General features: G+C 61.6%; 59 protein-coding genes (2 of these 59 running past the window's edge). 31 read left to right on the forward strand and 28 right to left on the reverse strand.

Annotated features, from left to right (window positions below; all coding sequences use genetic code 11):
• The 4 genes from AC1DOG_RS11435 to AC1DOG_RS11450 form a co-directional block, all read left to right on the forward strand.
• A protein-coding gene (locus tag AC1DOG_RS11435) for a DUF1467 family protein (RefSeq protein ID WP_111561295.1) crosses the window boundary here: on the forward strand, window positions 1-177 show its 3' portion. 105 nt of this gene lie to the left of the window's left edge; 177 of the gene's 282 nt are visible here — the last part of the coding sequence; its start codon lies beyond the left edge, outside the window; it ends in the stop codon at window positions 175-177.
• 576 nt (window positions 178-753) lie between these two features.
• A complete protein-coding gene (gene proS, locus AC1DOG_RS11440; RefSeq protein ID WP_018900194.1) occupies window positions 754-2076 on the forward strand; it encodes a proline--tRNA ligase in 1323 nt (440 codons plus the stop codon).
• A 19-nt stretch (window positions 2077-2095) separates the two neighbouring features.
• Window positions 2096-3403: a lipoprotein-releasing ABC transporter permease subunit gene (locus AC1DOG_RS11445; protein ID WP_477928056.1), complete on the forward strand. Its 1308-nt coding sequence runs from the start codon at window positions 2096-2098 to the stop codon at window positions 3401-3403.
• A gap of 14 nt (window positions 3404-3417) precedes the next feature.
• On the forward strand, window positions 3418-4101 hold the full coding sequence (locus AC1DOG_RS11450) for an ABC transporter ATP-binding protein (protein ID WP_477928058.1): 684 nt from the start codon (window positions 3418-3420) through the stop codon (window positions 4099-4101).
• 26 nt (window positions 4102-4127) lie between these two features.
• Here AC1DOG_RS11450 and AC1DOG_RS11455 read toward each other — a convergent pair whose 3' ends face one another.
• Entirely contained in the window at window positions 4128-4703 is a 576-nt protein-coding gene (locus AC1DOG_RS11455) for a hypothetical protein (RefSeq protein ID WP_477928059.1), read from the reverse strand.
• Between the two features lie 302 nt (window positions 4704-5005).
• Here AC1DOG_RS11455 and dnaE point away from each other — a divergent pair, with 302 nt between their 5' ends.
• On the forward strand, window positions 5006-8503 hold the full coding sequence (dnaE, locus tag AC1DOG_RS11460; RefSeq protein ID WP_477928061.1) for a DNA polymerase III subunit alpha: 3498 nt from the start codon (window positions 5006-5008) through the stop codon (window positions 8501-8503).
• On the opposite strand, the gene AC1DOG_RS11465 is transcribed toward dnaE, so the two are convergent.
• The 4 genes from AC1DOG_RS11465 to AC1DOG_RS11480 all read right to left on the reverse strand — a co-directional run bounded on the left by AC1DOG_RS11465 (window position 8500) and on the right by AC1DOG_RS11480 (window position 12170).
• Window positions 8500-9735, reverse strand: coding sequence for a L,D-transpeptidase family protein (locus tag AC1DOG_RS11465; protein ID WP_477928062.1), 1236 nt, complete (start codon window positions 9733-9735; stop codon window positions 8500-8502). The two genes, dnaE and AC1DOG_RS11465, sit on opposite strands and share 4 nt — an antisense overlap.
• 95 nt (window positions 9736-9830) lie before the next feature.
• Window positions 9831-11120, reverse strand: a complete 1290-nt coding sequence (locus AC1DOG_RS11470; protein ID WP_477928064.1) for a DNA polymerase IV — start codon at window positions 11118-11120, stop codon at window positions 9831-9833.
• A 70-nt stretch (window positions 11121-11190) separates the two neighbouring features.
• A complete protein-coding gene (locus AC1DOG_RS11475; RefSeq protein WP_477928066.1) occupies window positions 11191-11859 on the reverse strand; it encodes a hypothetical protein in 669 nt (222 codons plus the stop codon).
• A 2-nt stretch (window positions 11860-11861) separates the two neighbouring features.
• The gene (locus AC1DOG_RS11480; protein WP_477928068.1) at window positions 11862-12170 is read right to left on the reverse strand and encodes a DUF3572 domain-containing protein; all 309 of its coding nucleotides are present in this window, start codon (window positions 12168-12170) and stop codon (window positions 11862-11864) included.
• Between the two features lie 135 nt (window positions 12171-12305).
• Between AC1DOG_RS11480 and AC1DOG_RS11485 the strand changes: the two genes are divergently transcribed.
• Together AC1DOG_RS11485 and AC1DOG_RS11490 are read left to right on the forward strand one after the other, a co-directional pair.
• Window positions 12306-12677 (forward strand): response regulator, encoded by a 372-nt coding sequence (locus tag AC1DOG_RS11485; RefSeq protein ID WP_018900184.1) that lies wholly within the window; start codon window positions 12306-12308, stop codon window positions 12675-12677.
• 18 nt (window positions 12678-12695) lie between these two features.
• Window positions 12696-14063: a PleD family two-component system response regulator gene (locus tag AC1DOG_RS11490; RefSeq protein ID WP_477928070.1), complete on the forward strand. Its 1368-nt coding sequence runs from the start codon at window positions 12696-12698 to the stop codon at window positions 14061-14063.
• Between the two features lie 739 nt (window positions 14064-14802).
• On the opposite strand, the gene rpmG is transcribed toward AC1DOG_RS11490, so the two are convergent.
• From rpmG to topA, 5 genes are all read right to left on the reverse strand, one after another.
• The gene (gene rpmG / locus AC1DOG_RS11495; protein ID WP_018900182.1) at window positions 14803-14970 is read right to left on the reverse strand and encodes a 50S ribosomal protein L33; all 168 of its coding nucleotides are present in this window, start codon (window positions 14968-14970) and stop codon (window positions 14803-14805) included.
• A gap of 93 nt (window positions 14971-15063) precedes the next feature.
• On the reverse strand, window positions 15064-16248 hold the full coding sequence (locus AC1DOG_RS11500; protein WP_018900181.1) for an MFS transporter: 1185 nt from the start codon (window positions 16246-16248) through the stop codon (window positions 15064-15066).
• Window positions 16249-16527: 279 nt separating this feature from the next.
• A complete protein-coding gene (locus AC1DOG_RS11505) occupies window positions 16528-16989 on the reverse strand; it encodes a DUF983 domain-containing protein (protein WP_112941531.1) in 462 nt (153 codons plus the stop codon).
• A 32-nt stretch (window positions 16990-17021) separates the two neighbouring features.
• Complete coding sequence (gene rnr, locus AC1DOG_RS11510) at window positions 17022-19391, reverse strand: ribonuclease R (protein WP_477928073.1); 2370 nt, start codon at window positions 19389-19391, stop codon at window positions 17022-17024.
• Window positions 19388-22075: a type I DNA topoisomerase gene (topA, locus tag AC1DOG_RS11515; RefSeq protein WP_477928075.1), complete on the reverse strand. Its 2688-nt coding sequence runs from the start codon at window positions 22073-22075 to the stop codon at window positions 19388-19390. The genes rnr and topA overlap by 4 nt, the downstream gene beginning before the upstream one ends.
• Window positions 22076-22332: 257 nt before the next feature.
• Between topA and AC1DOG_RS11520 the strand changes: the two genes are divergently transcribed.
• Window positions 22333-22512, forward strand: coding sequence for a hypothetical protein (locus AC1DOG_RS11520; protein WP_018900176.1), 180 nt, complete (start codon window positions 22333-22335; stop codon window positions 22510-22512).
• A 4-nt stretch (window positions 22513-22516) separates the two neighbouring features.
• On the opposite strand, the gene dprA is transcribed toward AC1DOG_RS11520, so the two are convergent.
• Genes dprA through AC1DOG_RS11540 form a run of 4 tightly spaced genes read right to left on the reverse strand, consistent with a single transcriptional unit; the run spans window position 22517 to window position 26590 of the window.
• Window positions 22517-23665 carry a DNA-processing protein DprA gene (dprA, locus tag AC1DOG_RS11525; protein WP_477928077.1) on the reverse strand — a complete coding sequence of 383 codons (1149 nt, stop codon included), beginning with the start codon at window positions 23663-23665 and terminating at the stop codon, window positions 22517-22519.
• 5 nt (window positions 23666-23670) lie between these two features.
• A complete protein-coding gene (gene plsY / locus AC1DOG_RS11530) occupies window positions 23671-24291 on the reverse strand; it encodes a glycerol-3-phosphate 1-O-acyltransferase PlsY (RefSeq protein WP_477928079.1) in 621 nt (206 codons plus the stop codon).
• A 56-nt stretch (window positions 24292-24347) separates the two neighbouring features.
• A complete protein-coding gene (locus AC1DOG_RS11535) occupies window positions 24348-25637 on the reverse strand; it encodes a dihydroorotase (protein WP_477928081.1) in 1290 nt (429 codons plus the stop codon).
• Window positions 25634-26590, reverse strand: a complete 957-nt coding sequence (locus tag AC1DOG_RS11540; protein ID WP_018900172.1) for an aspartate carbamoyltransferase catalytic subunit — start codon at window positions 26588-26590, stop codon at window positions 25634-25636. The genes AC1DOG_RS11535 and AC1DOG_RS11540 overlap by 4 nt, the downstream gene beginning before the upstream one ends.
• A gap of 176 nt (window positions 26591-26766) precedes the next feature.
• On the opposite strand from AC1DOG_RS11540, the gene AC1DOG_RS11545 reads away from it, so the two are divergent.
• From AC1DOG_RS11545 to AC1DOG_RS11565, 5 genes are all read left to right on the forward strand, one after another.
• Window positions 26767-28416, forward strand: coding sequence for an acyl-CoA dehydrogenase family protein (locus AC1DOG_RS11545; protein ID WP_111561310.1), 1650 nt, complete (start codon window positions 26767-26769; stop codon window positions 28414-28416).
• Window positions 28416-29036 (forward strand): GNAT family N-acetyltransferase, encoded by a 621-nt coding sequence (locus AC1DOG_RS11550; protein WP_477928083.1) that lies wholly within the window; start codon window positions 28416-28418, stop codon window positions 29034-29036. Before AC1DOG_RS11545 ends, AC1DOG_RS11550 begins: the two co-directional genes overlap by 1 nt.
• Window positions 29037-29178: 142 nt before the next feature.
• Complete coding sequence (locus AC1DOG_RS11555) at window positions 29179-29841, forward strand: TetR/AcrR family transcriptional regulator (RefSeq protein WP_026283304.1); 663 nt, start codon at window positions 29179-29181, stop codon at window positions 29839-29841.
• A gap of 148 nt (window positions 29842-29989) precedes the next feature.
• Entirely contained in the window at window positions 29990-30139 is a 150-nt protein-coding gene (locus AC1DOG_RS11560) for a hypothetical protein (protein ID WP_018900168.1), read from the forward strand.
• Window positions 30136-30468 carry a DUF6105 family protein gene (locus tag AC1DOG_RS11565; protein WP_018900167.1) on the forward strand — a complete coding sequence of 111 codons (333 nt, stop codon included), beginning with the start codon at window positions 30136-30138 and terminating at the stop codon, window positions 30466-30468. Before AC1DOG_RS11560 ends, AC1DOG_RS11565 begins: the two co-directional genes overlap by 4 nt.
• On the opposite strand, the gene ruvX is transcribed toward AC1DOG_RS11565, so the two are convergent.
• Entirely contained in the window at window positions 30405-30899 is a 495-nt protein-coding gene (gene ruvX / locus AC1DOG_RS11570) for a Holliday junction resolvase RuvX (RefSeq protein WP_477928086.1), read from the reverse strand. The two genes, AC1DOG_RS11565 and ruvX, sit on opposite strands and share 64 nt — an antisense overlap.
• 119 nt (window positions 30900-31018) lie before the next feature.
• Here ruvX and AC1DOG_RS11575 point away from each other — a divergent pair, with 119 nt between their 5' ends.
• The 6 genes from AC1DOG_RS11575 (at window position 31019) to AC1DOG_RS11600 (ending at window position 34964) form a co-directional block, all read left to right on the forward strand.
• The gene (locus AC1DOG_RS11575; protein WP_477928088.1) at window positions 31019-31723 is read left to right on the forward strand and encodes a metal-dependent hydrolase; all 705 of its coding nucleotides are present in this window, start codon (window positions 31019-31021) and stop codon (window positions 31721-31723) included.
• 60 nt (window positions 31724-31783) lie between these two features.
• Complete coding sequence (locus AC1DOG_RS11580) at window positions 31784-32290, forward strand: hypothetical protein (protein ID WP_477928090.1); 507 nt, start codon at window positions 31784-31786, stop codon at window positions 32288-32290.
• Between the two features lie 71 nt (window positions 32291-32361).
• Window positions 32362-32649 (forward strand): Asp-tRNA(Asn)/Glu-tRNA(Gln) amidotransferase subunit GatC, encoded by a 288-nt coding sequence (gatC, locus tag AC1DOG_RS11585; RefSeq protein ID WP_113199602.1) that lies wholly within the window; start codon window positions 32362-32364, stop codon window positions 32647-32649.
• 54 nt (window positions 32650-32703) lie between these two features.
• Entirely contained in the window at window positions 32704-34185 is a 1482-nt protein-coding gene (gene gatA / locus AC1DOG_RS11590) for an Asp-tRNA(Asn)/Glu-tRNA(Gln) amidotransferase subunit GatA (protein ID WP_018900163.1), read from the forward strand.
• Window positions 34186-34205: 20 nt separating this feature from the next.
• Window positions 34206-34670, forward strand: a complete 465-nt coding sequence (locus AC1DOG_RS11595) for a GNAT family N-acetyltransferase (protein WP_477928092.1) — start codon at window positions 34206-34208, stop codon at window positions 34668-34670.
• Window positions 34671-34694: 24 nt separating this feature from the next.
• Window positions 34695-34964 (forward strand): hypothetical protein, encoded by a 270-nt coding sequence (locus AC1DOG_RS11600; protein WP_477928094.1) that lies wholly within the window; start codon window positions 34695-34697, stop codon window positions 34962-34964.
• A gap of 33 nt (window positions 34965-34997) precedes the next feature.
• On the opposite strand, the gene AC1DOG_RS11605 is transcribed toward AC1DOG_RS11600, so the two are convergent.
• Window positions 34998-35255, reverse strand: coding sequence for a YjhX family toxin (locus AC1DOG_RS11605; protein WP_111561319.1), 258 nt, complete (start codon window positions 35253-35255; stop codon window positions 34998-35000).
• A 295-nt stretch (window positions 35256-35550) separates the two neighbouring features.
• Between AC1DOG_RS11605 and AC1DOG_RS11610 the strand changes: the two genes are divergently transcribed.
• Window positions 35551-36057, forward strand: a complete 507-nt coding sequence (locus AC1DOG_RS11610; protein WP_018900159.1) for a GNAT family N-acetyltransferase — start codon at window positions 35551-35553, stop codon at window positions 36055-36057.
• Here AC1DOG_RS11610 and AC1DOG_RS11615 read toward each other — a convergent pair.
• Window positions 36054-36359, reverse strand: a complete 306-nt coding sequence (locus AC1DOG_RS11615) for a DUF1294 domain-containing protein (RefSeq protein ID WP_477928097.1) — start codon at window positions 36357-36359, stop codon at window positions 36054-36056. The genes AC1DOG_RS11610 and AC1DOG_RS11615 overlap by 4 nt on opposite strands.
• Before the next feature lie 147 nt (window positions 36360-36506).
• Here AC1DOG_RS11615 and gatB point away from each other — a divergent pair, with 147 nt between their 5' ends.
• The 5 genes from gatB to AC1DOG_RS11640 all read left to right on the forward strand — a co-directional run bounded on the left by gatB (window position 36507) and on the right by AC1DOG_RS11640 (window position 40099).
• Window positions 36507-38012: an Asp-tRNA(Asn)/Glu-tRNA(Gln) amidotransferase subunit GatB gene (gatB, locus tag AC1DOG_RS11620; RefSeq protein WP_477928099.1), complete on the forward strand. Its 1506-nt coding sequence runs from the start codon at window positions 36507-36509 to the stop codon at window positions 38010-38012.
• A 63-nt stretch (window positions 38013-38075) separates the two neighbouring features.
• Window positions 38076-38582: an N-acetyltransferase family protein gene (locus AC1DOG_RS11625; protein ID WP_477928101.1), complete on the forward strand. Its 507-nt coding sequence runs from the start codon at window positions 38076-38078 to the stop codon at window positions 38580-38582.
• A 70-nt stretch (window positions 38583-38652) separates the two neighbouring features.
• Entirely contained in the window at window positions 38653-39057 is a 405-nt protein-coding gene (locus tag AC1DOG_RS11630; protein ID WP_477928171.1) for a GNAT family N-acetyltransferase, read from the forward strand.
• Window positions 39058-39162: 105 nt separating this feature from the next.
• Window positions 39163-39561 (forward strand): NADH:ubiquinone oxidoreductase subunit NDUFA12, encoded by a 399-nt coding sequence (locus AC1DOG_RS11635; protein ID WP_018900154.1) that lies wholly within the window; start codon window positions 39163-39165, stop codon window positions 39559-39561.
• A 106-nt stretch (window positions 39562-39667) separates the two neighbouring features.
• A complete protein-coding gene (locus AC1DOG_RS11640; RefSeq protein ID WP_113010746.1) occupies window positions 39668-40099 on the forward strand; it encodes a DUF2155 domain-containing protein in 432 nt (143 codons plus the stop codon).
• Window positions 40100-40108: 9 nt separating this feature from the next.
• Here the strand turns inward: AC1DOG_RS11640 and AC1DOG_RS11645 are convergent, their stop codons facing one another.
• The 6 genes from AC1DOG_RS11645 to AC1DOG_RS11670 form a co-directional block, all read right to left on the reverse strand.
• Complete coding sequence (locus AC1DOG_RS11645) at window positions 40109-41038, reverse strand: DUF2167 domain-containing protein (protein WP_477928173.1); 930 nt, start codon at window positions 41036-41038, stop codon at window positions 40109-40111.
• Window positions 41039-41105: 67 nt separating this feature from the next.
• Window positions 41106-41726: a leucyl/phenylalanyl-tRNA--protein transferase gene (gene aat, locus AC1DOG_RS11650; protein WP_477928103.1), complete on the reverse strand. Its 621-nt coding sequence runs from the start codon at window positions 41724-41726 to the stop codon at window positions 41106-41108.
• 5 nt (window positions 41727-41731) lie between these two features.
• Complete coding sequence (gene accC / locus AC1DOG_RS11655; protein ID WP_477928105.1) at window positions 41732-43078, reverse strand: acetyl-CoA carboxylase biotin carboxylase subunit; 1347 nt, start codon at window positions 43076-43078, stop codon at window positions 41732-41734.
• A gap of 10 nt (window positions 43079-43088) precedes the next feature.
• A complete protein-coding gene (gene accB / locus AC1DOG_RS11660) occupies window positions 43089-43568 on the reverse strand; it encodes an acetyl-CoA carboxylase biotin carboxyl carrier protein (RefSeq protein WP_477928107.1) in 480 nt (159 codons plus the stop codon).
• Window positions 43569-43586: 18 nt separating this feature from the next.
• Window positions 43587-44024, reverse strand: coding sequence for a type II 3-dehydroquinate dehydratase (gene aroQ / locus AC1DOG_RS11665; protein ID WP_047510061.1), 438 nt, complete (start codon window positions 44022-44024; stop codon window positions 43587-43589).
• A gap of 143 nt (window positions 44025-44167) precedes the next feature.
• Window positions 44168-44926, reverse strand: coding sequence for a DsbA family protein (locus AC1DOG_RS11670; protein ID WP_112941509.1), 759 nt, complete (start codon window positions 44924-44926; stop codon window positions 44168-44170).
• A 212-nt stretch (window positions 44927-45138) separates the two neighbouring features.
• Between AC1DOG_RS11670 and AC1DOG_RS11675 the strand changes: the two genes are divergently transcribed.
• Window positions 45139-46302: a pyridoxal phosphate-dependent aminotransferase gene (locus AC1DOG_RS11675; protein WP_477928110.1), complete on the forward strand. Its 1164-nt coding sequence runs from the start codon at window positions 45139-45141 to the stop codon at window positions 46300-46302.
• 78 nt (window positions 46303-46380) lie between these two features.
• On the opposite strand, the gene AC1DOG_RS11680 is transcribed toward AC1DOG_RS11675, so the two are convergent.
• Both AC1DOG_RS11680 and AC1DOG_RS11685 read right to left on the reverse strand, forming a co-directional pair.
• The gene (locus tag AC1DOG_RS11680; protein ID WP_477928112.1) at window positions 46381-47385 is read right to left on the reverse strand and encodes a ketopantoate reductase family protein; all 1005 of its coding nucleotides are present in this window, start codon (window positions 47383-47385) and stop codon (window positions 46381-46383) included.
• Window positions 47386-47461: 76 nt separating this feature from the next.
• On the reverse strand, window positions 47462-47674 hold the full coding sequence (locus tag AC1DOG_RS11685; RefSeq protein WP_026283302.1) for a hypothetical protein: 213 nt from the start codon (window positions 47672-47674) through the stop codon (window positions 47462-47464).
• A gap of 235 nt (window positions 47675-47909) precedes the next feature.
• Here AC1DOG_RS11685 and ftsZ point away from each other — a divergent pair, with 235 nt between their 5' ends.
• From ftsZ to AC1DOG_RS11700, 3 genes are all read left to right on the forward strand, one after another.
• Entirely contained in the window at window positions 47910-48941 is a 1032-nt protein-coding gene (ftsZ, locus tag AC1DOG_RS11690) for a cell division protein FtsZ (protein WP_477928114.1), read from the forward strand.
• A gap of 206 nt (window positions 48942-49147) precedes the next feature.
• Window positions 49148-49996 carry an oxidoreductase gene (locus tag AC1DOG_RS11695; protein WP_477928116.1) on the forward strand — a complete coding sequence of 283 codons (849 nt, stop codon included), beginning with the start codon at window positions 49148-49150 and terminating at the stop codon, window positions 49994-49996.
• A gap of 44 nt (window positions 49997-50040) precedes the next feature.
• Window positions 50041-50241, forward strand: a complete 201-nt coding sequence (locus AC1DOG_RS11700) for a hypothetical protein (RefSeq protein WP_477928118.1) — start codon at window positions 50041-50043, stop codon at window positions 50239-50241.
• Window positions 50242-50318: 77 nt separating this feature from the next.
• On the opposite strand, the gene AC1DOG_RS11705 is transcribed toward AC1DOG_RS11700, so the two are convergent.
• Window positions 50319-50645, reverse strand: a complete 327-nt coding sequence (locus tag AC1DOG_RS11705; RefSeq protein ID WP_018900140.1) for a hypothetical protein — start codon at window positions 50643-50645, stop codon at window positions 50319-50321.
• Window positions 50646-51147: 502 nt separating this feature from the next.
• Here AC1DOG_RS11705 and AC1DOG_RS11710 point away from each other — a divergent pair.
• Window positions 51148-51327 carry a hypothetical protein gene (locus AC1DOG_RS11710; protein WP_047510070.1) on the forward strand — a complete coding sequence of 60 codons (180 nt, stop codon included), beginning with the start codon at window positions 51148-51150 and terminating at the stop codon, window positions 51325-51327.
• A gap of 61 nt (window positions 51328-51388) precedes the next feature.
• Here the strand turns inward: AC1DOG_RS11710 and AC1DOG_RS11715 are convergent, their stop codons facing one another.
• Window positions 51389-51571 (reverse strand): DUF1508 domain-containing protein, encoded by a 183-nt coding sequence (locus tag AC1DOG_RS11715; RefSeq protein ID WP_113010737.1) that lies wholly within the window; start codon window positions 51569-51571, stop codon window positions 51389-51391.
• Between the two features lie 186 nt (window positions 51572-51757).
• Between AC1DOG_RS11715 and AC1DOG_RS11720 the strand changes: the two genes are divergently transcribed.
• Complete coding sequence (locus AC1DOG_RS11720) at window positions 51758-52243, forward strand: BON domain-containing protein (protein WP_477928121.1); 486 nt, start codon at window positions 51758-51760, stop codon at window positions 52241-52243.
• Between the two features lie 82 nt (window positions 52244-52325).
• On the opposite strand, the gene AC1DOG_RS11725 is transcribed toward AC1DOG_RS11720, so the two are convergent.
• A protein-coding gene (locus AC1DOG_RS11725) for a vitamin B12-dependent ribonucleotide reductase (protein WP_477928123.1) crosses the window boundary here: on the reverse strand, window positions 52326-54128 show its final stretch. 2016 nt of this gene lie beyond the right edge of the window; the window shows 1803 of its 3819 coding nt (coding positions 2017-3819); the start codon falls outside the window, past its right edge; it ends in the stop codon at window positions 52326-52328.

Raw genomic sequence — 54128 nt, forward strand, 5'->3', positions numbered from 1 at the left:
GATATCGTGCTCGGCACCGTGCACAGCGCACCAACGCGTTTTCGGCCGCTCTTCACCTTCTCGCTGACGACGCTGGTCTCCGCCGTCATCTACATCCTCTGGTATGTCTCTTCGACTTATTTCGGCTGGGGCTTCGACGCTCTCCCGCAGATCGGCCCGTCATTCTCGAACGTCTGAGGGCGTTTGCTCAGCAATTGAGCAGATGCGAGAGAAGTGGCGTCATACGCGTGTCATCAAGTTGCGGCATGGAGGTGCCGTAACGGAATGGGCAGCTTACGTTGCGGAAGTCGGGCCTTTCGAGCTAGGGACGCGGTGTCGAAAAGCCAAAAAAAAACAAGGCTAAAAGCCTTGTTTTAAGTATCGCGTGATCCTTAACCGTTACCGGGGCTGCGACAAGCGCGCCTAAGATCTGATCCTCCCAAGACTTGACCGCGAAAATGGTAGGGATTTGAACTCCCTGCCTGTTTTGTGGGCTAAAGCTAGCTCAAAGATTGTGCTTTGTCATCAGATTTTTTTGCATTTTTGCTACACTCGAGTAAATTTTTTCTGTTGATAAGAGTTTCGCGCAAGTCATTATAATTTCGCCGCTTTCTTGGTTTCTTCGGTTTGCGGGCCTGAACTTGCTCTAAGAGAAGCCTGTGGAAATCCCTCGCGGGTTTCCTTCCTGCCGCGAAGCGGTTATGAACGCTGCCAACATTGTGATTGCCTTCGATTCCGCTATTTGGCGGCGTCTCAACAGCTCTGGAATTCGCTATGCGTCTGTCTCGCTACTTCATGCCCATCCTCAAGGAAAACCCCAAGGAGGCTGAAATCGTCTCCCACCGGTTGATGCTGCGTGCCGGCATGATCCGGCAGCAGTCGCAGGGGATCTACTCCTGGCTGCCGCTGGGCAAGCGCGTGCTCGACAAGGTCAACAACATCATCCGCGAGGAGCAGAACCGCTCCGGCGCCATCGAGCTGTCGATGCCGACCCTGCAGTCGGCCGAGCTCTGGCAGGAAAGCGGGCGCTACGACGCCTACGGCAAGGAGATGCTGCGCATCAAGGACCGCCAGGACCGTCCGATGCTGTACGGCCCGACCAACGAAGAGATGGTCACCGATATTTTCCGGTCTTCGGTCAAGTCTTACAAGGACTTGCCGCTGAACCTCTATCACATCCAGCTGAAGTTCCGCGACGAGATCCGTCCGCGCTTCGGCACCATGCGCTCGCGTGAGTTCATGATGAAGGACGCCTATTCCTTCGACATGACCCGCGAAGGCGCCGAGCATTCCTACAAGAAGATGTTCGCAGCCTATCTGCGCACCTTCGATCGTCTCGGCCTGCGCGCCATCCCCATGCGCGCCGACACCGGCCCGATCGGCGGCGATCTCAGCCACGAGTTCATCATCCTCGCCGACACCGGGGAATCCGAAGTCTACAGCCACAAGGATTTCGTGAATTTCGATATCCCCTCGGTCGACACCAACTTCGACGACGTCGCCGGCCTGGATGCGATCTTCAAGAAGTGGACCTCGGTCTACGCCGCCACCTCCGAGATGCACGACGAAGCCGCCTTCGACGCCATCCCCGAGAGCGATCGCCTGTCCGCACGCGGAATTGAAGTCGGCCATATCTTCTACTTCGGCACGAAATATTCCGAGCCGATGGGCGCGAAGGTGCAGGGACCGGATGGCAAGGAACACGCCGTCCACATGGGATCCTACGGTATCGGCCCGACACGCCTTGTTCCCGCCATCATCGAAGCATCGCATGACGAGAACGGAATCATCTGGCCGGCCTCGGTTGCGCCTTTCGATGTCGTCGTGATCAACATGAAGGCCGGCGACGCCGCTTGCGACGCTGCCTGCGAGAAGATCTACGCGGAGCTCTCGAAGGCCGGCGTCGATGTTCTCTATGACGATACCGACGATCGCGCCGGCACCAAGTTCGCAACCGCGGACCTGATCGGTGTGCCCGTACAGATCATCGCCGGCCCGCGCGCGGTCGCGAACGGCGAAGTGGAAGTCAAGGACCGCAAGACCGGTGCCCGCGAAACGATGACCATCGACGCGGCAATCAATAAGCTCTTGGGCTAAGAAGAAGGCGGGAGGCGAAATGGCAGACGCAGCGGTGAGCCAGCAGGGATCCAAATCCGGCTCGGCTGCGGCCAGCAGGCCATTTTCCGCTTTCGAGCGACTTGTGGCGTGGCGCTATCTGCGCGCACGCCGCAAGGAAGCCTTCATCTCGGTGATCGCAGGCTTCTCCTTCATCGGCATCATGCTCGGCGTTGCGACGCTGATCATCGTCATGGCGGTGATGAACGGTTTCCGCACCGAGCTGATCTCACGTATCCTTGGCATCAACGGCCACATGATCGTGCAGCCAGTCGATGGCCCGTTCACCGATTATCCGGCGTTGACCGATCGCCTGGGCGCCGTGCCCGGCATCAAGGTGGCGCTGCCGCTCGTGGAAGGCCAGACGTTGGCCTCCGGTGCCGGCGGCGCTGGCACCGGCGCTCTGGTTCGCGGCATTCGCGCCGAAGATCTGGGCAAGGTGAAAACCGTCTCCGACAACATCAAGTCCGGCGACCTCGTCGGCTTTGCGGCTGGCCAAGGCGTTCTCATCGGCTCGCGCATGGCCGACCAGCTCGGCCTGCAGGCGGGCGACACCATTACGCTGATATCACCGGAAGGTGACGTGACGCCGATGGGCATCAATCCGCGCGTCAAATCCTACAAGGTCTCGGGCATCTTCGAGATCGGCATGTCGGAATATGACGCGACGATCATCTATATGCCGCTCGAGGAAGCGCAGCTCTATTTCAACGCCGAAGGGCTGGTGCAGTCGATCGAGCTCTATGTCGACAATCCGGACAATATCGACGAGCTCCGCCCCAAGGTGGAGCAGGCAGCCGGCCGCCAGATCGCGATCACCGACTGGCGCCAGCGCAACCAGACCTTCTTCTCGGCGCTGCAGGTCGAGCGCAACGTCATGTTCATGATTCTGACGCTGATTGTTCTCGTCGCCGCGCTCAACATCATCTCCGGCCTCATCATGCTGGTGAAGGACAAGGGCAGCGATATCGCTATTCTACGCACGATGGGCGCGAGCTCCGGCGCCATCATGCGGATCTTCTTCATGACGGGTGCTGCGATCGGCCTGGTCGGCACCTTCGCCGGCGTGCTGCTCGGAGTCATCGTTTGCATCAACATCGAGAAGATCCGCGCGTTCTTCTCCTGGCTGTCGGGCACGGTGCTGTTTGACCCGCAGCTCTACTTCCTCAGCCAGCTCCCGGCCAAGATGGAGGTCGGCGAAACGGTCTCCGTCGTCGTCATGGCGCTGACGCTGTCTTTCTTCGCGACAATCTTCCCCGCATGGCGCGCTTCCAAGCTCGACCCCGTGCAGGCCCTGCGCTACGAATAAGGAATGCTGATTACATGAAGCGGAATACCGTTCTCAAGCTTTCCGGCGTCGAGCGTCACTATGGCCAGGGGGAGACCCAGCTTTCGATCCTGAAGAAGGCCGACCTCACCATCAACAGCGGCGAGATCGTCGCGCTTGTGGCTCCATCAGGCACCGGCAAGTCGACCCTGCTGCATCTGGCAGGCCTGCTCGAGCATCCCGATGGCGGCGAAGTCACCATCAGCGGCAATGCCTGCAATGGCCTTTCCGACGGTAAGCGCACGGCGATCCGCCGCAGCGAAATCGGCTTCGTCTATCAGTTCCACCACCTGCTTCCCGAATTCTCGGCGCTTGAGAATATCATGATGCCGCAGATGATCGCCGGTCTGCCGCGCAACGAAGCCAAGGTGCGGGCAGGGCAGCTGCTCGACTACATGCGCATCGGCCACCGTGGCGCCCATCGTCCTGGTGAACTCTCTGGCGGTGAACAGCAGCGCGTGGCGATCGCCCGCGCCGTCGCCAACGCGCCGAGCCTTCTGCTCGCTGACGAACCAACGGGCAACCTCGACCCCGAGACGGCGAGCTATGTCTTCGAAGCATTGGAGGCATTGGTGCGCCAGTCCGGCCTCGCGGCGCTGATCGCCACCCACAACCACGAACTCGCGGCCCGCATGGACCACCGCGTCACCATCGCCGACGGCAAGGTCGTGGATTTCTGAAATCTCACTGTCGGGTCAGGACCAATCTAACCGCCGCAGATCGACTGCCCGGTTTCGTCCTTCCAGTCGGCAATCGTGATCGTGCGCGCCTCGGCCTTCGCATCCTTACCGTCGCGCTGCAGCTTGCCGGTGAGCGCATTGTAGTCGCACGAGCCGCCGCCATCCGGATTTAGCGTATCGTAGTGGCTGTAGGTGTAGCCGGCGACCACGAACTGGTTGTTGCGGTAGGCAAGCGTCAGCGTCTGTTCCCAGCGGTCGCGGCCGATGGCGCTGTTCTGCGAATGGATGGCGATCGAGCTCTTGCCCGCAGCCTTGATCGACGGCTCCTGGCCGTAAATCCCCTCAGCCACCGTGGTTCCCCAGATCTTGCCGGGTGCGCTCGTCGCGAGCCGCAACAGGTCGTGGTCATCCCGCAGATAGATGTAGACGCCGAGCTGGTCGTCGGCGGCATCATCTGGGGCCTCTGCCAGCAACGCCAAATCCGGCTTGCCATCGCCGTTCCAGTCGCCGACCGCCACATCGACGATGCGCGCCGGATCAGGATCCGCGCCGAAGGCCGCGCTGGCTGAAAGCAGGATTGCCACAAAGATGAATCGACGCATGCTCGTCTCCCGTTTGCCGTTAACCAAACAGAAAACAATCCTGTTGACAACGGAACAAGAGCGGAACAAAATAAAAACATAAGAGCACAGGAGAGCCAAATGACTGACATGATCCGCGATATCGCAGCATTCACCTCCATCGCAATGTTCATTGCCAGCTTCTCTTTGATCTGCATGGCAATGTAAGAATAACGGGGACCGCATGGCTGTCATGCGGTCCGATGGTACCCGCCTCTCTGGACATCGACGTCCCCAAATCCGACAATGCATCCGATTCATACGGATGCGCGGAAAGGCATATCATGGCGGGCACTGAAAACGGCGCGAGCGACTTCATCGGCGGTACGCCGGGCTTCGTTCACCTGCGTGTGCACTCCGCCTTCTCGCTGCTTGAGGGGGCGCTGCCGCTCAAGAAGATTCTCTACAAGGCATCGGGCGATAGCCAGCCGGCGATCGCCATCACCGATACCAACAATCTATTCGTCGCACTGGAATTTGCGCAGAAATCGATGGACGAGGGCCTGCAGCCGATTATCGGCTGCCAGGTCTCCATCGATATGGAAGACGGGCTTGAGACCGAGCGCCGCGGCGGCCAACAGCAGCTGGCGAAACTGCCGTCGATCGTGCTTCTGTCCGCCACCGACGCCGGCTATGAACGGCTGGTGGATCTCGTCAGCCGTGCCTATCTCGGCGGCGAGGGCGCCGGGCAGGCGGTCCACATCAAGGCCTCGTGGCTCGATGAGTTCGGCACCGAGGGCCTGATCGCGCTGTCAGGCGCATCGACCGGCCCGATCGACATGCCGCTGAAAGAGGGCCACATCGCGCCGGCGACCGCGCGCTTGCTGTCTCTGAAGGACAAGTTCGGCGATCGGCTCTACATGGAACTGCAGCGCCAAGGCACCTACGACAAGCGCCATGAGCAGCGGGTGATCGGCCTTGCCTATGAACACGAGATCCCGCTGGTTGCGACCAACGAAGCCTTCTTCCCGACGCGCGACGATTACGACGCGCACGATGCGCTGATGGCCGTGGCGCACAATGCCATCGTCTCCGACGACACGCGTTTTCGCCTGACGCCGGATCACTATCTGAAGAGCCGCGCCGAGATGGTGAAGCTTTTCGCCGATCTGCCCGAGGCGCTTGAAAATACGGTGGAGATCGCCCGCCGCTGCTCCTTCGTTTTGAAGACCCGCAAGCCGATCCTCCCGCGCTTCACCGGCGCCACGGCCGACCCCGAAGAGGCGGAGCGTGCCGAATCGCTGGAGCTTCGCCGCCAGGCCGTCGAAGGTCTCGACATGCGCCTTCAGACGCTCGGCATGTCTGCGGGCTATGAGGAGAAGGACTACCGCGACCGCCTGGAATTCGAGCTCAGCGTTATCGAGCGCATGAAATTCCCCGGCTACTTCCTGATCGTTGCCGACTTCATCAAGTGGGCCAAGCTGCAGGATATTCCCGTCGGCCCCGGCCGCGGCTCCGGCGCGGGCTCGCTGGTCGCCTATGCGCTCACCATTACCGACGTCGATCCGCTGCGCTTCTCGCTGCTCTTCGAACGCTTCCTCAATCCGGAACGCGTCTCGATGCCCGACTTCGATATCGACTTCTGCCAGGATCGCCGCGAAGAGGTGATCCGCTATGTGCAGAAGAAATACGGCCGCGAGCAGGTGGCGCAGATCATCACCTTCGGTTCGTTGCAGGCGCGCGCCGCCCTTCGTGACGTCGGTCGCGTGCTTGAAATGCCCTACGGCCAGGTCGACAAGATCTGCAAGCTGGTGCCCAACAATCCGGCCAACCCGACGCCGCTGTCGAAGGCGATCGAGGAGGAGCCGAAGCTGCAGGAAGAGGCCGACAAGGAGCCCGTCGTCGCCCGCCTGCTCGATATCGCCCAGAAAATCGAAGGCCTCTACCGTCACGCCTCGACGCACGCCGCGGGCATCGTCATCGGCGACCGCCCGCTGTCGAAGCTGGTGCCGATGTACCGAGATCCGCGCTCCGACATGCCGGTCACCCAGTTCAACATGAAGTGGGTCGAGCAGGCCGGTCTCGTCAAGTTCGACTTCCTCGGCCTGAAGACGTTGACGACGCTGAAGGTGGCTGTCGACTTCGTCGCCAAGCGCGGCATCAAGGTCGATCTCGCCGCGATCCCGCTCGATGACAAGCTGACCTATGAGATGCTGTCGCGCGGCGAAACGGTCGGCGTGTTCCAGGTGGAAAGTGCCGGCATGCGCAAGGCGCTGATCGGCATGCGGCCGGACTGCATCGAGGACATCATCGCGCTCGTGGCGCTGTATCGCCCGGGTCCGATGGAGAACATCCCGACCTACAATGCCCGCAAGCATGGCGAGGAAGAGCTCGAATCGATCCACCCGACCATCGATTACCTGCTGAAGGAAACGCAGGGCGTTATCGTCTACCAGGAGCAGGTCATGCAGATCGCTCAGGTGCTGTCGGGCTATTCGCTCGGCGAGGCCGATCTTCTGCGCCGCGCCATGGGTAAGAAGATCAAGGCGGAGATGGATCAGCAGCGCGAGCGCTTCGTCGTCGGCGCCGTCAAGAACGGCGTGTCGAAGCCACAGGCAGACAACATCTTCGAGCTTCTGGCGAAGTTCGCCAACTACGGCTTCAACAAGTCGCACGCGGCCGCCTACGCCATCGTCTCCTATCAGACGGCCTACATGAAGGCGCATTATCCGGTCGAGTTCCTCGCCGCCTCGATGACGCTCGACATGTCGAACACCGAAAAGGTCAACGACTTCAGGCAGGATGCCAAGCGCCTCGGTATCGAGGTGATCGCGCCGTCCGTGCAGACCTCGTTCCGCCACTTCCAGACAGGCGACAACCGCATTTATTACGCGCTCGCTGCGCTGAAGGGTGTCGGCGAATCGGCCGTCGATCATATCGTCGAGGTGCGCGGCGACACGCCATTCGCCAGCCTCGAGGATTTCTGCCTGCGCATAGATCCCAAGCAGGTGAACCGGCGCGTGCTGGAAAGCCTGATCTTCGCCGGTGCCTTCGATTGCTTCGAGCTTGATCGCGCCCAGTTGTCCGGCGGCATCGATCGCATCATGGGCTATGCCCAGCGCGCCCAGGAAAACAAGCTGAGCGGCCAGTCGGATATCTTCGGCGGCGTGTTGTCATCGGGTCCGGAAAAGATTTCGATGCCGCCTTTCTCGCCCTGGCTACCCTCGGAGCGCCTGCTCAAGGAGTTCCAGGTCCTCGGTTTCTACCTGACGGCCCATCCGCTCGATAGTTACAGCAGTGTGCTGGAGAAGATGCGCGTCCAGACCTTCGGTGATTTCGCGGCCGCCGTGAAGCAGGGCGCCAGCAATGCGCGCCTTGCCGGAACCGTCATCTCCAAGCAGGAGCGTAAGACGCGCACCGGCAACAAGATGGGCATCATCGTTTTCTCGGATTCATCCGGCCAGTTCGAAGCGGTGCTCTTCTCGGAGATGCTGAACCAGTATCGCGACATGCTGGAATCGGGAAAATCCTTCGTCATCACTGCGACCGGCGAAGAGCGACCGGAGGGCATCGGTCTGCGCATCCAGACGATCCAGTCGCTGGAGGAAAAGTCGTTGCAGATGCAGAAGGCGTTGCGCGTCTATGTCCGGGATTCCGGCCCGCTGCGCGCCGTTGCCGCCCATCTCAACGCCAGGGGCGACGGCCTCGTCTCCTTCATCGTCATCAAGGAGGATGGCAAGCGCGAGATCGAGGTGGAACTGGCGCAAAAATACAGGATCACGCCCGAAATCGCCGCCGCCATGCGCTCGGCACCCGGGGTGATCGATGTGGAGCTGGTTTAGCCTCGCGTCAGCGTGATGAAGTCGGTGCCCTGACCGGTCTCCGGGCCGACGCCTGTGTCGGAGATCGTCAGCGTCGATCCCGGCGTCAGCATCGAGTCAATCCGCTGTCTCGTGTCATCCGGAATGGTGATCCGGCCGAGCGCGTTCAGGATCGGCGTGCCTGATATGATCGAGCTTTCCATCGTGCTGATGCCCAGCCGCTTCATCGTCTGGCTGGTCAAGGTGTTGGGCAGCGTCACGCCCAGCCACTCGGTGGTGCCGTCTTCGAAGTTTACTTCGTGCGCGCTGAAGAAATGGGTCCCGAGCGCCAGTTCCGGTTGGGCGATCGTCACTGGCGCCTCGAACACCTGCTGGAATCCCTGCCGCACCATGATCACGCCATTCGGTGGTTCACCCTTGCCGGCAGCGCTATAGACCGCGCGCAGAAGGTCATCACTGATGAGTGACTTGGCGGCATCAGGGCTCATCGGATGCTGCTTCTTGAACTCGCCGATCGCCTGAACCGTCGCCGGCCCGAGATAGCCGTCGGCGTTGCCGACTGCAAGTCCGAGCTCGGCGAGATAGGTCTGCAGATCGATGATCGTCTCGCGCTGCGCCCGGCGGGTGATCAGGATCTTCACCGGCTGGTCGTTGACGGGCGCCACGATCGGCTGCACCTGCAGCCGCGGCATCGCCACCTCGTTCATCGCCACCTGCACCGGCAGCGAGCCGATGGCCGGCCTAAGTTCGACATCGGATAGCAGTGGCGCCGGGGCCGGCGCGTGTGGGCTAAACAGCAGCGGATGATCGACCGGTTCCGGCGCAAGCTGCGCGTCGGTGATGATAACGGGCACGCCCATCTCGGTCATCTTGTAGAGTTGCTTTGCGAATGCATCGGGCATGCGCACGCAGCCGTGCGAGGCGGGATAGCGCGGCACGGAGTTCGACTGGTGGAGCGCGATGCCCGACCATGTCAGCCGCTGCATGAACGGCATCGGCGCGCCCGAATAGATGTTGGATTCGTGGTAGGTCTGCTTCTCGATCACGGAAAAGATGCCGCTTGGCGTGGTGTGGCCGGATTTGCCGCTCGATATCTTCGACGTGGCGATGACATCGGCGCCGTCATAGACGGCCAGCGATTGCTTGCTCTTGGAAACGAAGATCTGCAGCGCCCGCGCGTCCGTGGCGAACGCGGGGTGCACGAGGGCGGTGGCCGACAGCAAGCCAAGCCCGAAGACGAGACGCGAGAACATTTGAACCCAACCGATACGCAATACTACGCGCCGGAGGGTAATGCTCGAAACTTAAGGAAGATTTGAAATGAGCGATCTCGAGTAGGGCTCACATATTATTGATTGCGCTTGCTTCCGAACGTATAGCCGGTCTCGACCGTGCCTTTTCCGAACTTGTCGCGCAATTTGTCCATCGCGGCCTCGGCCGCGGCACGACGTCCGGATTGAACGTCGATCAGGTCGGGCGGATCCGCCCGCGTCGGGTCGCAAAGGTCGGTCACGCCGATGCCGATCAGTCGGAACTTGGTTCCGTCGGTCTCCTTCTGCAGCAGTTCGATGCCGGTGCGGAAAATCCGGTCGGCAAGCTGCGTCGGGTCCTCCAGCTTGCGGTTGCGCGTGCGCGACTTAAAGTCCGCCGTCTTCATCTTCAAGACAACGGTGTGGCCTGCGATGTCGCCTTTTTTCAGCCGCCAGGCGACTTTCTCGGAGAGATTGCGCAACACTGGAACGAGTTCCTCATATCGCGAAATGTCGTCGAAGAAGGTCGTCTCGGCCGAAACGCTCTTGGCCGGATCGTTCAGATGCACATCGCGGTCATCGATCCCGCGCGATAGCCGCGACAGCCGTTGTCCCATGGTGCCGTAGCGGCGCATCAGGTCTGTCTCGTCCATGGTCTGCAACTGGCCGATGGTGCGGATGCCGTCGGCATCGAGCGTCGCGGCGAAGGCCTTTCCCACGCCCCAGATCGTCGTCACAGGACGCGGCGCCAGGAACGAAACCGCTTCCTCGCGACCGATAACCGAGAATCCGCGCGGCTTCTGCAGGTCGGAGGCCACCTTGGCCAGGAACTTGCAGTAGGAGAGCCCGATCGAAACGGTGATGCCGATCTCCTTCTCAACGCGGCGGGCGAATTTCGCCAGCGTGCGCGCCGGCGGGTCGTTGTGCAGCCGCTCGGTGCCGCCGAGTTCCAGAAACGCCTCGTCGATCGACAGCGGCTGAACGAGCGGCGTCAGCTCCTGCATCATCGCCCGCACCTCGCGGCCGACCTTGACGTATTTCTCCATGTTGGGAGGGATCACCACCGCCTGCGGGCAGGCCTCAAGCGCCTTGAACATCGGCATGGCCGAGCGCACGCCATAGATCCGCGCGACATAGCAGGCCGTCGATACCACGCCGCGTTTTCCCCCGCCGATGATGACGGGCTTATCGGCCAGCTCGGGATTGTCGCGCTTCTCCACCGAGGCATAGAAGGCATCGCAGTCGATATGCGCGAGCGTCAGGCCATAGAGCTCGTCGTGGCGCACGAGGCGAGGGCTGCCGCAGGCGGCACAGCGTCGCCCCTCCGCCTTCTGCTCGGCAAGGCAGTCGCGACAGAAGCCGGGTGTCTTGGCAGGATTGGCGATCATCGACGGGAACAAAGGTTGAACATCGCGACATTACGCTCTAAGTTCGAGAGTCTCAAGAGGATGTCGGCGCTTATGCGCTGGTTTTGCTGGATGACGTCGTGGTCGAGAAATGCCGCCGCATCAGCTCGGCCGCATGCGTCCAGTCGGACGCTTGGACGATTGTGCCGGTGGGCGGCGGCGCGAATGGCTTGAAATCGGCATTCGCCATCATGTTGAGCAGCAGGCAATCCGGCACATGGTCGGCAACGGAAAGGAGGTTGCGTTGGATATCGTCGATAAAGGCGACGGGCAGCTCCCGGCGGTCGTGCAGCGCAGCCACGATCGGCCCCTTGGGCTGTTCCGAGGCGATCATGTCGAAGCACAGATCGAACCGGTCGAGAAGCTTGCGGCGCACCTCGTGGTGGCGCGGCGGCATGGCCGTGAGAAAGACGATGTCGGCATCGGCAGCCAGCGCATGAAGCGTTTCGACGGCGCGCTCCGCCGGCTCCTGCCACAGGTCCTGGGTCTCAAAGAATATCTCGTGGAAGCGGTCGAATTGGTCCCGGTCCATCTCCGCCCCATCGAGCAGCGACACGATATTGCCGTGCAGCCGGAAGGAACGTGGCAGGAGATCGTAATCATGCGAGCGCAGGAAACGGGTGAGGGGCGAGAGAAATTCCAGCACCACCTCGTCTATATCGCAGACGATCAGCGGGCGATCACCGAGGCGCACCTGAGAGGGATCGGTGACCACGCTCATGATCAATACTCGCCCGAGCAGAGGCCGGCCGGAGAGAAATGCTGCCAGGCTGCATTCAGCACCTCCGGCGGCGTCCCGTTTGCCTGGCAAAACGCCAGCGCCGTCGGCTCATGCTGCATCAGAAAGTCCATCATGCCGGATAGGAACCCCGGATCATTGATCGCGTTCCTTACCTGCGCCGGTTCGACCCCCGTCAGCGCCAGAAAGCGGCCAAACAGATCGGGTTCGTTTGCGAGCCAGGCGAGAACTGCGATTGCCGTCTCTTGCGGGTCGGCGGCGTGTTGCTTTGAAGTCTTGAAGTTGCTCTGCATTTCTTGCGGTAAATTACCTATTTTTCAACCAAATACCGATAGCGTGCCGCAATCGGTTTCATGGCGGCCGGTGCGCCAGCGGGTTCATTCTCGCCAGGCGAAACGGTTTTCATGACGGACTTAGGATCGCGTTCGATGCCCAAACAAGTGATGATTGTAGAGGATAACGAGCTCAACATGAAGCTCTTTCGCGACCTCATCGAGGCGTCCGGCTACAGGACCATCCAGACCCGCAACGGTATGGAAGCGCTGGATCTTGCCCGCAAGCATCGCCCGGATCTCATCCTCATGGATATCCAGCTGCCAGAAGTTTCCGGGCTCGAAGTCACCAAGTGGCTGAAAGAGGACGACGAGCTCCACGTCATTCCCGTCATTGCCGTCACCGCCTTCGCGATGAAGGGCGACGAGGAGCGTATCCGCCAGGGCGGCTGCGAGGCTTATGTCTCCAAGCCAATCTCCGTTCCGAAATTCATCGAGACGATCAAGACCTACCTCGGCGACGCCTGATAGATCGGAAAGAAGCTTATGACCGCGCGCATTCTCGTCGTTGATGATATCCCGGCAAACGTGAAGCTGCTTGAAGCGCGGCTGATCGCCGAATATTTCGACGTGCTGACGGCGTCCGACGGTTATCAGGCTCTGGCGATTTGCGACCGCAACCAAGTCGATCTCATCCTGCTCGATATCATGATGCCGGGCATGGACGGCTTCGAAGTCTGCGAGCGACTGAAGTCCAACCCGAAGACATCGCATATTCCCGTCGTCATGGTGACCGCGCTCGATCAGCCGGCCGACCGCGTGCGTGGCCTGAAAGCCGGCGCCGACGACTTCCTGACCAAGCCGGTCAACGATCTGCAGCTGATTGCTCGCGTCAAGAGCCTGCTGCGCCTGAAGACGCTGAGCGACGAACTGCGCATCCGCGCCCAGACGGCGCACACGATGGGCATCGACGAATTGCTGCGCGCCGATCAGCGCGGCGAGGAGGGTGGCCAGATCATGCTGGTCGATGGCCGCGCCAATTCGCAGGAGCGGATCATCAAGGCGCTGAAGCCGATCGGCAATGTCTTTGCCATTTCGGATGCCCAGGCTGCTATCTTCGAAGCATCCGAAAATCCATTCGACCTCGTGATCGTCAATTCCAATATCGACGACTACGACCCGCTCAGACTTTGCTCGCAGCTCCGCTCGCTGGAGCGCACCCGTTTCCTGCCGATCCTGATCATCACCGAGCAGGGCGATGACGAGATGGTGGTGCGGGCGCTCGATCTTGGCGTCAACGACTACATCGTCCGCCCCGTCGATCCGAACGAACTCGTGGCCCGCAGCCTCACGCAAATTCGCCGCAAGAACTACAATGACCGCCTGCGCGCCAATGTGCAGCAGACGATCGAGCTTGCGGTCACCGATCCTCTGACGGGCCTGAGCAATCGCCGCTATCTCGACAATCATATCAGCACGCTCTTCAATCGCTCGATGGCGCGCGGTCGCCCGCTGTCGGTGCTGATCGCCGATATCGACCGCTTCAAGCAGATCAACGACACGCACGGGCACGATGCCGGCGACGATATCCTGCGAGAGTTCGCCAACCGCGTTCGCTCGACGGTTCGCGGCGCCGATCTCGCCTGCCGCTATGGCGGCGAGGAATTTGTCGTCGTCATGCCCGACACCTCGCCGGAGATCGCAGCCTCGGTGGCCGAGCGCCTGCGCGGGGTCATCGAGAGCGTACCCTTCGTGGTGAAGGGCACGGGGCAGGAGCTGCAGGTGACGGCATCCTTCGGCATAGCCTCGCGCACGCCGCAGGTCATCACGCCGGGCCATCTGCTGAAGCAGGCCGACGTTGCGCTCTATGAAGCGAAGAACGGCGGTCGCAACCGAGTCGTCGCCGCGGCCTGATATTGGCATCGACCATTTAGCGCCCAAGACCGGCAGCGCATTGATCATCCACAGAAAGTTGAACGGGCGCCGATCCGGCCCTGTGTGCGGATTAGCCGCAAGTGGTAGTGTCGGCTTTTGACCTCGGCGCTGCCTGGCGAGGCCGATCTAGGCCAGCAGAGATGATGTCGGCCTCAGAAGAAAATATGAGGCGCCATCACTTTGCTTGATCTGATTGGCGGATTTTGATGGTTTTGAGGCGGTTTCACAGGCCTGCAAGCGGCAAGACTACTCGCTTGTATTGTCCGTCTATTCTTGGTGCCGGATCTTATTCTAGCGCGACGTGGCCGAAAATTATGCGAAACGGCGTCCCAAATCGGGACTTTTAACCATAAAATCAAGCTAATAAATCTCATCATTAAGAATTTGTTGATTTTCTTTCGTTTTCGCGCGAATGATCAATACATAGAAATAAAGCACTCCCTATGCGGGGTGCGCTGATACCCCATGATGCTCAGGTCCGCCGCATCTCCTGGGTCGTGGGGTCGGTCGGTCGGCAAGCAACATCTGCGGTTCCTCGTGCCGCGTTGCCTGTTGACCGACCCCCTTTCGCAAAACGCCGTCCTCTCCGTTGAAACGGGCAGGGCGGCGTTTTCATTTGTCGGCCGCTCATCGTGCCTGTCGCAAGCCGTGTCGCAGACAACAAAAAAGCGCGCAGCCTGGTGGCGCGCGCTTCTAAGCGGTCTACAGGATCAAGAAATTACTTGATCTTGGTTTCCTTGAACTCGACGTGCTTGCGAGCAATCGGGTCGTACTTGGTCTTCGTCATCTTGTCCGTCATCGTACGGCTGTTCTTCGTCGTGACGTAGAAAGAACCTGTGTCGGCTGTCGACAGCAGCTTGATCTTGATTGTTGTAGCCTTGGCCATGGTCGTCCTGCCTTTAATGAAATGAAAGCCGTTGGAATCCGTCTAGGCGCCTCGGCTAATTCTGGCGCGAAACTACGAATCTAGCTTGAAAAGTCAACCCCGCTTTCGAATGAAAAGCAGTCTGCCTGCCGAAAGCACTGCATAAACGCCGAAGAAGCCGGCAATCGCCCAGGCAAAGCCGTTGTTTCCGGCCACGTCGATAGCCGCGCCGATGACTTGCGGGCCCGCAACGGTGCCAACGGCATAACAGAAGACGAAGGCGGCGTTGGCGGCGGCAAGGTCCGAACCGGTGAGGCGCGAGCCCAGGTGGCTCAATCCGACCGTATAGAGCCCGGCCACGCAGCCGCCCCAGAAGAGCAGGACGCCGGCCATCAGCACCCAGCTGTGCGAGAGCACGGGCAGCATCAGAGAGCCGATCAGGCCCATGAAGGCCATGCCGGCGAGCAGGGGGCGCTTGTCCTTCATCTTGTCGGACAGCATGCCGACGGGGATCTGGAAGATCATGTTGCCGATCCCCATGACCGTCAGCAGCAGGGCGGCTTGAGTCTCGGTGAAGGCAGCGCGCACCGCGTAGATAGGGAACAGCGCCAGTCCGCCGGCTTCCACCGCGCCGAAAATGAAGACGGCAGCCGTGGCGCTCGGAACCAGGAAGACATAGCGCATGAAATGCAGCTCCGGCTTCTCTTCAAGCACCGGGCTTTCATGGCGCGCGACAAAGATAGGAATCGCCGCCATCAAAATGGCGCAGGCGCCTACGGCGAAGGGCAGGATACCGTCGCTGCCGAGAACGGAGAAGAGCAAGGGGCCCGCCGCGAAGCCGAGTGAGAGCACGGTCGCATAGATGCCGAGCACGAAGCCGCGTTTCGATGGCGGCGAGGCGGCGTTGATCCAGAACTCGGAGAGAATGAAGAGTGTGGTCGTGGCGCCATGAAAGGCGAAGCGCAGCGGGAACCACATCCAGAAGTCCTGCGCATAGTAGAAACTGACGGCGCTGATTGCCGAGACCACCACCGCCCAAAGCATCGTCTGCGCCACGCCATAGGCATGGGCGAGCTTCGTCGTGATTGGAGCGGCCACCATCGCCGCGACGCCGGCCATCGCCGTATTGAGACCGATCAGGGTCGAGGGGATGCCGCGCTTCTCGAGGATAATGCTCAGAAGCGGCAATCCCAGCCCGATCGCAATTCCGACCGCTGAGATCGACGAAACGGCGGCTACCAGAGACGGCCAATGGATCTCTTCGACATCGCCCGGTGTGCCGTTTCGCGGCTGAGACATATATCCACCCCTACAGAACTGCTGCGCACAAACGCGACCCGAAAGCCACATCTGCCCCCATGGTCATACCAGCCTCAGATGACGGGCCAGACCCAGATGACGTGTGTGCTTTACTAGATGAACAAGGTTGGCTGCAATGATCTGATTGCGGTGGACGAGATTCAGTCAAATAAGCCTACCATCGCGCGCGTTGACATCGTGCCTGAAACAGAGTTCGCAGCACATCCGGCGCTGCTACACGCCAAATATGTCGTGACGGTGAAGGTTCAAGGAAAGTCTTCAGCCTTGATGCCGGCGGCCGGGGATTTCGTACTGATCCTGCTCGTCGCTATGGCCGCCGAAACCATGCATCTTCAGCGCCCATTGCAACCCGATGACCCCGCCCTTGATCGGCTGGATGATCAACAGCGTGGCGAGCAGCGTCAGCGGCGTCCAGATGGCGAAGGTGAGCCAGAGCGGCATCGGCCAGATCAGATCGGTCATCATGTAGCCGGCGATGATCACGTGCCCGACGATGACGATGGTGATGTAGGGCGGCAGGTCGTCCGCGCGATGGTGGTGCATGGCCTCGCCACAGGCCGCGCAATTGTCCACCGGCTTCAGATAGGCGCGGAACAGCTTGCCGCTGCCACAAGCCGGGCAACGGCCGAGAAGGCCGCGCTTGATCGATTGGCCGAGCGGGCGCTTGGTTTCATCGACATCGCCGTATTGGATCGCCTGGCTGTTCGAGGTGGTCGTCATGACTGCACTTCCTTCCCGGCGTCCCAAAACGCCTATCGACGCCCTCTCGGGGGTCTTGTCCCGGCCTGCTTGCGCGCGCGGCTTGCGTCGCGTCGGCCGCCCTTGTGGAATGAACGCACGGCGGTGGGCATCTTGCGCCCCTCGCTTACCATCTCGAACCGAAGCGCGCCGGCCAGCGGAATGGCGTCCACCAGCTTGACCTTTACACTGTCTCCCAGGCGGTAGCCGAGGCCGGTCTTTTCACCGGATAGTGCCTGATGCGCCTCATCATAGATGAAGTAGTCCATTCCCAGTGTAGATATAGGAATGAAGCCGTCTGCTCCATAGTCCGGCAGGGCGACAAATAGTCCCGATTTCGTCACACCTCCCACGCGTCCATCGAATTCCTCGCCGATACGGCCGGCAAGGTGATGGGCGATGAGACGGTCGACCGTTTCGCGTTCTGCCGCCATGGCGCGGCGCTCGAAGGTGGAGATCTCGGCCGCGATATCGTCGAGCGCGGCTTCCTCGTCCGGCGTGATCCCGCCTTCGCCGAAGCCGAGCGAGCCGACGAGCGCGCGATGCACGATCAGGTCCGCATAGCGGCGGATCGGCGAGGTGAAGTGTGCGTACTTCATCAGGTTCAGGCCGAAGTGCCCGATATTCTCGGGGCTGTAGATCGCCTGGCTCTGCGAGCGCAGCACCATCTCGTTGACCATCGTCTGGTGCGGCGTGTCCTCGGCCTTGGCGAGAATGCCGTTGAAGTTGTTGGCGCGCATGTTGCCGCCCTTGGCGAGCGTGATGCCAAGCGTCGCCAGGAACTCGCGCAGGATTTCCTGCTTGGAGAGCGACGGGCCGTCGTGCACGCGATAGATCAGCGGCTGCTTCTTCTTTTCCAGCGTCTCGGCGGCCGCGACGTTGGCCTGGATCATCATCTCTTCGATCAGCTTGTGCGCATCGAGGCGCGGCGGTACGACGACGCGGTCGACGGTGCCGTCGGGCTTCAGCTGGATCTTGCGCTCGGGCATGTCGAGTTCCAGCGGCTGCCGGCGCTCACGGCCACGCTTCATCACCTCATAGGCATGCCACAGCGGCTTCAGGATCGGCTCCAGCAGCGGCCCGGCCTTGTCATCGGGATTGCCGTCGATCGCGGCCTGCGCCTGTTGGTAGGAGAGCTTGGCAGCACTCTTCATCATCACGCGGTGGAAGGTATGCCCCGCCTTGCGTCCTTCCTTGGAGAAAGTCATGCGCACGGCCAGCGCCGGCCGGTCCTGTCCCTCGCGCAGCGAGCAGAGATCGTTGGAAATCCGCTCCGGCAGCATCGGGACGACGCGGTCGGGGAAGTAGACGGAATTGCCGCGCTTCAGCGCCTCGCGGTCGAGCGGCGAATTCGGGCGCACATAGTAGGAGACATCGGCGATCGCCACGGTGACGATCACGCCGCCCTCGTTGTCGGGCGAGGGGTCGCGCTCGGCATAGACGGCGTCGTCATGGTCCTTGGCATCGGCTGGGTCGATGGTGATGAGCGGCACGTCGCGCCAGTCCTCGCGGTGCGACATGGTCGCGGGCTTGGCGTCATCCGCCTCGGCAACCACGGCCGGCGGGAAGATATAGGGGATGCCATGGGCATGGATGGCGATCATCGAGATCGCTTTTTCCGAGGCGACCGAGCCGACGATCGAAAGAACCTTGGCGCGCGGCAATCCGAAGCTGCGCAGGCGCGCGACTTCGACCTCGACCAGATCGCCGTCCTTGGCGTCGCCCTTGTCATCGGGGTCGATCAGCATTTCCTCGCCGCGCCGCTCGATCGGCAACAGCCGCCCGCCGCCGCCAGGCGCGTCCTTGAATACGCCGAGCAGCGCGCCGCGGCGCTTGTCGAGGATCTTGATGATACGCGCCGTATAGGCCGGGCCGCCGCGATCGGTGGCGGCGAATATCTTCGCAAGAATGCGGTCGCCCATGCCGGCAACCGGCGCCTTGCCCTTGCCGTTGCGGCCGGCAGGCGAGGAGGACTGCCGAATGGAGACGGCAGGCGCCACACCCATCTCGTCCGACCATTCCGCCGGGCGGCCGATCAGGCCGCCGTCCTTGTCGCGCGTGGTGATGTCGAGCACGGTGACCGGCGGCAAAGCTCCAGGGCGGATCAGCGACTTGCGCGTCTTTTGCAGCATGCCTTCCTGCTCGAGATCGCGCAGCAGGTGCTTGAGCTCGACCCGGCTATCGCCCTTCAGCCCGAAAGCCTTGGCGAGCTCGCGTTTCGATGCCTTCTGCGGGTGATCGGCGATGAAGCGCAGGATCACTTCTCGCGAGGGAAGCGCGCCGTGCTGAATGTTGAGTGGCTCGACGGCGGGCGCCCTGCTGGGGCGTCCCGTCTTGTCGGGACGCTTGCCCATGCCCTTTGGTTCCCGCGGAATTCTGGTCACTCTTCGCTCTTTTTCTTCTTTGCGGGTGCCGCAGCTTTCTTGGCGGGCGCCTTGGCTTTTGCCTTCGGCTTGGCGGCTGCCTTTGCAGGCTTCTCGTCATCGCTCGCCGCAGCCTTGGCCTTCGCTTTCGGCTTCGCCTTGCCCTTGGCCGCCGGCGCCTTGCCGGCCTTGGCGGTGATCAGCGCCACGGCTTCCTCGACGGTCAGCGCCTGCGGATCGGTGCCCTTGGGCAGCGTCGCATTGACCTTGCCCCAATTGACATAGGGGCCGTACTTGCCGTCGCGCACGGTGATCGCACCGCCGCCATCGGGATGCTCGCCGAGCTCCTTCAGCGCCGCCGCTGCCGTGCGACCACGTCCGCCGGGACCCTTCGCAGCCTTCTCGGCGATCACGGTGACCGCGCGATTGAGGCCGATGCTGAAGACATCCTCGACGGTCTCGAGATTGGCGTAGCCGCCGTCATGCAGCAGGAACGGTCCATAACGGCCGATGCCGGCCGAGATCATCTTGCCCGATTCCGGATGCTTGCCGATATCGCGCGGCAGCGAAATCAGCGCCATCGCCTTTTCATAGTCGATATCCTCGGGCTTCCAGCCCTTCGGCAGCGAGGAGCGCTTAGCCTCCTTGCCGTCGCCACGCTGGACGTAAGGCCCGAAGCGGCCGGAACGCAGCGTCAGCTCTTCGCCGGTGACAGGATCGGTACCGAGCGCCTTCGGCTCGTTCAGCGCAGCACCCTCGGCTTCCGCGCCGCCCTCTGAAGAAAGCTGACGCGTGTAATTGCACTCGGGATAGTTCGAGCAGCCGACGAAGGCGCCGTACTTGCCGAGCTTCAGCGACAGGTTACCCGTGCCGCAGACTTGGCAGATGCGGGGATCGCTGCCGTCCTCGCGCTTCGGAAATACCAGCGGCGCGAGCGATTCGTTCAGCGAATCGAGAACGTTGGTGACGCGCAGTTCCTTGGTGTCTTCGATCTGCGCGAAGAAATCCTTCCAGAAATCGCGCAGCACCTGCTTCCAGTTCAGCTCGCCGGCCGAAATCCGGTCCAGCTTCTCTTCGAGATCAGCCGTGAAGTCGTACTCGACATACTTGGTGAAGAAGCCTTCGAGGAAGGCCGTCACCAGCCGGCCCTTGGAATGCGGGATCAGCTTGCGCTTGTCGATGATGACATATTCGCGGTCGCGAAGGGTCGCCAGCGTTGCTGCATAGGTGGACGGGCGGCCGATGCCGAGTTCTTCCATCTTCTTGATCAGCGACGCTTCCGAGTAGCGCGGTGGCGGCTCGGTGAAGTGCTGGCTCGAATTGATCTTTTGCTTGGCGAGGTTTTCGCGCGCATTGATCTCCGGCAGGCGGCCATCCTCGTCGCCGTCGTCACTCTGCTCGCCGTCTTCCTTCTGGTCCGTATAGGCGGCGATAAAGCCGTCGAAGCGGATGACGGAGCCGACTGCGCGCAGTCCAGCCTTCTCGCCGTTGTTGTCGGCGATGATCTCGGCGGTCGTGCGCTCGATCTCGGCCGATGCCATCTGACTGGCGATACCGCGCTTCCAGATCAGGTCGTAGAGCTTGATCTGGTCGGCGTCGAGATACTGGCGAACCTTGTCCGGCGAACGGTTGAAGTCCGTCGGGCGGATGGCTTCGTGCGCTTCCTGGGCGTTCTTCGCCTTGGTCGAATAGAGACGGGCCTTCTCCGGCAGGTAGCGCTGGCCGAACTGGTCGACGATGGCGCCACGCGCCGCATCGATCGCCTCGGGCGCCATCTGCACGCCATCGGTACGCATATAGGTGATCAGACCGACTGTCTCGCCGCCGATGTCGAAGCCTTCATAAAGCTTCTGCGCCACCTGCATGGTGCGCGATGCCGAAAAGCCAAGCTTCGAGGAAGCGGCCTGCTGCAGCGTTGAGGTTGTGAAGGGTGGTCCCGGGTTGCGCTTGACGGGCTTTGCCTCGACGGTGTCGACGACATAGGACGCACCTTCGAGCAGCGCCTTCAGCTTGCCGGCCTCGTCGCCGTTGCCGATCGCGCGCGCCTGCAACCGCTTGCCATTCGCCGCAACCAGCTTGGCTTCGAACTCGTCACCACGCGGTGTCTTCAGCAGCGCCGAGATGTTCCAGTATTCCTCGGAGACGAAACGCTCGATCTCGGATTCGCGGTCGCAGACCAGTCGCAGCGCCACAGACTGCACGCGTCCCGCCGAGCGGGCGCCGGGCAGCTTGCGCCAAAGCACCGGCGAAAGATTGAAGCCGACGAGATAGTCCAGTGCGCGGCGCGCCAGGTAGGCGTCGACCAGCGGCACGTCGATATCGCGCGGCTCGGCCATTGCGTCGAGCACGGCCTTCTTGGTGATTGCGTTGAAGACGACGCGCTTGACGGTCTTGCCGCCGAGCACGCGCTTCTTGTTCAGCATATCGAGCACATGCCAGGAGATCGCTTCGCCTTCGCGATCAGGGTCGGTTGCGAGGAACAGGCCGTCGGAGGACTTCACCGCGTCGGCGATGTCCTTCATACGCTTGGCCGAGGCCCCATCGACCTCCCACAGCATTTCGAAATCCTGGTCGGGCAGCACGGAGCCGTCCTTGGCGGGGAGATCGCGGACGTGGCCAAAGGAGGCGAGCACCTTGTATCCGGGTCCCAGATACTTGTTGATCGTCTTGGCCTTCGAGGGCGATTCCACCACTACAACATTCATGATGATTCTCTAAAAATGGATGCCAGCCGGCCTATATCAGGGCAGAGGACCTGCCGTGTCACGGTCGCCGGTTCTCCGACATGGACAGGGAATTCGTTTCGGTCAAGTACTTTGAGTGCATTTTTACGCATTGCAACGCGTTGCAACCAAAAGACGATATACCGCATATTGCAATTTCTGATTATTGCGATATCGTTTTTCGCGTGTGGTTCAGGCTGCGACGATCAACCCTTCCCAATTGGGGCGCGAGTGCTTTCATGACGGCTAAGTACGCAAAGAAGGATACCGGCCGATCCGGCTCCCGCGAGAACATTGCCTTCATCCGCCAGATGCTCGCCGAGTTGCGTCAGGTGGCGGAAAAGGAAAAGGCCGACATGCTCTGCTATCTGATCGAGATGGCATATGTCGAAGCCGGCGATCTCCAGGCTCGTATGTAAGTCGTCACACCTCCATTGCAATGGACACCATCCCGCCGGGGTGCCGATGCAGCCGCCCGGCGATGTCGAGCTCCAGGAGCACGAGATAGACAGCCGAGGCGCTGAGCCCCGTATGCCGGATAATATCGTCGATCTCCACGGGCGTCGGCCCAAGAGCGTCGACGATGCGAGCCCTGTCGGTCTCGTCAGGCGGCAGCAGCGACGAGCCGCCGCCGCGTTCCGGCTCCTCGGCAAGCGGTGCGGTAAACAGGTCGAGCTGCGATAGCGGCGCAAGCGCGCTGATCACATCGTCAGGCGCGGTGACGATCATCGCGCCATCCTTCAGCAGCCCGTTGGTGCCGTGGCATCGTGGATCGAGCGGTGAGCCTGGCACCGCAAAGACCAGCCTGCCGAACTCGCCTGCGAGCCGCGCGGTAATCAGCGAGCCGGAGCGCGTCGCTGCCTCCACCACCACCGTCCCAAGCGAAATGCCGGCGATCAGCCTGTTGCGTCTCGGAAAGTCACGCGCCCGCGGCTCCCAGCCGAACGGCATTTCGCTGACGGCCAGGCCGTTGCCGTTCCAGATTTCCTCAAGCAGTCCGGCGTTTTCGGGAGGGTAGGGCTGATCCAGCCCACCGGCCATGGCGGCGATCGTGCCGGTGTCTAGGCTGGCGCGGTGGGCAGCGGTATCGATGCCGCGCGCAAGGCCGGAGATAACAGCATAGCCGACGCGTCCGCATTCGCGCGCGATCATCGCCGCGAACTTCGCGCCTGATATCGAGGCATTGCGCGAACCGACGATGCCGACGGCCGGCTGCGCCGTCGCCGCGAGATTTCCCTTTACCGCGAGCAGTGGCGGCGCCCCGTCGATCTGCTTCAGCGCCTGCGGATATTCCGGCTCGCCGATGCCGACAAAGCGCGCGCCGAACCTGTGCGCCGCGTCGAGTTCCTTCAGCGCTTCGCTTTCGGTGGCGATCCGGATCGCGCGCGTTGCGCCGCCGCGTGCCGAAAGGCCGGGCAGGGCGGCAAGCGCCGCCTCGGCCGAGCCGAAATGATTGATGAGGTCGCGAAAGGTGGCCGGGCCGACATTGTCGGATCGGATGAGACGCAGCCAGGCAACACGTTGCCGGTCCGTCAGCGCAATTCCTTTTGGCCTTGCGCTGCGTGCGTCCATTCAGCCTATCCCTTTGCCCCGATCTTGCTTTCCGTGCCGCTGAAGAGGCGGCTGATATTGGCCTTGTGCTTCCAGTAGGAGATCACGGTCATGATCGCCATGATCGCTGCAACCTTCTCTGCACCCAGTATCCACAATGCAACCGGAATGACAAGCATTGCAACCAGTGCGGAAAGCGAAGAATAGCGGCTCACGAAGGCAACGCCGAGCCAGACCGCTGCGAAGCCAAGAACCATCAGCGGCGCGACGCCGAGCAGTGTGCCGATATAGGTGGCGACACCCTTGCCGCCCTTGAAGCCGATCCAGACCGGGAAGAGGTGGCCGATGAAGGCGAAGAAGCCGGCGATGACGGCGGCTTCCGGGCCGAAGAAGTAGGAGACGATCCACGCGGCCGCCGATGCCTTCAGCGCATCGAGGAGCAGCGTCGCGGCCGCCAGCTTCTTGTTGCCGGTTCGAAGAACATTGGTCGCACCGATATTGCCCGAGCCGATGCTGCGCACATCGCCGAGCCCGGCGGCGCGCGTGAGGATCAGCCCGAACGGAATGGATCCCAGCAGATAGCCGATGGCGGCGGCCGCCAGCGCGATTTGCCAGGTGATCTGCCACGTCATGAGATCAGCGCCCATGTTCCCCCACTTGTCTTCTTATCCCCATCTGTCTTCTTATAATGTGCGCACGCAGTTTACGACGTATGCACGCACTGGCCGGCGACGTATGTCGCGACCGCACGCCCGCTGAAGCGCGCGTCTTCGAACGGCGTGTTCTTCGAGCGCGAGAGAAGCATGTCCTTGGCGACAATCCAAGGCTCTTCGAGATCGATCAGCACGATATCCGCCTTGGCGCCCGGCTTCAGCGTACCGGCATCGAGACCGAAGATCTGCGCCGGCCGCGTCGACATGGCATCGATCAGCCGCATCAGGCTCACATGCCCACTGTGGTGCAGGCGAAGGGCGGCCGCCAGCATGGTCTCGAGCCCGACGGCACCATCGGCCGCCTCGCCGAAGGGCAGCCGCTTGGTGTCGACGTCCTGCGGGTCGTGCGAGGAGACGATGATGTCGATCGCCCCGCGGGCCAGCGCATCCACCATCGCCACGCGATCGTCTTCCGAGCGCAGCGGCGGATAGAGCTTGAAGAAGGTGCGGTACTCGCCGATGTCGTTTTCGTTGAGCGCCAGATTGTTGATCGAGATGCCGCAGGTGACCGTCGCGCCACGGCTTTTCGCCAGTTCGATCGCCTCGACGGATTCGGGCACCGAGATCATCGCCGCGTGGTATTTGCCGCGCGTCAGCTTGGCGATGCGCAGGTCGCGTTCCAGCGGGATCAGTTCGGTTTCGCGCGGGATACCACCGAGGCCGAGCCAGCTTGCGAACAGCCCCTCGTTCATCACGCCGCCGGCGGCCAGATGCTGGTCGCGCGTCTCGCAGGAAATCACCGCGCCGAATTCGCGCGCATAGGTCATCACCCGGCGCAGTACCTGCGCGTCGTGGATGCTGGAGTGGCCGTCGGTGAAAGCCACCGCGCCGGCTTCCATCAGCATGCCGATCTCGCTCATCTCCTCGCCGGCGAGCCCACGGGTTATCGCAGCTGCCGGGTAGACATTGACAACGGCCTTGTCGCGAGCGGTCTTCTTGACGAATTCGACCAGCGCGATGTCGTCGATCACAGGATCTGTATCGGGCATCATGATGATCGAGGTCACGCCGCCCGCGGCCGCCGCCCGGCTGGCGGATTCGATCGTCTCGCGATGCTCGGCCCCCGGCTCGCCGATATGGACGCGTGCATCCACGAGACCCGGTGCGGCGATCAGGCCGGCGCAGTCGCGCACCATCGCGCCTGCGGGCACGGCTTCGTTCAGCGCATCCTTGCCGGAAGCGACGATCACGCCGTCCTTGACGACGATCGCTCCGACCTCGTCGAGATTGCGCGAGGGGTCGATGATGCGAACGTTCTTGAAGACGATCGAGTTGCTCATGCGCCGGCTCCTTCGCTGCGGGGACCCTGGTTCTGCGAGATCAGCAGCGTTTCCATGACAGCCATGCGTACGGCGACACCCATTTCGACCTGTTCGGCAATCACGCTCTGCGGTCCGTCCGCGACCTCGGAGGCGATTTCCACTCCGCGGTTCATCGGTCCAGGGTGCATGACCAGCGCATCCTCCTTCGCCGCCTTCAGCGTTTCCGCGTCGAGACCGTAGAAGTGGAAGTATTCGCGCACCGACGGCACGAAGGCGCCGGACATGCGCTCGCGCTGCAGCCGGAGCATCATCACGACGTCGGCGTCCTTCAGCCCTTCCTTCATCGAATGGAAGACCTCGACGCCCATGTCGGCGATCCCAGCCGGAAGCAGCGTGGCCGGCGCCACGACCCGAACCCTGGCACCCATGGCGTTGAGAAGCAGGATGTTGGAGCGCGCCACGCGCGAATGCAGCACGTCACCGCAGATGGCGACGATGATGCGCGAGAGCTTGCCCTTGGCGCGGCGGATCGTCAGCGCGTCGAGCAGCGCCTGCGTCGGATGCTCGTGCTGGCCGTCGCCGGCATTGACCACCGAGCAGGAGACCTTCTGCGCGAGAAGGGCGGCGGCGCCTGCGCTCGAGTGGCGGATAACCAGCACGTCGGGGCGCATCGCGTTCAGCGTCATCGCCGTGTCGATCAGCGTTTCGCCCTTCTTCACCGAGGAATTGCCGACCGACATGTTCATCACGTCGGCGCCGAGGCGTTTGCCGGCGAGCTCGAAGGAGGCCTGCGTGCGGGTGGATGCTTCGAAAAACAGATTGATCTGCGTCAAACCTCTAAGGGTCGACGTCTTTTTCTCTCGCTGTCGACTGATCTTGACGGCCTCGTCGGCCTTGTCGAGGAGAAAGGTGATATCTTGCTCTGTGAGCCCTTTGATACCGATGAGGTGGCGGTGGGGAAAGAAGACCATGAACCTGCCTCTATGCTGTCGTCAGCGGCTCTATAAAGAGTGCGTGCGGCGGCGGCAAGCATGCGCTGTGGGCAAACCGCGCTCTCCCCCTGCAATTTTGTCGCAATTGGGCTAAAGCACAAGGAGTGCCAAACTTCCGGTTTCCCTTTGCCCGCCTCATACTCTAGAAGCGATTCATGACATCCGCTGAAGAAAAACTCGCCGAACTCAACCAGCCGAGCCTGTGGTCCGGCATCAACGCCTACAGGTCCGATCCGCTGATCGTCGACCTCACTGGTGCGTTGCCGCGCGGCATTCGCGATGATCTCGACAATATGGGCCGTTACGTCACCTCGCCGGAAGCGCAGGAGCTGGCGCGCATGGCAAACCAGGGTGTGCCGCAACTGCGCACCCATGGCCCGCGCGGCGAACGGCTCGATGTCGTGGAGTTTCACCCGGCCTGGCACGCGCTGATGCGCCGCTCCATGTCCGTCGGCCTTCATTCGTCCGTCTGGGACCCGCAGGCCGATGCCGAGGCGAAGGATCAGGCCCACAAGATCCGCGCCGCTCGCTTCTATCTGTCGGCGCAGCTCGAGACCGGCCATCTCTGCCCGATCACCATGACGAGCGCATCCGTTGCCGCTCTCTCCGCGTCGCCGGCGGTCCAGAAGGACTGGGCGCCGAGGATACTGTCGCGCAAATACGATTCGGCGAACAAGCCGGCCATGCAGAAATCCGCCGTGACCATCGGCATGGGCATGACCGAAAAGCAGGGCGGAACCGATGTCCGTTCCAACACGACGTCTGCCGAAAAGGTCAGCGAGGGCATCTACCGCCTTTCCGGCCACAAGTGGTTCATGTCGGCGCCGATGAGCGACGCCTTCATCATGCTGGCACAGACCAAGGAGGGCATGGGCTGCTTCCTGGTGCCGCGCCTGCTCGAGGACGGATCGGCCAACGGTCTGCAATTCCAGCGCCTGAAGGACAAGGTCGGCAACCGCTCGAATGCCTCTTCCGAGGTCGAGTTCAGCGATACTTTCGGCTTCCTGCTCGGCGGTCCGGATGCCGGCGTCCGCACCATTCTCGACATGGTCACGTTGACGCGCCTCGATTGCGCGCTGGCATCATCCGGCATCATGCGCGCCTCGCTGGCCGAAGCCGTGCACCACACCCGTGGCCGCAGCGTCTTCGGCAAGATGCTGGTCAGCCAGCCGATCATGACCCGCGTGCTTGCGGACATGGCGCTCGACGTCGCCGCAGCCACAGCACTCTCCTTCCGTCTCGCCGACGCCTTCGACCGCGCCCGCGGCAGCGCCGAAGAGGCCGCCTATGCCCGCGTCATGACGCCGGTCGCCAAATACTGGTGCTGCAAGATCGCGCCGGCGCTCATCTATGAAGCGATGGAGTGCATCGGCGGCAGCGGCTATATCGAGGAACGCCCGATCGCTCGCCACTACCGCGAAGCGCCTGTCAATGCGATCTGGGAAGGCTCGGGCAACGTCATGGCGCTCGACGTCCTGCGTATCCTGAACCGCGGCAAGGATCTCTTCGAGACCGTCTTCGCAGGCCTTGCGAGGGATCTCGGCCCGGCCGGCAAGAAGACAATCGACGTGCTCCGTGCCGCCATGGCGCTTTGCGAACGCGACGAGGGCGCTGCCCGCCTGCTCGTCGAGCAGCTGGCGCTCGCGGCCGGCGCCGCAGAGCTCTATCGCCTGGGGGCAGGGCGCATCGCCGATGCCTTCATCGAAACCCGTCTCGCCGGCGGCTGGCGCTCTACATACGGCATGCTCGATAGCCGTTTCGACGCCAGCTACATCGTCGACCTTCTCTATCCGCCGGCATCCTGATGACGACAATGCTGCGCCGCGCGCGCCTCGACGATCTCGATCAGATCTACAACATCTCGCTGGTCACGGGTGACGCCGGCCAAGATGCAACGTCACTGCATGATGACGGCAAGCTCATCGGCCACATCTATTCCGCGCCCTATGTGACGCTCAGCCCTGAAACGGCCTTCGTGGCCGAGGATGCCGAAGGCGTTGCCGGCTATATTGTCGGTGTCTACGATACGCTTGCCTTTCAGGCAGAGCTTGAGCGCGACTGGTGGCCGGCGCTGCGCAGCGCCTACGCTGACCCTCAGGGCGATCCCGACCTCTGGAATGCCGACGAGAAACGCATCGCCGCGATCCATCATCCCTCGTCGGCGCCATCGGCCATCATCGAGGCGTTTCCGGCTCATATCCATATGAACCTGCTGTCGCGTCTGCGCGGGCAGGGGATGGGAACGAAGCTGCTCGACATGTGGCTCTCGCAGGCGAGAGACGCGGGCGTGAAATCCGTGCATCTCGGCGCCAGTGCGACGAATGCCAATGGTATCGGCTTCTGGGGCTCGCGCGGCTTCACGCGCCTCGGACCGCCGCTCGTCGAGCCGTCCGAGCGCACAGTCTGGTTCGGGCAGACGCTCTGATCGATGTCGCCGATCGGCGACATTAGGCTGCCCGGCGAGAATGGCCTGAAAACAATCCACAATCTTTCAAGGGGTTCGCCGTTGCCGGTTCGGAGCGGTGTTGTTACTCACCGATGAGTGACACCTGAAATCCGAGTCCCTGATGCTGAATGACCCCATGCCTTTGACCCCCATCGCGAGCGCACCGCAGGCCGAACCGGAAAAGCGTGTGCGTGACCGTGGCGCGACTGAAAAGGCGATCCTCAACGCCGCCAAGGCGCTGCTTGCGGAAGAGGGGTTCCAGAACTTCGGCATCAACGCCGTGGCCCGCAAGGCCGGCTGCGACAAGCAGCTGATCTATCGCTACTACGGCGGCCTGAATGGCTTGGTCGACGCGATCGGCGCCGATCTCGGCACATGGGTGAAGGACCGCATTCCCGAGGACACCGGTGGCATGTTCCTGCTGACCTATGGCGACCTGATGGAGCGCCTGTCGCTGCTCTTCCTCCAGGCGCTGCGCGACGACCCGCTGATGCGCCGTATCGTTGCCTGGGAAGTGTCCGAAAACACCGAGCAGGTCCGCCGCCTCTCCGAAGCGCGCTCGAAAGCACTGGCCACATGGCTGGAGCGCATGCGCGGCTCGCTGACGCCACCCAAGGGCGTCGACGCCGTCGCCGTCAACGCGATTCTGATCGCCGCCATCCAGCATATCGTCCTTTCGGCATCGGCCGGCGGGCAGTGCGCCGGCCTGGCGCTGAAGGCATCGAAGGATTGGGAAAAGGCGGAGCAGGCGCTGAAACGCATCGTTCGTGGCGTTTACGGCTGATTGGGCCCGGACTTTCCCACAGCCTCCCGCTCGGCCGTTAACCTTAACAAATGGTTTACGTTGCGCCAGAGTGTTTAAGAAGTCAGGTTACCAGACAGTTTCAAAGTTTGAGTTGTCTGGAACCATGCGAACCAAAATCGCGAGAATCATGTTCCTCGTTGCCGCGATGATGTTCTTTGCCGTGCTCGCGCTCGATATCGCGGTGCCGGCCCTGGTGCTGGGTTTGATGGCATTATCGACATGGCTGGTCTCGCTTGATCTGCCATTCGCAAAGCGACAAAGAGGGGCGACCGCATGAAGTGGTTCCTGATCTTCTGGGCCGGTCCGATCGTGTTTCTGGCGGGCTGGTACTGGCTATCCTACTACGACATGAGCTTCGGCATCTTCATGCTCACGCGCCAGGCCCATGACCTGACGTTCCAGGTCTACGCCAACATTCTGGGCATTCCCGCCGAAACCATTCCGCCGTTGGTCGCCCGCGCCGTCGTTGTCGACAGCCTCGTCGTCTTCGCCATCATGGCCTTCCGCAGACGCAAGAAGATCGCTGCCTGGTGGCGGGGACGTCAGGCGTCAGGTTCTTCGAGTGCTGCCCTTCCAAGCAAGGACAGCCTGTCGAGAGCGCCCTGAAGAATGAAGCTCGCGGCTGCCGAATCGATGCGTTCGGCCCGCTTGGCGCGTGACACGTCCATCTCCAGCAGTGCCCGCTCGGCGGCAACCGTCGACAGCCGCTCATCCCAGTAGACGAAGGGCAGGGCAGTCTTCTGCTCCATGTTGCGCACGAAGGCGCGCGTGGCCTGGACGCGCGGACCAGCCGATCCGTCCATATTCATAGGCAGGCCGATAACGAAGGCCGTGACCTTTTCCTTCTCGGCAAAGCCCAGAAGCACCTCGGCATCGATGGTGAACTTTTCGCGCTTGATGACCGGGCGCGGTGTCGAGAATCGCCGGCCGAGATCCGACATGGAAAGCCCGATCGTCTTGGTGCCGAGGTCGAGACCGGCGATAGCCTGTCCCGGCTGAAGGGTTGCCGCCAGTTCCTCGATCGTCAACACCGTCATCGTCGTTTCATCCCGTCAAAAGAAATTGAAGCCTCGACCGCTTTTCTTTGCGGCGGTATCGGTTATCTCCATACCCATCGAAGCAGGCTTTTGCATCACTTAATAAAAGGACAGATTTCATGAAGATCACTTGGCTAGGCCATGCGGCATTCCGCATCGAGACCGCGAAGGCAACCATTCTCCTCGACCCCTTCCTGACGCATAACGGCTCGTTCGCCGGCCAGGACATCAAGGACGTAACCGCTGGCGTCACCCATATCCTGTTGACCCACGGCCACGGCGACCACGTTGGTGATACCGTCGCCATCGCCAAGGAAACCGGCGCCGTCGTCCTCGCCAACGCCGATCTCGCCTCCTGGCTCGGCACCAAGGGCGTCTCGAAGATCGAGATGGGCAACACCGGCGGCACGGTTCCGCTTGGCGGCTTCTCGGCCACCTTCACCAATGCGCTGCACTCCTCCGCCCAGGTCACCGAGGACGGCGTCTCCCACGCGCTCGGCAGTGCCAACGGCCTGATGCTGCATTTCGATGACGAAGCCTCGATCTTCGCCATGGGCGACACCGACATCTTCTCCGACATGGCGCTGATCAACGAGCTGCACCAGCCCGATATTGGCCTCGTCCCCGTCGGCGACCGCTTCACCATGGGCGGTGCCGTGGCGGCACTCGCCTGCCAGCGCTACTTCAATTTCAAGACCGCGATCCCCTGCCACTACGGCACTTTCCCGATCATCGACCAGACGCCCGAAAAGTTCGTCGCCGGCATGGAAGGGTCGAAGACCGATGTGAAGGCGATCAAGCCGAGCGAGACTCTTTCGGTTTGACATCCGGCATCTAGTATCTGCCTTTGTCCCGCGGTCGCTTTGCAATCGCGGGACATTTTTATGGACGTTCAAAAGAAGCACTCAATCCATTCGACTTTACGTGAAAATATTGTTGAGCATCTCTTCGCAGGCGAGCTTTTGCGTACCCTTTGGCGAAAAGACATCTTCGACGCAGAAATATTGAAGAGCGAGTTCGATGCCGGCGGTTATGATCTTGTCTTGAGCCGACAGAACATCACGCGGCATATCCAGTTGAAGGTAAGCCGGCAGGGCGGCTCAAGAGCCGAAGTCAATGTCAGCATGCGGCTGGCGGAGAAACCGAGTGGCTGCGTTATCTGGATCATCGTTGATGACGCCTTGGACGTTCAAGAGTTCCGATGGTTTGGTGATCTGGATGCAAATCCCTTGCCCGACATAGCGGACATGAAGATCGTAAAGCACACCAAGGGCAACGCCCAGGGCGTAAAGAGTGATCGTCTCGGGCATCGGCTTATCAAGCAAAGTAGCTTCACGAAGGTAGATAGAATGGAAGACCTGCTGGTTTGCCTACTCGGCGAGGCAATTTGAACTGACTCGACCGTTGCACACAGCGGGCATGGCCTTTATAGCGAGTGGGAAAATCCCATCCGGAGAATATGATGTCCGTCGACCTAGCCACCGTTAAGCGCGTTGCGCGCCTTGCCCGTATTGCCGTCTCCGAAGATGAGGCAAACCGCATGGTCGGCGAGTTGAATGGGATCTTGGGCTTCGTCGAGCAGCTCTCCGAAGTCAATGTCGAAGGCGTCGAGGCGATGACCTCGGTCACGCCGATGCTGATGAAGAAGCGGACCGACGACGTCACCGACGGCAACAAGGCCGCCGATATCGTCGCCAACGCGCCTGTTACCGATCAGAATTTCTTCCTGGTGCCCAAAGTCGTCGAATAAGGCCCTGTGCCGCTTTCCGACCTCGTTGCCATTCAAGATTTGAAGCGAACCATCATGAGCGAACTCACCAGCCTGACCATTGCCGAAGCCCGCACCAAGCTGCGCGCCAAGGAGATCAAAGCAACCGAACTCACCGAAGCCTATATCTCGGCGATCGAGGCGGCCAACGACAAGCTCAACGCCTATATCAAGGTGACGCCCGAGAAGGCGCTGCAGATGGCCGAAGCCTCCGACGCCCGTCTTGCCAGCGGCAAGGGCGGCGAGCTTGAGGGCATTCCGCTCGGCATCAAGGATCTCTTCGCCACTGAAGGCATTCACACCCAGGCCTGCAGCCACATCCTCGACGGCTTCAAGCCGCATTACGAATCGACCGTCACGCAGAACCTGTGGGACGACGGCGCCGTCATGCTCGGCAAGCTGAACATGGACGAGTTCGCCATGGGCTCCTCCAACGAGACATCGCATTACGGTGCGGTCATCAACCCCTGGCGCGCCGCAGGCTCGAACCAGCAGCTGGTTCCGGGCGGTTCCTCGGGCGGCTCGGCCGCTGCCGTTGCCGCACACCTTTGCGCCGGCGCCACCGCAACCGACACCGGCGGCTCGATCCGCCAGCCCGCCGCCTTCACCGGCACCGTCGGCATCAAGCCGACCTACGGCCGCTGCTCGCGCTGGGGCACGGTTGCCTTCGCCTCGTCGCTCGACCAGGCCGGCCCGATCGCCCGCGACGTCCGCGACGCCGCAATCCTGTTGAAGTCCATGGCATCGGTCGACGCCAAGGACACGACCTCGGTCGATCTGCCGGTTCCGGACTACGAAGCCGTGCTCGGCCAGTCGCTGAAGGGCATGAAGATCGGCATTCCGAACGAATACCGCGTCGCCGGCATGCCGGAAGAAATCGAAACGCTCTGGCAGCAGGGCATCGCCTGGCTGAAGGATGCCGGCGCCGAGATCGTCAACATCTCGCTGCCGCACACCAAATACGCCCTGCCGGCCTATTACATCGTGGCGCCTGCCGAGGCTTCCTCGAACCTCGCGCGCTACGACGGCGTGCGCTACGGCCTGCGCGTCGACGGCAAGGACATTGCCGACATGTACGAGAAGACCCGCGCCGCCGGCTTCGGCCACGAAGTCAAGCGCCGCATCATGATCGGCACCTATGTTCTCTCGGCCGGCTACTACGACGCCTATTACATCCAGGCGCAGAAGGTCCGCACGCTGATCAAGCGCGACTTCGACCTCGCCTTCCACGCCGGCGTCGACGCCATCCTGACGCCTGCCACCCCGTCGTCCGCCTTCGGCATCGCGGATGAGGACCTGGCATCGGATCCGGTCAAGATGTACCTCAACGACATCTTCACCGTCACCGTCAACATGGCCGGCCTTCCAGGCATCGCCGTCCCCGCCGGCCTCGACCACAAGGGCCTGCCGCTCGGCCTGCAGCTGATCGGTAAGCCGTTCGAAGAAGAAACCCTCTTCAAGACGGCCCACGTCATCGAACAAGCCGCCGGCCGCTTCACCCCCGCCAAGTGGTGGTAAGCGGACTGAAAATCAGAGACATGACGATCGCCGACCACATGCTGGTCGGCGAAGTCGGTTTTGGGGCTTGGGAATCCAGCGACGCCTTCAAGGGCCATGATCTCGCCCCTGAGATTGCCGAACGCGTCCGGCACGAATTTTCGATCTTCGCAGAGAGCACATCGGGTGACGTGCACGTTGCCGAAATTGATGGCGTAGTCGCCGGCTGGACGGCGCGGGACGGTGCGCGCGATTACGTGTCGGACCTTTGGGTGCATCCGGATTACCAGGGCAAGGGCGTTGGCCGAGCGCTGATGCTCCACATCGTCGAACTCATCTCGGCAGACGGCTATCCATTGGCCCGCATCGATACCCATGCCAGTAACACCGGCGCGATCCGGCTGTATGAACGTTGTGGTTTTGCTATCGTGTGGCGCGGGATCGAGTTTTCCAACAGCATGGGGATCGATCTCGAAAAGGTTCATATGGAGAAGGCGCTGCCTTAACAATCCACTGACAGGAGTAGGTTTATGGCATCGCAGATTTCAACGCTCGTCGAGGCCTTCGACCGCCTGGCCGCCGCGGATTTCGCGATGGGCGCGGAGTGGAAGGCCGTGCACGACATCTGCCAAGCCCATGAAGGCGAACAGGCTTTCGATTGGGGCCACGCGCTTTGTCACCGCGTCGAAGGCGATACATGGAATGCCGGTTACTGGTATCGGCTCGCGGGCAAGTCGGTTGCAAGAGGTTCGTTTGGTGATGAGTGGGCCGCCATGCGCCCGGCATTGCTGGCCAAGTGAAAACGGCGCCACCTGCGCGGCGCCGTTTCCCTGTCATCGGTTGTCCAGTTGCGAGCGCACGAGCCGCAGCCCGCGTTCGGTGATCCGATACGGTTGTCCGGTCTGCGACCTGATCGCCTTCAGCCGTTTGAGCTTTCGAAAGAGTTCGAGGTCGAAGCCGGGGTAGAGCCAGCCGTCGCGGGTAAGGCAGTTGACGGCCTCGATCTTCTTTTTGTCGTCGCGTTCGATTTCGATGCGGCCGCCTTGGGCCAGCAAGTGCAGGATGCGCTGTTCCGCGCGTGAAATATCCATGGAGATGTTGATCCGGTCTCGCGCCATTCAAGGCGCACAAAAACGATCTGGCGTCCGGAAGGGACGTCAGGGCTTCGTTCTCGTCGGGCCCATACGCGCAAGAAAACTTGCGGGCAGGGCCTTTACCGGGTCTCTGATTGCGAGCTCAACATCAGGATTTGATAGGCTTCGGCCCCGTCGCCGTCAAGCAGGCTCCGTCCAATGCAATGCGGGACAAAGCTCTCCTGACGTTACGGAAGGCTTTGATATGGCCTGATTCGGTGGTTTACTTTCCTCGGTGTTTCGGAGGTTCTGATTGATCACTATTCGCAATGCCCATGAGGGAGAGGCCGAGGTTCTGAGCGAGATCGGCCTGCGCGCCTGGCAGAAGGCCATGGCGCCGATTGGCGAGGCGGATGCGATGGCGTCGGCTGCCCGCAGCGCCTTCATGAATTTCGCCGAGACCCGCTGGCTCACCATTACCGTCATCGAATGGAACGGCCACACGGCCGGATGGGCCGCGCGCGAAAATCTCGACGAGACGATTTCCGACTTCTGGATCGACCCGTCGTTCACCGGCCATGGCCTCGGCTCGGCACTGCTGCAGTCGATCGAAAAGGAGGTGGCGGAGCAGGGGCTCGATAGCGTGATGATGCAGACGCACGCCGAAAACAACGAGGCGATCACCTTCTTCAAGAAGAACGGCTACGCCATCCACTGGCTCTCGGTCGCCTATAATCCCAAGCTCGACCGCGACGTTCCTTCCGTCGGGCTCTCGAAGCCGGTGTCATCGCAGGGTGAGGGGCCGTACGGCGCTTTCTAGATCAGCCTAAGCATCTTCGCCGCGATGGCTGCTATGAGCGCGATCACGGCAAGCAGATGAAAGCCGCAGATCGCCATCAGGTCCGAGCGAAACGGCTCCTTGCGGGTCTTGTGGCGCAGCAGTTGCTGGGCGCTCACGGCGCCGGGGCTGCCGGCAAGGAAGGCAAGCGTCAGAAGCGTTTTTTCGCTGATGCGCCACTGGCCATAGCGCGCGGCCTGCTTGTCGACGAAGTAGATCGTAAACACCAGCCCGTTCCAGGCTGTGAACAGTCCGATGATTTTGGCGAGATCAGTGAGAAGCATCGGCGAAGTTTAGCGGCGGCCCGTTAACAACCGAAAAATGCCGGGTGCGTGGCGCGCAATGGCCGAGACCATGCCGAAAGCCTTGCACCGGAAGGTCATTTCCGTTACCTCACCAGTTGAATAAGATAGCCTCAAAAGAGCATTTCCATGACCCTTGTCGACGTTCGCACGCCTGATCCGAAACGCTTCATTCCCGGCGCCACTGGCGATTGGGAAGTCATCATCGGCATGGAAGTCCATGCGCAGGTGCTGTCCAATTCGAAGCTGTTCTCCGGCGCATCGACCGAGTTCGGCAAGCCGCAGAATTCCAACGTCTCGCTGGTCGATGCGGCCATGCCCGGCATGCTGCCTGTCATCAACGAGGAATGCGTCGCCCAGGCGGTCCGCACCGGTCTCGGCCTGAAGGCGCAGATCAACAAGCGTTCGATCTTCGACCGCAAGAACTACTTCTATCCCGATCTGCCGCAGGGCTATCAGATCTCGCAGTTCAAGGATCCGATTGTCGGCGAGGGCCAGATCGTGATCTCGCTCGGCCCGGATCGTCAGGGCCAGTTCGAGGATATCGAGATCGGCATCGAGCGCCTGCACCTGGAACAGGACGCCGGCAAGTCGCTGCACGACCAGCACGCCACCATGTCCTATGTCGACCTCAACCGTTCGGGCGTCGCCCTGATGGAAATCGTCTCCAAGCCGGACATGCGCTCGTCGGATGAGGCCAAGGCCTACATGACCAAGCTGCGCTCGATCGTGCGCTACCTCGGCACCTGCGACGGCAACATGGACGAAGGCTCCATGCGCGCCGACGTCAACGTCTCGGTGCGCCGCCCGGGCGAAGGCTTCGGCACGCGTTGCGAGATCAAGAACGTCAACTCCATCCGCTTCATCGGCCAGGCGATCGAATACGAAGCCCGCCGCCAGATCGCCATCCTCGAGGATGGTGGCGTGATCGACCAGGAAACCCGCCTGTTCGACGCCGGCAAGGGCGAGACGCGCTCGATGCGCTCGAAGGAAGACGCGCACGATTATCGCTACTTCCCCGATCCAGACCTGCTGCCGCTCGAATTCGACGACGCCTTCGTGGCGGCGCTGGCGGCCGATCTGCCGGAGCTGCCCGACGACAAGAAGGAGCGCTTCGTGCGCGAACTCGGCCTGTCGATCTACGACGCTTCCGTGCTCGTGTCGGAAAAGGCGATCGCCGATTACTTCGAAGCCGTTGCCGAGGGCCGCGATGGCAAGATGGCTGCCAACTGGGTCATCAACGACCTCCTGGGCGCCTTGAACAAACTCGGCAAGGACATTGAATCGACTCCGGTTTCCGCCGCTCAGCTCGGTTCGATCATCGACCTCATCAAGGCCGAGACCATCTCCGGCAAGATCGCCAAGGACGTCTTTGAAATCGTTCTGACCGAAGGCGGCGACCCGGCCGAGATCGTCGAAAGCCGCGGCATGAAGCAGGTCACCGACACCGGTGCCATCGAAAAGGCCGTGGACGAGATCATCGCCGCCAACCCGGATCAGGTCGCCAAGGTGCAGGCCAAGCCCGCTCTCGCCGGCTGGTTCGTCGGCCAGGTGATGAAGTCGACCGGCGGCAAGGCCAACCCGCAGGCCGTCCAGGCGCTGGTCAAGGCCAAGCTCGGCATCGTCGAGGAATAGGTCATCCGGTATCGCCGAAAAGTGTGAAGCGGTTTTCGGATAGCCGATGCCGGAAGGAAGAAAATGGTCTACTTCGTCCGCACCGCCAGCGAGCGCGATCTCGACAAGGTTCGCGCTCTCCTGGTCGAAACCTTTCATGCGAGCTACGACGCGCAGCTTGGCGCGCCGAAGGTCGATGAACTGGTCGCGACGCTCTTCTCGCCTGCGGCGTTGAAGACGCGCATGGCAAACAAGAATGCCGAATTCCTGGTGGCCGATGACGGCAAGGAAATCGGCGGCGTTGGCTATGCCGCCATGTCCGGTGAGATGACGAAGACGGTCATGCTGCACTTGCTCTACGTGCGCCCCTCGTTGCAGCGCGAGGGTATCGGCCGTGATATCTTCGCCGAGCTGGAAACCTGCTTTCCGGCAGCCGAGATCATGCGGCTCGAGGTCGAGCCGCGCAACGAGGCGGCGATCAGCTTCTACCACCGGCTCGGTTTTGCCGATGTCGGCCAGAGCGAGAACAACGGCCCCGGCCAATCCGGCATTCCGGCGCTGATCCTCGAAAAACCGCTCGCCAGCTACTGAGGCATTTCCCGTGGCCAAAGAGATCATCATTCGCGAAGCCCGCCGGGACGATCTGAAGGCATTGATCGCCATGTTCGCTGCCGATGATATCGGCGGGCACGGCGATACGGTTTCAGAAGACGCGCTGCCGGATTACGAGCGCGCTTTCGCAGCCATCGCGGCCTCTCCCGACCAGACGCTCTACGTCGCCGAACTGGCCGGCGAAGTCGTCGGCACTTTCCAGATCGCGATCACCACGACGCTCACCGGCCGCGGCACCTCCTTCATGATCATCGAGGCCGTGCAGACGCGCAGTGATATGCGCGGCCAGGGCATCGGCGCCCGGATGATCGAATTCTGCATCGAAAAGGCGAGGACGCGTGGTCTGCCGCGCGTGCAGCTCATCTCCAATGCCAAGCGCAAGGATGCCCATCGCTTCTATGAGCGGCTCGGTTTCGAGCCCTCGCATCTCGGCTTCAAGATGGCGCTGAAATGAACCCTTTTGCCTTCGGAATCACTGGACAACAGGCGCTGCTGGCGGCATAAGCGAAGGATCGAATTCTGGTCCCGCTTGCTCCCAAGGCAGGCACAAGGAAAAGACATGAAAACTCTCCTCCTGCAAATCTTCACCTGGTGGAACGGTCAGACGATCGGTACCCGCTTTGCGACCTGGCGTTTCGGCAAGCGCGTCGGCGAAGATGAATTGGGCAACGTCTACTACGAAGGCGGCACGACCTCCTTCGGCCTTCCGCGTCGTTGGGTGATCTACAAGGGCTATGCGGACGCATCGGCGATCCCGCCGGGCTGGCACGGCTGGATGCACTACCGCACCGACGTACCGCCGTCCAAGGAGACCTATGTCGCCAAGGAATGGCAGAAGGGACACCGCGCCAACCCGACCGGTTCGCCGCAGGCTTACCGTCCGCCGGGCTCGCTCGCCGTTGCCGGCGAACGTCCGCGTGTCACCGGCGACTACGACGCATGGACGCCCGGCAGCTGATCGCAGCCAGTCCGGCCCGGTTTTTGGCCACAATTGACCTATACCCGCAGAATGGCCGCAGACACTGCGGCCTTCTATTTTTGAAATGCGGTGGAGACGGAAAGATATGAAGCTTCTCACGCGGAACCCCGTCCTGCGTGCCGCCGGCATTGCCCTGGCGCTTGGCTCGTCCTTCCTGCCGCAGACGGTTCTCGCCGCCCGCATCGACAATCCTGTCGCCGTCTTTTCCGGCCTGGACAAGATCACCGGCCGCATCACCACCTTCGATGTCTATGTGAACGAGACCGTCCAATTCGGCGCCCTGCAGGTGACGCCGAAGGCTTGCTATTCGCGCGACCAGAGCGAGGTGCAGAAGATCGATGGCTTCGTCGAAGTCGACGAGATCACACTGGACCGCAAGATCCGCCGCATCTTCACCGGCTGGATGTTTGCCGACAGCCCCGGCCTCAACGCCGTCGAGCACCCGATCTATGACGTCTGGCTGAAGGACTGCAAGGCGACGTCGGACGTGCCTGCGCCCGACGCCAAGACGAACTGACCCTTAACGTTACGCCGAGGGTTTCTTGCGGGAGAACATTCCCTTGAGGGCCCGCAATAGCGCGGCTCCCGCGACAAGAACAAGCACGCCGGCCTTCTTGAAGAAAACCGCTGCCTTTGCGAGCAGCCCGACTTTGGCCGCGACCTTCGCGCCGGCGCCAGCGGCGATCATGCCGGCCATGCCGTAGGCCGCCAGCTTGTCTCCGCTTTCGTAATCCTTGTAGGTCTTGCCGCTGTCGAATTTGACCATGGTCAGCACGTTGGGGACGGCGGACTGAATTTCCTTCAGTTGATCCATTCCCGCCACGAAATTGAACATGAAAACGCCTTCGCGCCCAAAGACGCGTACGGAATAGTTCAGCGTGTGCGCTTGGCTCATGTCGTCGCCGAAGATGAGATCGCGCGCCCAGTGCAGCGCATGCGCGGATTGGTCGTAATGCGGGGGTGAAGCCCAGCCGACGAGCGTGATCTTCTCGAAACCTTGCTTCTCGCGTTCCGGGTTGGTTTCCGCGATCGAGTCCTTGATGTTCTGGAGCAGTTCGTCGTAGTCGGTGGATGCGGCATCCACGTCGGAGACGTAGCCGTCAGCACTGTATTCGACGACGGAGCCCCACGACCCGCCTTCAACGGGAGCGTATTTGGCGGGGAAGACCATCCCCATCGTTCCTTCGCCCGCTTGTGGCGGATTGCCCCAGATGTCGACGATCACGCGGCGTGCGTCGGCCGGGCTGAGATAGTAGAATTCCTCGGGAATATTGAGGGTGGCGTTCGCGCCCGGAATCTTGATCGCGCCTTGCTGAAAGTCGATCTTTTCCAGGGTAGCCTTATCGGCATCTCCGAAACGATCCGCACCCGGAAACATCTCCTGATATGGTTTCGCCTGAGCCAGCGTTGCTGCCAGAACGAAGAGGGACGTCAGCGCGGCAATTTTCAACTTCATGAACAATACTCCCGTTAAAGGCGCGACAATAGGCGACCTGGGAGTAACGTCAACGTGAACGTGTATTTTATTGTGCAAAAGACAGATGCGGCGAAGCCATCGCCTTGGCCAGCATGTGCTCGTACTCGTCCTTCGGAACGTCGATGGCGCCGAAGGTCTTCAGGTGCTCGGTGGTGAACTGGGTGTCGAGCAACACGAAACCGTTCTCCTTCAGCCGCTCCACCAGATGCACGAGGCAGATCTTCGAGGCGTCCGTGCGCCGCGAGAACATGCTCTCGCCGAAGAAGGCGGCACCCAGCGACACGCCGTAAAGCCCGCCCACAAGCTGGTCGCCATCCCAGGCCTCGACGGTATGGGCATGTCCCATGCGAAAGAGCGATGCGTAGAGCGATCTGATCGTCTGGTTGATCCAGGTGCTTGGGCGCCCCGACGTCTCCTCAGCGCATGCCGCGATCACGGCCTCGAAGTCATGATCGAAGCGGATCTCGAACGGTTTGCGCCGGATGGTCTTGGCGAGGCTTTTGGAAACGTGGAAATCATTGAGCGGCAGGACGCCGCGAAGATCGGGCTCGACCCAGAAGATCTCGGGGTCGTCAGCCGATTCTGCCATCGGGAAGAGCCCGATGGAATAGGCGCGCAGGAGAATTTCCGGTGTGATGCCTGGAGATTTCCTGCGCGACCCTGCCATTGCGGTTAAGCCGGCTTGCTGGCCAGATAGTTTTCTAGCCAGTGGATGTCGTAGTCGCCGTTGGCGATGTCCTGGTTGTCGACCAGATCCTGGAAGAGCGGCAGCGTCGTCTTGATGCCGTCGACCACGAACTCGTCAAGCGCACGACGCAGACGCATCATGCATTCGACGCGGGTGCGGCCGTGCACGATGAGCTTGCCGATCAGGCTGTCGTAATAGGGCGGGATCTTGTAGCCCTGATAGACACCCGAATCGATGCGCACGCCAAGACCACCAGGCGCATGGAAATGCGTGATCGTGCCGGGCGAGGGCACGAAGGTGCGCGCGTCCTCGGCGTTGATGCGGCATTCGATGGCATGGCCATGGAAGTGGATCTCATCCTGGGTGACGGACAGGCCGCCGCCGGAAGCGACGCGGATCTGCTCGTGCACGAGGTCGATGCCGGTGATCGCTTCGGTGATCGGATGCTCGACCTGAAGACGGGTGTTCATTTCGATGAAATAGAACTCGCCGTTTTCGTAGAGGAACTCGATCGTGCCGGCGCCGCGATACTTCAGCTTCTTCATGGCGTCGGCGCATACTTGGCCGATCTTCATGCGCTGTTCGACGTTGAGGGCAGGCGAGTTGGCTTCTTCCCAGACCTTCTGGTGGCGGCGCTGCAGCGAGCAGTCGCGTTCACCGAGATGGATGGCATTGCCTTCGCCGTCGCCGAACACCTGGATTTCGATGTGCCGCGGCTTGCCGAGGTACTTTTCCATGTAGACGGCTTCGTTGCCGAATGCGGCAGCCGCTTCGGTACGGGCCGTCGACCAGGCCTCGATCACGTCGTCAGCGCTCTTGGCGACCTTCATGCCGCGTCCGCCACCACCGGCAGTCGCCTTGATCAGCACGGGATAACCGATTTCGGCGGCCGTCTTGATGGCCTCTTCCTCGGTCCTCACTTCGCCGTCGGAACCGGGAACCACGGGGATGCCGAGTTCCTGCGCCGTCGTCTTGGCGGTGATCTTGTCGCCCATGATGCGGATGTGTTCCGCGGTCGGGCCGATGAAGGTGATGCCGTGCGCTTCGAGGATCTCGGCGAACTTGGCGTTCTCCGACAGGAAGCCGTAGCCCGGGTGTACAGCGTCGGCGCCGGTGATCTCGCAGGCAGCAACGATCTGATGAATATTCAGATAGCTGTCGCGCGACGGCGGCGGGCCGATGCAGACGCTTTCGTCGGCCAGGCGCACATGCATGGCGTCGGCATCGGCGGTCGAGTGAACGACGACGCAGGGAATACCGAGCTCCTTGCAGGCACGAAGCACGCGAAGGGCAATTTCCCCGCGGTTGGCGATGAGGATTTTCGAGACCATGACGTCCGCCTTATTCGACGACCACGAGAGCTTGGCCGTATTCGACGGGGCTGCCGTCCTCGACAAGAATTTCAACGACCTTGCCCGACTTCGGGGCAGGGATCTGGTTCATCGTCTTCATCGCTTCGATGATGAGCAGCGTCTGGCCTTCCTTGACCGTCGCGCCGACTTCGATGAATGCGCGCGCGCCCGGAGCCGGAGCCATATAGGCGGTGCCGACCATAGGAGCGGAAACCGTGTTGGCCGGGTTGCGTGCCGGTGCGGCGGAAGCGGCAGGCGCTGCTGCGGCCGGAGCTGCAATCGCTGCCGGAGCGGCGGCGTAGGCAGGGGCACCCATCGGCGCCTGGATATACTGCGTGTTGCCGGCGCGCGAAACGCGGATGCGCAGATCGTCCTGCTCGACTTCAATCTCGGTCAGATCCGTGTCGTTGAGGATGTTCGCGAGATCGCGGATCAGTGCCTGGTCGATACCGTTCTTTTTTTCAGCCATGAGTTTTGCCCTGTCTTTTTATGCGGTGACGTTCTTTAGCGCGTGGAGCGCCAGAATGTAGCTATATGGTCCGAAGCCGGCGATGACACCCTTTGCAGCGGGCGCGATCATCGACTTGTGGCGAAATTCTTCCCGCGCATGCACGTTGGAGATATGGAGCTCTACAACGGGAATGGAAATGGCGCGGATCGCATCATGTAGCGCAACCGAGGTGTGCGTGTAGGCGCCGGCGTTGATCGCAACGCCAATGGCCTTGTCGCCGGCTTCGTGCAGCCAGTCGACGAGCTGACCTTCATGGTTGCTTTGACGGAAATCGACATCGACGCCAAGCTCTCGCCCGGCCGACTTGCAGTCCGCCTCGATGTCCTGAAGCGTCTTGCCGCCGTAAATGCCGGGCTCTCTTTTGCCAAGCATGTTCAGGTTTGGCCCGTTCAGGACGAAAATGGTTTGCGTCATCGAGTGTTCCGTCAAATGTGCGAGGGCAACCTATAGACTCACCAAAGGCTTAATGAAAGCCCTTTGGACAAGGCATCAGGAATCGCGCCACATTGTCCACATGGCTCAGGCACCGGGATTTTGGCAATTTGATGGGGGCCGGTTCAGCAGCTGGTCTTGCCGCAGGTCCGCATGTTCTTGACCTTGGTCTCGAGGTCGTCATAGCCGACCGCGCCCTGTACCAGCTCGTTGCCGATCACATAGGACGGCGTGCCTGTGATACCGAGGTTCTGCGCCAGTGAGTAGGTTTCCTGCACGGAAGCGTCGCTCGGGCTCTTGGCCATCTCCGCCCGGATCTGCTTTTCGCTGACACCGAGAGACTGGGCCGCTTCGATGGCGCTCGCCTCGTCGGCGCGTCCGTCGCTGCCGAGCAGGGCTACGTGGAACTTGCTGTACTTCTCCGGAGCGATCTTGCGGAAGGCGTCCGACACCTTGTGGGCGGCAACCGATTCAGGTCCGAGGATCGGGAATTCCTTGAGCACGAAGCGGACGTTCGGGTCCTTCTTCAGCATGGTCTGCATGTCGGTCAGCGCGTGGCGGCAGTAACCGCAATTATAGTCGAAGAACTCGACGATCGTAACGTCGCCCTTCGGGTTGCCGATCGTCATGTCGTATTTGGAATCGAAGATCGTCGCCTTGTTTTCCGAGATCGTCGCATTGGCCTTCACCAGGCGTGCGGTCTCCTGCTTCTTCTGCAGGGCGTCCTGCACGTCGAGCATGATCTCCGGGTTCTCGATCAGATACTGCTTGATGAACTCGCCGAACTCCTTCTTCTGCGCATCATCGAGCGCAGCGGCCGGCTGGGCGGAGACTACGGAGGCGGTCAGCGCGAGCGCCGTGAAGATTTTCGGGAGAATGGCCATGATATCCTCGTCTTTGTAGGTGATTTTGGTCGTTCAATGCTTCGGGTATCACAGTCCCATGATCGGAACGCAATGCGAAGCAACAAAAATACGGCGCATTCCGGCGTATTGAAACAGGAATTCTCGTGTTCGTTATCTGGTCGCGGGATTGTGAAGATCTCACTAATGCGGCATTTGTCTGGCCGCAAATCGAAGTCGAAAGAGCAGAGTAATTGTTTTCCATTTCCAAGCGCAGTGCAGTCGAGCCGTTTCACGCAATGGATGTTTTGGCGGAAGCGACGCGGCGGCGCGCAAGTGGCCGGCCGGTAATATCAATGGCCGTCGGCCAGCCCTCGCATCCGGCGCCTCGCGCCGCACTTGATGCGGCAAGGGCAGCGCTCGATGACGGCAGGATCGGCTACACCGATGCGCTGGGGACCGTGAGCCTGAAGCAAGCGCTTGCAGCGGATTACCGCGAGCGCCACGGCCTGGACATCGACCCCGCGCGCATCGCGATCACGACAGGCTCGTCCGCCGGCTTCAACCTCGCATTCCTGTCGCTCTTCGATGCCGGTGATGCGGTGGCGATCGCCAGGCCCGGCTATCCCGCATACCGCAACATCCTCGGCGCGCTCGGCCTGCGGGTCATCGAGGTGCCCGTCACCGCCGAAACGCATTTCACGCTGACGCCTCAAAGCATCGAGGCGGCCCAGAAGAAAAGCGGCATCCGCGTGAAGGGCGTTCTGCTCGCGAGCCCGGCAAACCCGACCGGCACCGTCACGGGCCGCAAGGCGCTCGCCGAACTGGCGGACTACTGTTCGGCCAATTCGATCGCCTTCATTTCCGACGAGATCTATCACGGCCTCACCTTCGCGGGCGAGGAGACAAGCGCGCTCGAACTGACCGATGAAGCCATCGTCATCAACTCGTTTTCGAAATATTATTGCATGACCGGTTGGCGCATCGGCTGGATGGTATTGCCCGATCGTCTCGTGCGTCCGATCGAGCGGGTGGCTCAAAGCCTCTACATCTCCGCGCCGGAGCTGTCGCAGATCGCCGCGACCGCAGCGCTTGGCGCTTCCGCCGAGCTCGATGTCTACAGGGCAAGCTACGCCGCCAACCGCGATTTCCTGATGCGGCGTCTCCCGGACATGGGTCTTACGATCGCCTCGCCGATGGATGGCGCTTTCTACGCCTATGTGGATGTGACGCGCTTCACCAACGACAGCATGGAATTCGCCAAGCGGATGCTGACCGAGATCGATGTCGCCGCGACACCGGGCCTCGATTTCGATCCGTTGGAAGGGCATCGCGCCATGCGCATGTCCTACGCCGGCTCCGAAGCCGAGATCGCCGAGGCGGTCGATCGCATGACGGGTTGGCTCAAAGCGAGCTGATTTCAAGGCACTGCAGGCGTTTCCGGACTCATTTTCTGAGCGCCTTGAAAGAGCATTGTGACGAGGGAGGCCGACCATTTAGGCCGGCTTGCAGTTCTCGCGATCGAGCTGCGAAACCATCGCAAGCAAGGTTTCCGAAACCGGCGTCGGCACGGAAGTCAGCCGGCCGAGCGCCACGACCATGCCGACCAGCGGCGTGATCTCAAGCGCCTTTCCGGCAAGCAGGTCCTGCAGCATCGAGGTCCGGACAGGCCCGATCTGGCTGGCCTGTTCGAGACGCTCTTCCACCGACATACCGACATTGGCACCAAGCGCCTCGCCAACCGCCTTGACCTCTTTCATCACCTTGCCGATCTGGTCGCTGACGGCGACGTCGGCCATGAGGCCGGACATGGTGGAGCGTGTCAGCGCGCTGATCGGATTGAACGATGCATTGCCCATCAGCTTGCTCCAGATGTCGTTGCGGATCTCCGGTGACAGCGTGATGTTGAGATCGGCCTTCTGCAGCAACGCCTGAATGGCCTCGAGATCAGCTGTGATCTCGCCGGAGGGCTCGCCCAGGATGAAGCGGCCCTTGTTGCTGAGCCTGATATGACCGGGCTGACTGACCTCCGCGCCCTGATGCGCGACGCAACCGATGACGCGGTGCGGGCCGACAAGGCGCCAGAGCGCACCGCCTTCATCGAGCTCCTCGAATTGCAGTTCGGCGAATTCAGGGTGTTCGTCGCGGTGGAAGTACCACCACGGAATACCGTTGAGGATCATCAAGACGCGCGTGTCGGCCTTCAACAGCTTCGCCATGCCCTCGGCGGCGGCGCTTAGCTGATGTCCCTTGAGCCCGGTGATGACCAGATCCTGCGGCGGAAGATCGGCCGGATTGTCCGTGGCCATTACCTTCACATTGACCGGCGTCTCGGAACCCGCTTCATGCAACGTCAGACCGTCGCGGCGGATGGCATCGAGATGCGCCCCGCGCGCGATGACCGACATCGTGACGTCGCTTCCTAGCAACGCTGCGATCTTCGTCGCGATCATCCCGCCAAGGGCGCCGGCGCCAAAAATGCAGATGGTCTTGATGGTCATGAAATCCTATCTCCGCAATCACTTGACCGCGTAGAGATAGGCCATCCGGCCTCGAAGGCGAATGATTTTTTGGTGTTCAGCGATCGCCCGGCAGCAACTCGCTGCGACGCAATTCGTCGATCGCGCTCACCGCGTCCTCTGCCGACCAGCCGGCCTTCAGAGCAGCGGAAATCATCCGCAACTCGGCCTCAGCCTCGATCTGCAGGAAGAGCGGCTCCAGCGCTTCCTGGGCGGTCACGACATGGTCTTTCGGAGGGGCTATCGACTGGCTGGAAGCGAGCATAGGCATCTGCGCGGTACTCCTCTCTTTATGGGCAGGCAGGCTTTCGTTTGAAAAGGTATTTTGACTGGCTTGAATCGACCTAATGCGCCAACCTTAAAAAAGGTTCCGGATAAACTTTAGAAAAGCCTGCATCTTGTTCTTTCGCCCCGCCTCTGCCTTCTTGCGCCCATAGGCTGATGCGCGATTCGGGTCCCGATAAAGCGGTGGAGCCCACGGAAGAATGCGCACGAAGGAGATTGCGATGACGAACGCCAAGCCCGGGATTTCCGAGATGCGGCCCAGAATTTCGGTGATCGGCGTTGGTGGTGGCGGCGGAAACGCCATCAACAACATGATCGCGGAAAGCCTCGAGGGTGTTGAATTCATTGCCGCCAACACCGATGCGCAGGTGCTCGCGACCTCTAAGGCCTCGCGCCGTATCCAGCTCGGCGCGCATGTGACCGAAGGCCTCGGCGCCGGTTCGCTGCCCGAGATCGGCCGCGCCGCCGCTGAGGAATCGATCGATGAGATCATGGATCACCTGGCCGGCTCGCACATGTGCTTCGTTACCGCCGGCATGGGCGGCGGCACCGGCACGGGTGCCGCACCCGTGATCGCCCAGGCGGCCCGCAATGCCGGCATCCTGACGGTCGGCGTCGTCACCAAGCCCTTCACCTTCGAAGGCAACCGCCGCATGAAGACGGCCGACGCCGGCATCGAGGCGCTGCGCCAGGCTGCCGATACCGTGATCGTCATTCCGAACCAGAACCTGTTCCGCATCGCCGACGCGAAGACCACCTTCGCCGACGCCTTCATGACCGCCGACCGCGTGCTGTTCGCCGGCGTCGGCTGCATCACCGACCTGATCGTCAAGGAAGGCTTGATCAACCTCGATTTCGCCGACGTGAAGTCGGTCATGCGCGGCATGGGTCGCGCCATGATGGGCACCGGCGAAGCCTCGGGCGAAGAGCGCGCGATGAAGGCGGCCGAAGCCGCGATCGCCAATCCACTGCTCGACGACATCTCGATGCGCGGCGCCAAGGGCGTGCTGATCTCGATCTCTGGCGGGTCCGACATGACGCTGTTCGAAGTCGATGAAGCCGCAAGCCGCATCCGCGACGAAGTGCAGGACGATGCCGATATCGTCGTCGGCGCGATCTTCGACCGTAATCTCGATGGCAAGTTCCGCGTCTCCGTCGTCGCCACCGGCCTCGATGGTGCAGGCGCGGGCGCCGCTTCTGTCCAGCAGGGCGCGACCATGGTCCCAGGCCTGCCGCCGCGCACGCTGCAGTAAGCCGCAACAACAAGCTCGTCTGATCCGGCCGCGTGCTCCTGCGAGCGCGCGGCCTTTTTGCGTCTATTGGCCGCAACGCCCCGTCAATTCTGGAAAAACCAGTTGGGCGACCCTAGATCAGAAGGTGCCCCAAGACGCGCCCAAGGGTATCCCAAAGGACACCAACGGGCGCTTTCAATTTCAGACGAACATTTCAGGAAAACACCATGTCTCAAGATAAAAATCCCGTCTGGTTCATCACCGGTTGCTCGACAGGCTTCGGGCGCGAACTGGCAAAACTCACCATCGCTCGTGGCTGGCCGACCATCGTCAGCGCCCGCGACAAGTCCCGCGTCGCCGATCTCGTGACCGGCCATGAGGACAACGCGCTTGCCGTCGATCTCGACGTGACCGATGCCGCGCAGATCACCGCCGCCGTGAAGGCGGCCGAGGAGCGCTTCGGGCGGATCGACGTTCTCGTCAACAATGCCGGCTATGGCTATCAGTCGACGATCGAGGAAGGCAGCGACAGCGAGATCCGCGATCAGTTCGAAGCCAATGTCTTCGGCCTCTTTGCCATGACCCGCGCCGTTCTGCCCGGCATGCGCACGCGCAGGCGGGGTCATGTGATCAACATCACTTCGGTGGCCGGCTTCATCGGCTTCCCGGCATCCGGCTACTACTCGGCCAGCAAGCACGCGGTCGAGGGCATGTCGGACGCGCTTGCCGCCGAAGGCGCGCCGCTCGGCATCAAGGTCACCTGTGTCGAGCCCGGCCCGTTCCGCACCGATTGGGCCGGCCGTTCGCTGCGGCAGACCGAGAGCAAGATCGCCGATTACGCGGAAACCGCCGCTGCGCGCATGCGCCAGACGGCCGGCTACAGCGGCCAGCAGCCGGGCGATCCCGTGCGCGCCGGTGAAGCGATCATCAAGATCACCGAGGTCGAGAAAGCGCCGCGCCACCTCGTGCTTGGCGAATTCGGCTATGGCGCGGTCACGGCGAAGCTGAAGGAGCGCCTGGCGCTGATCGAGGAATGGAAGGACACCAGCCTCGGCGCCGATTTCCCGAAATCGTGAGGCTCGCGTCCTAGCATGAGCAGGGCGCCGTGGAGGAAGATGTGATGGTGAAGCTGGTCTATGGCCTTGAAGGCTTGTTGATCCTGACCGGTCTGATCTGGATGGGGCAGGGCAGCGGTTATTTTCCGTATCCGGCTGAAAGCTTCATGATCGACCAGACGCCCTGGATCTATTGGGGCGCGCTTGCGGTTGCCGTCGGCCTCATTCTGATCGTGCTGACCAAGAGCCTGCGCGGCAGGCGCTGACACGCGCCCAAAACAAAATCGCCGGCTGGAGGGCCAGAAACCCCGCCAGCCGGCGATAATCGATCGCTTGAAAGCGTTCAAGCGCGGCGCAGACGCGCCTCGGGCAGTTCAGGCCGGGTGCCGTCAGGCGCGCGAAGACCGCGATGCTTGCTGACGAAAATCCACTCGACATTGCCGGGCTCGAACGGCCGGCGCGGATTGCGCAGCGCCAGGCGGCGCTCGGACAGGCTGCGGGGCAGGGTGTCGATCATGTCGTTCATGAACGTGTCGAGACACTCTTTCCAGCGGGGCGAAACGGCGACATCGACGCCGCCGTAGCGATGAAAATCGGGGTGTTTGCGGGAGTAGCATGCGCCGATCATCCAGGCATGCTGCTGTTTCAGAAAACGCTCTTTAATGGTCATTCGCAGTCTTTTTCATTCCTTGGCGCCAGCGACTCCCTAGCCGTCGAAGCGAGCGATGTTGATCGGCCGTTCCGCTGTCCAGGTGCCATCCGCACGCTGATATTTTGTTTGCAAACCGGCTGCCGATCAAACGATCGATAAGCGACCAGGGGCCGCCGCCGGTGCCTCTACACGAGTAGGAAAAAGGTGGCCGATTGAACGCCGTCGAAGCCTGAGCTGGGACGCCATTACGTTCGGCGACGTGCTACCTAGTCGACATTGATTGTTCCTTCAAGGATTTTCCTGAAACAATTTTGCATGGCTGCCCGTCACGACGAAAAAACGGTAGCAGCGCCCTCATCGGCTCGCGTCATGGGCGTGAATTTTGCCCGTAGCTGACTTGAGGCTGTATATGGTTGCCGAGGTCAGGGGATGCGACGCCGAATGCGCTTGCGCGGCGAGGGAACGCTTCATAGGCTCGCTGCGTTGATGGATTCGTTCAACGCTTTTCAGTAGGAATCACATGCGCGCTCAATCGAAGCCGTTCGTTGTTGAAATCAAGACATCCCGCCGTACCGATCGCAGCAAGGAAAAATCCATCTGGGGCAATCTCGACCTCTCCGCCGTCGCGCAGGAAGTGGCCGATGACGTGCCGTTGTCTGCGGCGCCTGCCACGGGTGTGGAGCAAAAAGCCGTCCGCTAACGGCTGAAGGGCGCGCGCCAATATGCAGCCGCGCGCCTCATCGAATTCTGTGAAAGCGCAGTCAGACCGGGTTGCAGGTCATGCCGTTGCGCTGGGCATTGGCGATGCAGTCGCTTCGATTGTTATAGCCTTCCGTCGACGCGCCAACGATCCGACCGTTTGGCGCCGTGCGCCGCCAGTGCCACTGACCATTCGTTTGGTAGATCTCCCAGATATCACCATTGCTTGCCTTACAACTCGCCATGTTTCCCTCCCTAGCTTTGGCACACCAGGGCTAGGCTATTCTTTCGCGGGTTTCCACGAACGGACTGCAATCAAAGATCGCACCTGATTGCGAGATTGGTTGTGCCGACAGTGAGATGGCTGCCAAAAGTGGCGAACCATCTGGCTCCTTGGGCGTTGTTTGAAAACACGCTGAAGGAGAAGATCGATGCCAATCAACGATGATGGAAAGAAGCCGCTGTCGCGCAGCGAGGACTATCGCGATTTCGAAGAGCGCAATATCGACGACGGCTGGCCCTATGCGGATACATCGGACGCCGCTTCCGCAGCGCCTGAAAATCGCGCCTATGGCGAAACGCCAGCCAATTTCGACAGTAGCGACAATCCGGGATTCCGCATCGACGGCATAGACCGCGATGGCAACGAGAACCGCCTGAAGGATTCGCTGCGCGCCGACACGATCGATCGCGATGACAGTGACGATCTCGAAGCGCGGGTCACCGAAAACATCGAGAACGTTCCCGAAGTCGACATCGACAACATCGAGGTCCACGCAGACGGCCATGTGGTCACGGTCGAAGGCTCCGTCGAAACAATCGGTATCGCCCGCAAGGTCGAACTCGCCGCCTCCTCAGTCGATGGCGTCCACCATGTGAGGAACAGGCTGCACACGACTGGCGTCGATGCGCATTGATAATTTGCGCCCTGCCTACAACGGAAAGGGCCGCCCGCTTGGATAAGCGGACGGCCTCTTCAATTAGCGTTCTCTAACCCGATCAGCTGCAGCCGCTGGTCGCGCCGCAAGTGTCGCACTTCTCGCAGGTGCCGTTGCGCACCATCGTGAAGTTCTGGCACTCCGAGCAAATGTTGCCGGTGTAGCCCTGCATGATCGACCGGGCGCGGCGCTCGGATTCGATCTTCTTGGCTTCCGTCTTGGCCGATGCAGCGTCAGCGGCGGCCTTGTCGGAGAACAGGGCCGTTGCCTGCTGGCTCTTGGTCGTGACTTCTTCCAGCACTTCCTCGGCGATCTCTTCGGCCAGTTCCTTGGCGCGCTCTTCGTAATCGCGCTTGAAGGCGACGATTTCGGAGGTCGAGATGGCGGTCGTCGGCTCGATCTTGCGGGCGGCAGCGCCTGCAAACGACGTTACCGTTGCACCGGACGAGGCACGGGCAGGGGCGGCCGTTGCCGAGCCCTTGGGCTCGCCGGCAGCCTGGCGTTCGCTGTTCGAAACGATCGTCGGCTTGTAGCCGCGGGTCCAGCCGGTCGAGACGAGGTTCGTCTTGCCTTCCTGGATGCCCTTGCCGAGAGCCGTGTTCGAGAAGTCCGACGTATCGACATGCGCCAGGTCGTGGCGGCCGAGGTAGGAGACGGCGAGTTCGCGGAACACGTAGTCGAGGATTGACGTGGCGTTCTTGATCGCGTCGTTGCCGATGACCATGCCGGCCGGCTCGAACTTGGTGAAGGTGAAGGCCTCCACATATTCTTCGAGCGGCACGCCGTACTGCAGGCCCAGCGAGATGGCGATGGCGAAGTTGTTCATCATCGCACGGAAGGCGGCACCTTCCTTGTGCATGTCGATGAAGATCTCGCCGATGCGGCCGTCACCGAATTCGCCGGTGCGCAGGTACACCTTGTGTCCGCCGACGGCGGCCTTCTGGGTGTAGCCCTGGCGGCGGTTCGGCAGCTTTTCGCGTTCGCGGGTCACGCGCTCGACCACACGCTCGATGATCTTTTCGGTGATGGTGACGGCCTGGGCGGCGACCGGCTGCTGCAGCAGATCGTCCAGTGCGTCCTCATCGCTTTCGTCTTCGATCAGCGAGGCGTTCAGCGGCTGCGACAGCTTGGAGCCGTCGCGGTAGAGAGCGTTTGCCTTCAGGCCGAGCTTCCAGGAGAGCATGTAGGCGCTCTTGCAATCGTCGACCGTCGCGTCGTTCGGCATGTTGATCGTCTTGGAGATCGCACCCGAGATGAACGGCTGGGCAGCAGCCATCATGCGGATGTGGCTGTCTACCGAGAGGTAACGCTTGCCGATCTTGCCGCACGGATTGGCGCAATCGAAGACGGCGAGGTGTTCGTTCTTCAGGAACGGCGCGCCTTCGAGCGTCATCGCGCCGCAGACGTGAACATTGGCAGCCTCAATGTCCTTCTTCGAGAAACCGAGATGCTCGAGGAGGTTGAAGCCCATGTCGCCGAGCTGTTCGTCGGAGACCTTCAGCGTCGTCTTCAGGAAGTCGGTGCCGAGCGTCCACTGGTTGAAGACGAACTTGATGTCGAAGGCCGACTTCAGCGCGCCGTTCAGCGCTTCGATCTTCTCGTCCGTGAAGCCCTTGGCCTTCAGCGAGCCGGGGTTGATCGCCGGTGCCTGGTTCAGGTTGCCGTGGCCGACAGCGTAAGCTTCGATCTCGGCGATCTGGCTCTCGGAGTAGCCGAGCGTGCGCAGAGCTTCCGGAACGGCGCGGTTGATGATCTTGAAGTAGCCGCCGCCGGCGAGCTTCTTGAATTTCACCAGTGCGAAGTCAGGCTCGATACCGGTCGTATCGCAATCCATGACGAGGCCGATCGTGCCTGTCGGCGCGAT

The sequence above is a fragment of the Rhizobium sp. 01N48 genome, assembly GCF_056399145.1.

Excerpts from the sequence above, each read along its gene's own strand:
- proS (WP_018900194.1), top strand. The coding sequence starts at position 754 with ATGCGTCTGTCTCGCTACTTCATGCCCATCCTCAAGGAAAACCCCAAG.
- AC1DOG_RS11445 (WP_477928056.1), top strand. The coding sequence starts at position 2,096 with ATGGCAGACGCAGCGGTGAGCCAGCAGGGATCCAAATCCGGCTCGGCT.
- AC1DOG_RS11450 (WP_477928058.1), top strand. The coding sequence starts at position 3,418 with ATGAAGCGGAATACCGTTCTCAAGCTTTCCGGCGTCGAGCGTCACTAT.
- AC1DOG_RS11455 (WP_477928059.1), bottom strand. The coding sequence starts at position 4,703 with ATGCGTCGATTCATCTTTGTGGCAATCCTGCTTTCAGCCAGCGCGGCC.
- dnaE (WP_477928061.1), top strand. The coding sequence starts at position 5,006 with ATGGCGGGCACTGAAAACGGCGCGAGCGACTTCATCGGCGGTACGCCG.
- AC1DOG_RS11465 (WP_477928062.1), bottom strand. The coding sequence starts at position 9,735 with ATGTTCTCGCGTCTCGTCTTCGGGCTTGGCTTGCTGTCGGCCACCGCC.
- AC1DOG_RS11470 (WP_477928064.1), bottom strand. The coding sequence starts at position 11,120 with ATGATCGCCAATCCTGCCAAGACACCCGGCTTCTGTCGCGACTGCCTT.
- AC1DOG_RS11475 (WP_477928066.1), bottom strand. The coding sequence starts at position 11,859 with ATGAGCGTGGTCACCGATCCCTCTCAGGTGCGCCTCGGTGATCGCCCG.
- AC1DOG_RS11480 (WP_477928068.1), bottom strand. The coding sequence starts at position 12,170 with ATGCAGAGCAACTTCAAGACTTCAAAGCAACACGCCGCCGACCCGCAA.
- AC1DOG_RS11485 (WP_018900184.1), top strand. The coding sequence starts at position 12,306 with ATGCCCAAACAAGTGATGATTGTAGAGGATAACGAGCTCAACATGAAG.
- AC1DOG_RS11490 (WP_477928070.1), top strand. The coding sequence starts at position 12,696 with ATGACCGCGCGCATTCTCGTCGTTGATGATATCCCGGCAAACGTGAAG.
- rpmG (WP_018900182.1), bottom strand. The coding sequence starts at position 14,970 with ATGGCCAAGGCTACAACAATCAAGATCAAGCTGCTGTCGACAGCCGAC.
- AC1DOG_RS11500 (WP_018900181.1), bottom strand. The coding sequence starts at position 16,248 with ATGTCTCAGCCGCGAAACGGCACACCGGGCGATGTCGAAGAGATCCAT.
- AC1DOG_RS11505 (WP_112941531.1), bottom strand. The coding sequence starts at position 16,989 with ATGACGACCACCTCGAACAGCCAGGCGATCCAATACGGCGATGTCGAT.
- topA (WP_477928075.1), bottom strand. The coding sequence starts at position 22,075 with ATGAATGTTGTAGTGGTGGAATCGCCCTCGAAGGCCAAGACGATCAAC.
- AC1DOG_RS11520 (WP_018900176.1), top strand. The coding sequence starts at position 22,333 with ATGACGGCTAAGTACGCAAAGAAGGATACCGGCCGATCCGGCTCCCGC.
- dprA (WP_477928077.1), bottom strand. The coding sequence starts at position 23,665 with ATGGACGCACGCAGCGCAAGGCCAAAAGGAATTGCGCTGACGGACCGG.
- plsY (WP_477928079.1), bottom strand. The coding sequence starts at position 24,291 with ATGGGCGCTGATCTCATGACGTGGCAGATCACCTGGCAAATCGCGCTG.
- AC1DOG_RS11535 (WP_477928081.1), bottom strand. The coding sequence starts at position 25,637 with ATGAGCAACTCGATCGTCTTCAAGAACGTTCGCATCATCGACCCCTCG.
- AC1DOG_RS11540 (WP_018900172.1), bottom strand. The coding sequence starts at position 26,590 with ATGGTCTTCTTTCCCCACCGCCACCTCATCGGTATCAAAGGGCTCACA.
- AC1DOG_RS11545 (WP_111561310.1), top strand. The coding sequence starts at position 26,767 with ATGACATCCGCTGAAGAAAAACTCGCCGAACTCAACCAGCCGAGCCTG.
- AC1DOG_RS11550 (WP_477928083.1), top strand. The coding sequence starts at position 28,416 with ATGACGACAATGCTGCGCCGCGCGCGCCTCGACGATCTCGATCAGATC.
- AC1DOG_RS11555 (WP_026283304.1), top strand. The coding sequence starts at position 29,179 with ATGCTGAATGACCCCATGCCTTTGACCCCCATCGCGAGCGCACCGCAG.
- AC1DOG_RS11560 (WP_018900168.1), top strand. The coding sequence starts at position 29,990 with ATGTTCCTCGTTGCCGCGATGATGTTCTTTGCCGTGCTCGCGCTCGAT.
- AC1DOG_RS11565 (WP_018900167.1), top strand. The coding sequence starts at position 30,136 with ATGAAGTGGTTCCTGATCTTCTGGGCCGGTCCGATCGTGTTTCTGGCG.
- ruvX (WP_477928086.1), bottom strand. The coding sequence starts at position 30,899 with ATGACGGTGTTGACGATCGAGGAACTGGCGGCAACCCTTCAGCCGGGA.
- AC1DOG_RS11575 (WP_477928088.1), top strand. The coding sequence starts at position 31,019 with ATGAAGATCACTTGGCTAGGCCATGCGGCATTCCGCATCGAGACCGCG.
- AC1DOG_RS11580 (WP_477928090.1), top strand. The coding sequence starts at position 31,784 with ATGGACGTTCAAAAGAAGCACTCAATCCATTCGACTTTACGTGAAAAT.
- gatC (WP_113199602.1), top strand. The coding sequence starts at position 32,362 with ATGTCCGTCGACCTAGCCACCGTTAAGCGCGTTGCGCGCCTTGCCCGT.
- gatA (WP_018900163.1), top strand. The coding sequence starts at position 32,704 with ATGAGCGAACTCACCAGCCTGACCATTGCCGAAGCCCGCACCAAGCTG.
- AC1DOG_RS11595 (WP_477928092.1), top strand. The coding sequence starts at position 34,206 with ATGACGATCGCCGACCACATGCTGGTCGGCGAAGTCGGTTTTGGGGCT.
- AC1DOG_RS11600 (WP_477928094.1), top strand. The coding sequence starts at position 34,695 with ATGGCATCGCAGATTTCAACGCTCGTCGAGGCCTTCGACCGCCTGGCC.
- AC1DOG_RS11605 (WP_111561319.1), bottom strand. The coding sequence starts at position 35,255 with ATGGATATTTCACGCGCGGAACAGCGCATCCTGCACTTGCTGGCCCAA.
- AC1DOG_RS11615 (WP_477928097.1), bottom strand. The coding sequence starts at position 36,359 with ATGCTTCTCACTGATCTCGCCAAAATCATCGGACTGTTCACAGCCTGG.
- gatB (WP_477928099.1), top strand. The coding sequence starts at position 36,507 with ATGACCCTTGTCGACGTTCGCACGCCTGATCCGAAACGCTTCATTCCC.
- AC1DOG_RS11625 (WP_477928101.1), top strand. The coding sequence starts at position 38,076 with ATGGTCTACTTCGTCCGCACCGCCAGCGAGCGCGATCTCGACAAGGTT.
- AC1DOG_RS11630 (WP_477928171.1), top strand. The coding sequence starts at position 38,653 with ATGTTCGCTGCCGATGATATCGGCGGGCACGGCGATACGGTTTCAGAA.
- AC1DOG_RS11635 (WP_018900154.1), top strand. The coding sequence starts at position 39,163 with ATGAAAACTCTCCTCCTGCAAATCTTCACCTGGTGGAACGGTCAGACG.
- AC1DOG_RS11640 (WP_113010746.1), top strand. The coding sequence starts at position 39,668 with ATGAAGCTTCTCACGCGGAACCCCGTCCTGCGTGCCGCCGGCATTGCC.
- AC1DOG_RS11645 (WP_477928173.1), bottom strand. The coding sequence starts at position 41,038 with ATGAAGTTGAAAATTGCCGCGCTGACGTCCCTCTTCGTTCTGGCAGCA.
- aat (WP_477928103.1), bottom strand. The coding sequence starts at position 41,726 with ATGGCAGGGTCGCGCAGGAAATCTCCAGGCATCACACCGGAAATTCTC.
- accC (WP_477928105.1), bottom strand. The coding sequence starts at position 43,078 with ATGGTCTCGAAAATCCTCATCGCCAACCGCGGGGAAATTGCCCTTCGC.
- accB (WP_477928107.1), bottom strand. The coding sequence starts at position 43,568 with ATGGCTGAAAAAAAGAACGGTATCGACCAGGCACTGATCCGCGATCTC.
- aroQ (WP_047510061.1), bottom strand. The coding sequence starts at position 44,024 with ATGACGCAAACCATTTTCGTCCTGAACGGGCCAAACCTGAACATGCTT.
- AC1DOG_RS11670 (WP_112941509.1), bottom strand. The coding sequence starts at position 44,926 with ATGGCCATTCTCCCGAAAATCTTCACGGCGCTCGCGCTGACCGCCTCC.
- AC1DOG_RS11680 (WP_477928112.1), bottom strand. The coding sequence starts at position 47,385 with ATGACCATCAAGACCATCTGCATTTTTGGCGCCGGCGCCCTTGGCGGG.
- AC1DOG_RS11685 (WP_026283302.1), bottom strand. The coding sequence starts at position 47,674 with ATGCCTATGCTCGCTTCCAGCCAGTCGATAGCCCCTCCGAAAGACCAT.
- ftsZ (WP_477928114.1), top strand. The coding sequence starts at position 47,910 with ATGACGAACGCCAAGCCCGGGATTTCCGAGATGCGGCCCAGAATTTCG.
- AC1DOG_RS11695 (WP_477928116.1), top strand. The coding sequence starts at position 49,148 with ATGTCTCAAGATAAAAATCCCGTCTGGTTCATCACCGGTTGCTCGACA.
- AC1DOG_RS11700 (WP_477928118.1), top strand. The coding sequence starts at position 50,041 with ATGGTGAAGCTGGTCTATGGCCTTGAAGGCTTGTTGATCCTGACCGGT.
- AC1DOG_RS11705 (WP_018900140.1), bottom strand. The coding sequence starts at position 50,645 with ATGACCATTAAAGAGCGTTTTCTGAAACAGCAGCATGCCTGGATGATC.
- AC1DOG_RS11710 (WP_047510070.1), top strand. The coding sequence starts at position 51,148 with ATGCGCGCTCAATCGAAGCCGTTCGTTGTTGAAATCAAGACATCCCGC.
- AC1DOG_RS11715 (WP_113010737.1), bottom strand. The coding sequence starts at position 51,571 with ATGGCGAGTTGTAAGGCAAGCAATGGTGATATCTGGGAGATCTACCAA.
- AC1DOG_RS11720 (WP_477928121.1), top strand. The coding sequence starts at position 51,758 with ATGCCAATCAACGATGATGGAAAGAAGCCGCTGTCGCGCAGCGAGGAC.